Below are 53109 nucleotides of genomic sequence, written 5' to 3'. Positions count from 1 at the left end.
TCGGCACGAGAGGATTTGAACCTCCGACCCCCGACACCCCATGACGGATGTTCAAATTTCTTCTAGCTTATCTATTAGAGTAATTGAAGAGTCCACGTTTTATGATGAAAATTTGAGTGTTATCCCGGCTGATGCTGTAGACTTTACTTAAGAAGAACATATTCATCTCATCGCCGGGATGAATGATGGTGAGCAACGTGTCTGCAGTGATACAGGCGGGAAATTGATGCTGTCTGGCCGCAGACCTTCTCAATGGTATACCTGGGATAGTGATAATAATGCGTGGGCTATTTCGGGTCATGCACGGGTCCAGCTTGCAGAAGCTGAGAAATTTCGTCGAATCCATGAGGCAAACGACTTTATCAATAACCAGCAATTGTCTGGCAAAGCTGCCATGGGGCGACTGAAAGATTCAGAGAAAGAACACTACAATTTGTGGCTGGATTATCTTGAAGCGCTGGAGGCGGTCGATACATCAACTGCGCCAGATATCCTCTGGATAGATAAACCTGAATAATCTGTGCTGGCGGTCGTCATCACTTAAATTTTCATTCCTCGCAGACTCAAGTACGGGCATGAAATATAAAGCTGCTTGGTTCATACTTTCAACAAAATTATTTTATATAAAAGGGAAGATCCATAAAACAACAGTATTCAAGAGCATTATAGAGGTGGCTTCTGATCGCCGGTTTACGGGGCAAGGGTAAAGTTATTGTTATGCCCTTAATTGAAGTAAAAAGTTGTGGGTGGGGCAATAAATCGACAGAAAAACATAATATTTTCTTAAATTATCAATGCAATATAAGAAATTTAGTTATGTACAGTGTGGCCAGTAAAAGCGTTCTGACAAAAGGCGTGGTAACTCCTCTAGCATCCATGGAACTGACTCTGTTGCCAGGGGTCGTGCCACTGGCAACAGTGATTGTCTGGTTTGGTAAGATAGATTGACTGATTCGTGCCACACAACTTTCATTTGAAATGGTCAATACCCTGACAACGGGATTATCAGAATATCTTTAAAAATAAATCGGTCTTTCTCAACACTCAGGTTTGGGGTGAAATTTCTTTTCTTTTAAATGCAAAATTCTCTATGGACTTTCTTATATAGTTCATTGGTGTTTCGCATAGATAAAACATTAGCATCCCAAGCGCAATGCTCATGATAGTATTTGCAAAAATAGTTTCAACTGGCCCTCCATAGATATTTTGATTATTAGTAAGGAAAAGCCAATGATATAGATAAATAGAAAAACTGTATTTCCCTATAAATCTGAATGCTTTGTTACTAAAAAAAACAGCTGAGTATCCAGATGTGTTACATAAAATGAAAATTAAAATAGTGAATAGAATGCCAAGGAATACGTATTTATTCATAAGGTCGATTGGCTGAAATCTAAAGACGTTTTCTATTACGCCAGGAGATATTATGAATAATATTGAGATTATAAAGAGTATGATGCTATCACCCATTGCGTTGCTTACTTTTATATTATGTCTGCAATGCAGGACGGCAGAAAAAACACCAAAAAGGAAAACGGAAAGGTATGGTAGAGTTTGAATGGAGTTTTCAATGGTGATATTGTAAGGGTATGCATTCTGAACTAATAAAATAAGCAAGAATAATAAAGTCCCCCCTCCCATAATTCCTTTAATTTTATCTGCGACTAAGAGTGATATTAAAAACAAAGGAAGGGTGAAGTAAAACTTGAATTCTACAGGGATTGTCCAGAAATGAAAATATGAAGAATTAAAGGAAATGGTATCAATCATTTTTTGGTAATTCATGTAGCCCATATAATAATAAGTAAATACAGCTACGACAAATGGGGGGATGATTCGAAAGAATCTTGATATGATGTATTTAGCATACTCAGGAAATGTTGGTTCTTTATTCATGAGCTTAACGCTTAGTAAGAATGCGCTAAGTGTAAAAAATATCCACACTCCGTATTTTTCACAGCCCTTTGTATATTGACCAATCGTGGGGAGATATTTACTAACATTATGAAGTATAACTACAATGAGGCAAGCTACTCCTCGGATACCATCTGCAGCAGAAAAATGTTTAGTCATGTGAGTTGAGTTTGGTTGTTTGCTTAGTATTAATTCTAACATCTTAGACAAACAGTGAACAGTGAAAGCAGCCTGGAAGGCTATGTGCTGGAGTATGGTGCCAGAGAATGATAATCATTTACGACGTAGGTGTTTCAACGCAGTATAAAGTGCTCTGGCTAACAATTAGTAAAGTGCTCCAACAAGGTCGCATGCAAAAACAGGCGGTGGCTGGCTGGCGATCATTCGATAGCATTCCCCAAAATAAAAATTAATCCTATTAAAATCATTGGGTTAAAAGAGGTAGGTTGGGGCAATAAATCGACAAAAAAACATAATTTTTTCGTAAATTATCAATGAGATAGTAGAATAGCAGTTATGTACTGCTGCGTCATATGGAATGGTTCGAAGCCGCAGACCTGATCGTTAAAGGTATGGAAGGCGCGATCAGCGCGAAAACCGTAACCTATGACTTTGAACGTCTGATGGAAGGCGCTAAGCTGCTGAAATGTTCAGAGTTTGGCGACGCGATTATCGCGAACATGTAATCCAGTTTCTGGGTTAAACAAGAGCGGGGGCCTGAGGGTTCCCGTTTTTTTTGCCTCTGCCCGCGGGAGACAACCCGATGTTAGCCACTGTCCTTATCACTGTTGTTGCACTTATTCATCTCTACATTCTTGTGCTGGAAATGTTCCTGTGGAATACCAAAACAGGGCACAAGGCCTTTAATCTGCGTCCTGATTTTGCACGCGACACCCGCGTGCTGGCGGCGAATCAGGGGCTGTATAACGGGTTCCTGGCGGCGGGCCTGCTGTGGAGCCTCTGGCTCGGCGAAAACGGCATTCAGGTGGCCATCTTCTTTCTGACCTGTGTTCTGATCGCCGGACTTTTTGGCGCAGCCACCGCCAGCCGTAAAATTTTGTACGTTCAGGCCATTCCCGCGCTCGCTGCGCTGCTTGCGTTACTCATCTGAAGCAATGCTTTGGTTGAGATAATGTGTCCGATATACTCGTGACGTTACCTTTATTGACCAGAGACGAGACTGTTATGCACAACGATATCCCCCTGAAATATTATGACATTGCCGATGAGTACGCGACGGAGGCCGCAGAGCAAGTCGCGGAATCAGAGCGCGACGCGCTGGCACACTATTTCCAGCTGCTGCTCACCCGCTTAGCGAATAATGAGGAGATCAGCGAGGAAGCCCAGCAGGAGATGGCCACAGAAGCCGGGATCCGTGCGGGTCGCATTGATGATGTTGCGAACTTCCTCAATCAGTGGGGAAATGAATAGCCTGCCTCAAAAACCGTTATGGTGATGCTTTGCGATACAGCTCAGCATCACGCTATCGGACCACATGCATTTTTTCCGCAGAATAGGCGAAGCGGGTTTATCGACAAGCAGCGCGAAAATAACGATCAGAAAAAAAAGTACCGCTGGAAAAACTAAGGATAATTTCACGTTTTTAACCAAAATAAGAGTGTGCTTCAGGGTAATCTACCGTCTGAATATGACGACTATATGTTTTGGCGGAAAAAATGGAAACGTCCGAGTGTAAAAAAACGAGCAGGACAGGCTTCATGTTAGGGGGCGACGCCGGTGAGTCGCTTCGCCAGCTCGCTCCGGGTGAGTGCTTTTGAAAAATACCATCCCTGGATCAGCGCGTCGGGATATCTGTTCGCAATAAAGCGATACTGAGTTTCATTTTCCACGCCCTCGAACACAAGGGTTTTATTCAACTTCGCGAGGGCATCGCTGAAGATAACAAAGATGTTTTGCTTATAATCTTCGCTGATGCCATCCACCAGCGATTTGTCAATTTTGATTTCATCATATTCAAGCTGCGACAGCCGCGCCAGATTTGAATTTTGCACGCCGAAATCATCGATTGAAATTTTAACGCCAAGCGATTTTAGTTCCTGGCAGAATCCCTCAAGGATATCCGCCGCGGAAACGGCTTTCTCAGAAAGCTCGACCTTCATCAGGGAAAGGGGAAGGTTGTTGACTAAGCACTCGCGACGCAAAATGTTAATAAACTGTCCGTCTTCAATTTCTTTCCGCCCAACGTTGATTGAAACGATCAGCTGATGCTTAATCGCCAGCGGGGCAATTTCTGAGAGAGATTTACCGATAACATTGCCATAATATCTTTTATACAGCCCGATTTTCTTAATTAATGGGATAAACAGCTCTGGCGAGACGTCTCCGTGTTTTTGATCGCGCCACCGCGACAAAACTTCCACGCCCACGATTTTTTGATCGCGAATGCGAATAATGGGCTGATAGTTAACGCTGAAGGTATTCGTTATCACGGCTTTGATCAGCGTACGTTCCAGCGAAAAACGGTCTTCATGGATACGGAAGACAAATAACGTTATAGCGACCCAGATAAAGTAGAGAATGATCGCGAGAAACGTCAAGATAAACGGGGGTAACGAGGCCAGTCCCGCATCGTGATGTTTTACAATCACGCATAAATCCCACACGGCGCTGCACTGTGTAATGGTCAGGGTGAACAACGTGGAGTGCAGCCAGCTCCGCGCTCGCAGGTCGGGGGCAGCCGAAAAAAAGATCCGGCCAAAGTCCTTTGTGGTGGCACTCAGAGAATAGCTTGCGGTAACCGGGGTGAATTTATCGTAAGCATAGCGGGAAGTGAAGATAATAATATTATTATAAATGGCCGCATTGCCCGTGAAAAAGTCTTTTCTTGAAAACTGCGCGAGGAGAAAACCTCTCGGCGTTTTATGCAGTTCCGCAGGAAGTGGAACGGGCGTCGCGAGTTTACCCCAAAAAGCAGTACAGATAATTTTTCCTTTTTCAATAAAACCGATATCGCCGAAATAGAGGTTGTTAAGCTTTATTTGTCTGTAGCTATCAAGGCTGGTTTTATCACAGCCCTGCGTCGTTATGCTTTTAAGGCCCAGCGCCACGTTTTGGGACAGGTCTTCGGAATAATGTAAAAGGGTCCGGGATATTTCAAGCTGTTTGGTTTTTTGCTGACCAAGGATAACCGCATTGACCGCATAAAGAGACAGGATGACCAGAAGCGTTGAAACGATCGCAACGGCAATGCGCTTTTTCATTTTCCGGTTATCCTGTCCGCTCCCTGAATTCATAAATCTTAACACAGCCTGGGCAAGGCACAAGCCTGATAGTCACGCCGGGTGAGCAAATCCGGGCGGGTGAACTCATACGAAAGCATCAGTTTTTTAAGACAATTCTCAGCTAAGCTATTTTCATTGCGATCGGCAACGTCAGGTAAACCACGGGTTCTTCTTTCAGATCCTTCATGCTTGTTTATTCTATTAAGGAAAACACCGTGCGCAACGTGATGATCCCTATTCTCAGTGCCCTGTTTCTTTTTCTGATCGGCATACTGATTATTAACTGGCAGTTATGGCAGATGGCGAAAATGAATAACGTTCATACCGCCACGGTAAGCACCCAGAAAATAGAAAGCATTTTGTCGGAAGCCGTCAGTGCGGCCAGCACGGCGAAGCGCGTTGCGGAGCAGGGGTGTACCAGCAGCGGGCAGCTGGCGCTGGGGACAGAAGCTGCGCTAAAACCGCATCTGCGCGCCATCATGATCCAGCAGCAGGGGCAAATCATCTGTACATCCCTTCCGGGGAATGGCGTATTGATTGTTCATCCGGAGACGCTACCTGAAAAAGAATTAATGCTGCTCTCCGGTAATCGACTGGTGAACGGCATCCCGGTACTTGTCTTACAGATGCCCATCGTGGGCGGGCGCATCATCGTCAGCGTCAGCGATGCGCATTTGCAGGACGTCATCGCGAATGCATCAAACAGCGTTGACCTGGGGTTGGTTGTCGGCGAAAGCATGTTTACGCGCAACGGTGACGTGACCGGATGGAAAGCGGCCTCGTGGACGGGTTCACTTACGGCATCTTCGCAATTCCCCTTTAGTCTGGCCTGGCAACCGCCTGCCTTTTTTAGCCTGACGCGGCTACTGCACCAGGGCTGGAGCCTGATACTGCTGATTCTCGCGCTATCCCTGGCGGTAGGCATTTTGATCCGCCGATACAAGGGAAAAAGCACCACCTTTGAAGACGATTTGCGTAAGGCCATTTTGCAGGGAGAGATCGTGCCTTACTACCAGCCGATCGTGAACGGGGACACCGGCGGGTTATACGGGGTTGAAGTCCTGGCAAGGTGGAAGCATCCAAAGTCTGGGTTTATCCCGCCGGATGTCTTTATTCCGATTGCTGAACGTAGCGGGTTGATTATTCCGCTGACCAAAGGCTTGATGGCGAAAGTGGTCACACAGCTTAAGCCGCTGTTGCCGAAGCTACCGGATGGGTTCCATATCGGGGTGAACATCAGCGCCAGACACATTGATGCCCCTTCTTTCCTTGGTGACTGTCGTCTCTTCGGTAAGGGGTTTCAGGGTAAAGCCGTGAAGCTGGTTCTCGAGGTGACCGAGCGTGAACCGTTGATCGATAATCCTCATCTGGTGGAAAACCTCAACGCGCTGCATAACGCCGGTTTTGTCATTGCACTGGATGATTTTGGTACGGGGTATTCCGGGCTGTCATGTCTTAATGCGCTTGCCATAGATTATATTAAAATTGATAAAAGCTTTGTTAACCGGGTTTCTGAGGAGAAGGACTCAACGATCCTGCTGGACTGCGTTATTGACCTGGCGAAAAAACTTTCATTGCGTATCGTGGCCGAAGGTGTGGAAACGAAAGAGCAGCTGGAGTACCTCAACCGTAATGAAATTACCCTGTTGCAGGGGTATTATTTTGGTAAACCCGTCTCCTATATCGATTTTATTAAAGTCATTTTATCTAAGCCCAGGGAGGCCGTGATGCTGTAAAACGTCAGGCGCTGTAAAAAAATCAGGAATAGAGCGGGTTGCCTGGCGGTGAAAAACAAAATAAAGACGAGCTTCTGTTGTATGCTTAAGTGCAATTCATTTTCCTCTTATCCTGAGCTTTGTTACAGTGACAAGAGTTGTCAGCCAGGGATATCAGGCGTGATAAGGTGGAAAAGCTCGTGCATGTGAAAAATACTTTTTACACAACAACCATTACCGTCATCATTGTCTCATTGATCATCTCGCTGGCGCTTGCCGTCCAAATTGCCACATCCAGACAGCAGTCAATCCAGCAAATTAATACCAGCGTCGCTAATCTTAGCCACACCCTGGATGTTTATACTGAAGGGATCATGCGCCAGAGTGAAATGTTAATTACTACCGTTTCCGACATAATCGAAATTTATGGCATGACCCCGCAGCAGGCGACCAATATTCAGCACATGATCCATAATCAGGATAACCTTCTTACCCAGATTAATAATGTGGTTGTTTACGATGCTCAGGGCGATATCTTCACCGCGCTGCATGAAAGTTTCACGGGGCCACGCAAAGGCTCGGACAGAGAGTTTTTTATCTATCACCAGGAAAATAAAACTCAGCAGGTCTTTATTGGGGAGCCGGTGGTAAGCAGAACCAATGGCAAATGGGTTATCACCCTCAGTCGGCGCCTTGAAACCCAGTCCGGGGCATTTAACGGTGTCGTGGTGGTGACGCTCGGTATTGAAAATTTTCTGGCACTCTACGGGCAGATTAATATCGGCCACTCGGGCGTCATCGGCTTAACGACGCAATCAGGCGTGCTGCTGGTCCGTTATCCCTTTAAAAATACCTATATCGGCACGATTGTTTCTGATTCACCGCTCTTCAGGAAATATCTCAAAGTACAAAATACGGGGATAGCCAGCTCCATCTCACGGTTTGATAAAATCGAGCGCATCTATGCCTATGAGAAAAACCGACGCTACGGACTGGTCACCACAGTGGCCGTCAGCATTGATGAAGCTCTTGCACCCTGGCGCAAGCAGGCGATTCAGCTGGCGGTACTCATTTTCGTGTTTACGGCGATACTCATCGTGGCGTCGTACTTCCTGTATTCCGACCTGTCCCGAAAAACACGGGATAACAAAGCGCTGAAGATTATCGCTTCAGAAGATGCGTTGACCGGGCTGTACAACCGCCGCGTCTTTGATGAAAAAATCCTCTCGGAAATTGCTACGTGCGCCGTGCATGACGCGCCGATTTCGGTACTGATCGTGGACGTGGACTACTTCAAAAAATACAACGATAACTATGGTCATCCTGAAGGGGACCGGTGTCTGGCAATGCTCGGAAACAGCCTCAGGGAGAGCCTTACCCGTGATAATCAGCTTGTGGCGCGCTACGGCGGAGAGGAGTTTGCGCTGATATTGCCGGATACGGATATTCAGGAGGCACTTCGTCTGGCCCAGACGATTATTCGCAATGTGTTCTCGCTGCAAATCGCGCATGCCTTTAGCCCCTTCGGCCGGGTGACGGTAAGCGTCGGAATTTCCACCGCCCGTGCCGTCGACATTGCAGGCAGCCAGCAAAATATCATTATTGCCGCAGACCAGGCGCTCTATCAGGCGAAACGCGCGGGACGTAACCGGTACGCGTTTGTTGGGGTATGAGCAAAAAAAAAGCCCACTCAGGAGTGGGCAAGAAATACTGGAAGCAATGTGAGCAATGTCGTACTGAATACTTGAGTGTTTCTCTCAACTATTCATTGTTGAGAAAGATAATCTTTCTCAACAAAAGATGCAACCCCACAGTTTCTGTGGCCCGTACATTTTTTTGATGAATAATTCCCCACTCTCTCATTGTGATGCTTATCACAAATTTCCTTTCTGGAATCCTGTGCTATCCTTTTTTGTGTCGTTGATTTAATGACAAAAACCATACAGAGAGGAAAGTTATGGGAATTTTATCCTGGATTATCTTTGGGCTTATTGCGGGTATTCTGGCGAAGTGGATCATGCCGGGCAAAGATGGCGGTGGGTTTATCGTCACCGTAATACTGGGTATTGTCGGCGCGGTAGTCGGCGGCTGGATCAGTACGCTGTTCGGTTTTGGCAAGGTCGATGGCTTTAACTTCGGCAGTTTCGCCGTCGCGGTGATCGGTGCGCTGGTTGTTCTGTTTATCTACAGAAAGATCAAAAGCTAAGGTCTTAAAGCGTTGAAAAAGGCTGCCAGATGGCGGCCTTTTTACGTACTGGCGTTTACCACCAGCCAAGCTGCGTGCCGGCAAACGCCGCGATGGCAACGATCAGCATAATGACGGTTGTCTTCCGCATTTATGCCCCCGGCGCCGCGTAACCGCCGACAAAAAACCACGCTAAAAATACCACCGCCGTTATAAATATAACGACCGGGAAGAGGATCCCTATTCTCATACCATCACCTGTTTCGGTTTCTGTAACGCCGTAGAGTGTACGGGGTTAATCAATGGTGAGAAAGCGTGATTTGCTTTTTCCTTTCTTATCCTGATACATCGCGACATCCGCAGCGCGTAACGCGCTGTCAGGATCGGTTGCGGCAGGGTCCACTTCGATCACGCCGAAGCTGGCGCCCGGATAAATAATATGAACGCTGCCCAGCCAGTATTCGCCAGCGATGCAGGCGCTGAGGCGCGTTTTGAGCAGCGTAAGCTGCGCGTTATCCCCGTCCTGGTGGGGCTGGCTTAGCGACGCCACCAGAAATTCATCCCCGCCCAGACGACCGATAATATCGTCCTGCTGTTTCTCTTCCGTCAAACGCTTGCCCACTTCTATCAGGAACTGGTCGCCAGCCTCGTGGCCGTAACGATCGTTAATCAGTTTGAAATCATCCAGATCGATGAACGCGATGATGGCGTTACGCTTAAGGTGCCGGGCCAGAGAAAAGAGGGTGGTCAGATCTTCAAAAATGGCGCGACGGTTGGGTAAACCGGTAAGGGCATCCGTATAGGAGTGCGCGATGAGGGCCGCATTGGCTTCGCGAAGCTGGGCGACCAGCGACTCTTTCTGAATGGACTGGGCGATCAGCCCGGCGAAGAGCTTCAGAACCTGTTCGCCGCGCTCGCTCAGCGGCTTTCTGGCCGTGCTGGTGGCACAGAGCGTTCCGTAAAGTGAACCATCCGCAAGATGGACAGGAATACTCATGTAGGTGGTAATGCCAAGTGCTTTCGCTGCTTCACACTCGGGCCAGCGCTCGGGCACGTCATTGCTGAATATCGTGTCACTATCCAGCGCGCGCTTGCACAGCGTCTCATCCCATGGGACGCTCAGCCCCTCCGGGATCGTCATCTGCTTGCTGTTGCGGGCGTAGAGAATGTGCTGCAGCCGCGCTTCGATATCCACCTTCGTCAGGTAGGTCGACTCCATGTCGGTGACAATCTCCAGCATCTCCAGCAGCTGGCGAACGAGGCTTTCAAGGGATTGCTCGGTGGCAAGGGTTTCTGAAACGCGAGCGAGGATAAGATCCGACATGACGTAGAATGACTCCCAGGCAGAAGACGTCTGCATCTGCATGTTATGCTGAATTTTTAGGCTTCAGACATAGTAAAACATGAATACATAAAATTTAATATATGCAGGGGGCGGGCAGCAGGCGAGAAAAAAAGCCCCGTTGTTGAGACCGGGGCAAAGACATCTTGATTACGGAATGATGTTCTCTGGTCATATCGAGAACATGCCACACTATAGTGCTGAAAAGTGCAGTTAAAATGGAGAAATCATGGAGAACGTGGCGATGACCCGTTACCCTTAGACTCTGATGACGTCAAAAGGATCAATGAGATGAGATTTCTGCTTCTGGCGCTGGCGCTTCCCCTGGCCGCCTGCACCGCCAAAACCACGCCACCTGATGCACCGAAACCGCCGCACGTTATCGGTATGGCGAACCCAGCTTCCGTCTACTGTCTGGAGAAAGGCGGGGAACAGGTCCCGGTTCAAAGTCCGCAGGGCGTGCGTACCGAGTGCAAATTACCGGGCGGCGAAGTGATTGATGAATGGACGCTCTATCGTCGCGACCATCCGCAACCCGCCAGGTGACAAAGTAATATTGCCTGCGATACACTTCTCTTTAAGATTATTCTTAGCCAGTTCCTGGCGTTCGTTATCGTGAGAGAAGTATGTTTCAGCTAAAACCGGGCAGCATGGCGATGATCGTTGGCGCCCGCACGGCGTCAGGCCGTCGCAATATTGGTAAATCCGTTGAGCTGTTTGGCCTTTGCCAGCCTGGCCTGCGTTTTGTTAACCCCGTCAACGGCGTGATGACGCAATTACCGGTCACCGCAGATCGCGCGCTTTGGCTGGTGACGGGTGACGTCTACGCCTTTGACAATCAGCATGGCTTTGCGTTTGTCCGCGCCGAACATCTGATGCCGCTCACCCCGGATGAAGCGCCGCAAATTCTGGATGAACTGACGATCGGCTGATCACAGATGGCGCAGCCAGTCGGCTAAGACCAGAGCGTGATTTTGCTCCGTGTTTTTGGCAGCAAAGAGCAGGGTGACGGTCTGCCTGCGCGCCAGCGTCGCCAGACGCACGCCCTCGTCAGCCTGCTGCGCCAGCTCTTCCCGATAGGCCTGACTGAAGGCGGTGAAATCAATCGTGTCGCTGTGAAAGGCCTTTCGTAGTTCATTCGAAGGCGTGAGCGCTTTACACCATTCGTCATACGCGAGATCCGTTTTCTTCAGCCCGCGCGGCCACAGCCTGTCCACCAGTATCCTATAGCCGTCGTCAGGGCTTGCCTGTTCGTATACCCGTTTGCACTGAATCATGATTCCACCCTCCCAATTTAAGGTATTGTGATAATTGCAAAAGATCGGTAGTCTGAGGTTCCTTATGTTATCTGATAATACTCTGGCATAAGGAACCTTTCATGGAACACCTCCCGGTTAAAACAACGCTGCGCATTGCGCTGGTTGGCGATTACAATCCCAATGTTATTGCGCATCAGGCTATCCCGCTGGCCATTGACGACGCCGCTGCAGTGCTTGACCTCACCGCCGATTACGACTGGCTGGCCACGACGGAGCTAACAAGCGCTGAAGATCTGGTGGGCTACGATGCCATCTGGCTGGTTCCTGCCAGCCCCTATAAAAACACGGCGGCCGCTTTTATTGCCGCGCGCTACGCCCGTGAGAACGGCATCCCGTTCCTGGGCACCTGCGGCGGGTTCCAGCATGCGCTGATTGAGTATGCCCGAAACGTGCTGGGCTGGGCTGATGCGGCACACGCTGAGACGGATACCGAAGGCACCATGGTGATTGCGCCGCTGACCTGCTCGCTGGTGGAAAAAACGGATGCCATTGAGCTGCGCAATAATACGCTGATCGCCAAAGCGTACGGCAAGCCCGAAATTGAAGAGGGGTATCACTGTAACTATGGCGTGTCGCCGGCGTTTGCGCAGGCGCTGGAAAGCGGTGATATGCATGTAACGGGCTGGGACGATCAGGGTGAAATTCGTGCCGCGGAGCTGGTGACGCACCCGTTCTTCGTGATCACCTTATTCCAGCATGAACGTGCCGCGCTGGAAGGACGCCCGGTCGTGCTGGTGCAGGCGATGCTGCGCGCAGCGCGCGGGTAAAAAAGGCAGACCCGGTGGTCTGCCTGAGGATTTAACGGGGCGCGATCTCCCGGTCTCGCCCGGCTAACACACCGCAGATAGCCATTATCACAGCGGCCAGCGCACAGCCCAGAAGCGGAATTTGCCAGTCTCCTGCGGTATCGTGAATTTTCCCCATCAGCGGCGGGCCGCAGGCGGCAAGCAGGTAGCCAATCGACTGTGCCATTCCGGAGAGCGCCGCCGCCTGGTGCGCAGAGCTGGCGCGCAGGCCGATGAACGTCAGGCCGAGTATCATTGTTGCCCCTGTGCCAAAGCCAAACATCAGCGTCCACATCACCGCCATTCCGGGCATAAACCATAATCCTGCCGCGCTTATCGCGCACATCAGGGCCACTAAGCCTGCGATCGCTCGCTGATCTTTCAGGCGGTGGAGGATCAGCGGAACGGCGAGTCCCGGCACGGCCGTGGCCAGCTGCAACAGACCGTGCACCGAACCGGCCTGCGCTTCGCTGTAGCCGTGGCTCAGCAATATCGCCGGCAGCCAGCCGATGATGACGTAGTAGATCAGCGAGTTAATTCCTAAAAAGAGCGTCACCTGCCAGGCGAGGGCCGAGCGCCAGAGCGCGCGGTTTTGCAGCGCGCCTGCGCCCGTTACCGTTGCGACGTGTTTCTGACGCCACTGCGGCAGCCAGAGCAGCAGCGCGACCAGCGGAAACGCCATCAGCATCAGCAGCGCGCCATGCCAGCCCGCGCTCCCCTGTGCAAGGGGAACGATCATTGCTGAGCCAAACGCCGCCGAGACGCCCATCGTCAGGGAATAGGCGCCGGTGAGCTTCGCCACCTGGCCCGGAAAATCACGCTTAATTAATCCCGGTAACAGCACGTTCCCGAGCGCAATACCGCAGCCGACGATCGCCGTTCCGATGAAAAGCAAAGCGGCGGAAGGCAGCGAGCGAACGGCAATCCCGGCGCAAATGAGCAGCAGGGCGATAAACAGGCTGCGCTCCATGCCGATACGCCGGGCAACGCCTGCGGCGAGCGGCGAGACAAGGGCGAAAGCCAGCAGGGGCAGGGTGGTCAGCAGACCGGTTTGCGCCGTGCTTAAGCCATAATCAAGACGAATGGTATCGAGCAGCGGCGCTGCGCCAGTAAAGGTGACGCGAAGCGTGGTGGCAATCATCAGGATGCCTGCAATCAACAGCGCGCCGTGTTTTCCTGAGGTGCGAATAGCAGTAGTCATTATGTTCTCATACGTTCAAGCGAGCGCACACAATACCGATTTTCTCAGCGGTTGAAATCAGGCTAAAATGACAGTTTATCGCTCATATCGGACAAACTGATGATTGGTCTGGGACTGGAAGGCTACGATCCGGATAGCCAGTACGATGCAGCCGTCGCATTTCGCATTCAGGTAGTGGCGGAGGAACAATATATTCCGCTTCATCATCACCGTAAGGGGCAGCTGATTCTGGCCCTCGGCGGCGCAATCACCTGTGAAGTGGAAAATGCCATGCTGATGGTGCCGCCCCAGTATGCCGTCTGGATCCCTGGACAGATGCCACACAGTAACAGGGCCACGCCGGGCGCGCAGCTCTGCTTTTTGTTCATTGAGCCGGGGGCTGCCAGCCTGCCCGAGCGCTGCTGTACCCTGAAAATCTCCCCCCTGGTGCGGGAGCTGATTTTATCGCTCGCGGAAAAATCACGTGAACAGCTGCAGCTCGCGGCCACCTCGCGTCTGGTGGACGTCCTGTTTGACGAGCTGCCGCTCCAGCGACAGGAGCATCTGCAGCTGCCCGTGTCGCCCCATCCCAAAATCCGGCTGATGAGCGAGAAGATGGCGGAAGAGCCCGCCGCCTGGCAGACGCTGGCGCAGTGGGCGAGCCACTTCGCCATGAGCGAGCGCAACCTGGCGCGGCTGGTAGTGAAGGAGACCGGTCTGAGCTTCCGCCGCTGGCGTCACCAGCTGCAGCTGATTGTGGCGTTACAGCATTTAATAAGCGGCAAATCGGTGCAGCAGGTGGCCCAGTCACTGGGCTATGACTCGACCACCGCGTTTATCACCATGTTCAGGAAGGGACTGGGCCAGACGCCGGCGCGTTATATGGCCAGCCTGACTACGACTTCCCAATAAACAGCGAGACAAGGCCTGCCGCAATCAGCGGGCCGACCGGCACGCCACGAAAGAGCGCCACGCCCAGCACGGTGCCCACCAGCAGACCCGCCACCAGCGAGGGCTGGCTGCTCATCAGCATGACGCCACGACCGCCCAGCCACGACACAAATATCCCCACCGCGATCGCCACCAGCGATTTCCAGTTTACAAACGAATGCAGCAGCGTGGAGGCGGGAAGCGTGCCGCTGGCGATGGGCGCCATTACCCCGATGGTTAAGATGATGATCCCGATGGTGAGGCCTTGTTTTTCTATCCATGGAAAAAAGGTATTTAACGGGGTCACGCGCAGAATAATCAGCACCAGAATCGAGATGGCAACGGTGGTGTTATGGCTGATAAAGCCGAGCGCGGCGAGTGCCAGAAGAATGAGCAGAGTAGGGTCAAACATAGGGAATCCTTGCCAGAATAATGGTCCTGTTTACTGTACGCGCAAACGCGGCAGAGAACAGTGTTAAAAAGATTTTATCGTTGTCATAACCTTGTCATTTACGCGGATTAAAACGAAAGCAGATATCGCAAAAGGGTCGCCATCATGAACGATCACATGTTTGTGGAAACGCTGATTATCTCCTCATCGTTTTTCGCTATTGCCGTTATTCTTGTTGCCTCCGTGCTGTTCCTGGAACGAAAAGGCTGACAGGGCGTCAGCCGTTGCAGTTAGGCTTTATGGAAGGTGACGAGCTCAGGACGGGCGATGCGCAGGTAATCCTGGGTATCCATAATCACGGATTTCTCCAGCAGGCCGGCGTTAAACGCGATTTCGTCAAAGCGCTCGAACAGCAGCGGGTCGGCAACCAGCGCCAAATCAGGATGGAAGCTAAAGGGCGGGATAGCGCCGAAAACGCAGGCGGTCAGGGCATCGACTTCGGCCGGGCTGGCGAGGGAGGCCTTTAGCCCGCCAAAATGGCTGGCAAGCTGGCTCAGGTCAGCCTGCAGGTCGGCGGCGAGGATCGCCAGAACATGTTTCTTTACGCCGTTTCCCTTCACCTTGCAGACCAGGGCTTTAGCGCCTTGCCGCAGGTCGGTTCCGCGAATTTCACTTACCGCTTCACATTTCCCGACCGCCTCGTGCTCCATGACGCGAAAACGCGCGCCCTGCTCGGTGAGTAAGGTAATGAGCTGCTGGTGGGTTCCTGTTCCAATAACGTCGTCAGTCATAACGATTTTCCCGGTGATAATCCAGTATGCAGGGGTCTACATTAGCACGGGATGAACGGGGTCGAAAGAAAACAGCCAGCGGGTTCGCTGGCTGTGGGATTATGCATTGCTGGTAGCAGACTGCTTGTGGAACAATTCGATGATTTTTATTTTATTGTTTTATAAGGTTAATTTTTATTCCCCAAATCATCCCCAAAACAAATCCCCAAAACTCATATAACGCCAGCTTATCATTTGGCACTTTCTAAAAGTTATCTATCTCGCTAAATCACAAGTTTGTTCCACTCCAGACCCCGATCATCTCCATACATTGTGCTCATCGCTTCAGTTTTATGGCCAAGCAAAGTTTTGACATCAATACCCTGTGCTTTATAGGTTCTAGATGAAAGCGAACGCTGCTCATGAAATGGGGGCAGGGCAATACAATCCTTTGGCCAGTCAATATTTGCTTTATCTCTCGCTTCTTTGAAATACTTAGATATTGTTTTTTCAGGAACGTGAGAACCAGCTTTACCGTAAGCATGATGTTTCACGTGGTGTATCATATACGGGCTCACAACTCTGTCTCGACACTTACTTATTACTTCTGCAAGCGTCATGCCAATAGCATCACACCGTAAATTTAAAGGAATAGCTAACTTCATTCCTGTTTTACTTTGGGTTATATGAAGATGATTATCCCATATATCGCTAAACTTCATCGCCACTATGTCGCCAATACGTTGACCCGTCACCAAAGCCAATAGCATGGAATTCTGAGCGCATGGTGGCAATGTTCCCGCGCTTTCATAGATTAGCTTCCATTGTTCGATACTGAGCCTGCTTCGCTTTACCTTTGCTATCGGATTTTTAACTGCTAAAGCAGGATTGTAGCCGGGTTCAACCTCACCAGCATGTTGAGCCTCTTTAAATACGTCGTTAAGCACGCTCCTAATCAGCTGACCCATTCGATGTTTACCTTCAGACTTATATTCATCAATAATTTTTGCGATTAACTTCGTGTCAACATCTTTTAGGCGAACGTTAGGAGCTCTGTCAGCCAGAACTTGAGCACATAACCTCCTAGATTTTACGGTCGGTTTTTTTATTTCTCCGTCACGCATCCTTTCCATCTGAATATCTACGTACCTTTTTATCCAGTCTGCGACTCGAATTCCTTTCTCTTTCTTATCTGTCTTCTTAATGGCCATATCGATAAGAGCGAAGGATTGACGTGTTTCCTGCTCAGATGTTATCCGATTTAACTCCGTAGCAGCAGCTTTGGCTGCCTCTTCATCTGTTCCAAAACCAACAAATGTTCCAGTGACAGGGTGGCGATATTGCCAGTAGATTTTTGATGTACGTTTATCCAACTTGCAATACAGGTTAGGTATTTTAACGTTATGCTTTCTGGGGCGAGCTGCCATTTATTGCTTTCTCCACTAACTGGCGAGCCTTGTCTGATAATGATGATGAAATATCAACATTGCTTACCATGCCAATAAAACGAGCGTCCTCATCTATAACCCAGCGGCGACCTTGCTTTAAAGCTGGTGGGAAAGTTTGCTTGGTCTTGGCTATTTTGTTTAGTGCTGAGTTGCTTAATGGATATTTGAACCCATTAGGACCCGAAGCCCACTCATGTAGTGTTACTAACTGCCCCATATGTTGCTCTCCACTTAACCGGCTGCACCCGGCTATCTCTTATAGAAAATGCAAGATGAACAACCACCACGAAGCCCATCATTGCAGGTACGACATCTTTTTGTTTCGGTGTAATAGAGCTGGTGGACCATCTCCTTCGGCATGAGAACCGGCATCGGCACGCGGATAACCAGCTTTTTGAGCCTGTCGATTTCTCCGGCCAGTTCCAGCAGACGGGAGCGGCAATCTTCCGCCTCCTCGCGCCACCAGGCCACGTCGGCTTTAAGGCGGCGCATGCGCCGTTGTTTGAGTTTGCTCACCATGGCAGCCGCCCAATACCCTGAAGTGCTCCGATGACCAGCAGCACGAACGTCACGAAATCGAATGGGTTAGCCATGATTAAACACCCCTTTAATCGCACCCCAGGCAAGCTCAAGCAGAGATGCCCAGGCAACGTAAAGGTGAACACCGGCGGCTAAACCAAAGCCAATTATCATTGCGTATTTAAAAGCTTCGGATTTACTCACGGCTTCACCTCCTGCTGCAGTGCTGCTGCAATCATCCGGCGATAGACATCATACGTTCCAAATTGCTCATCACCAGCCTCAAGCATTTCATGAGTAGGCTCCTCTGGCACCATAACCCAACCATCCGGAATCACAGGAGAGTTGCCATCGGCACCATGAAGCATGGCGGCGCGAATAGTTCTGGCGATGCGTTCACGTAGCTGCTGTGTGCCGTGGTACTCGACAGCGATATCGCGCAGCTCATTTACCAGCTCACGAATCTGATGGTCTTTCATTGCTGCCGGCGCTGGCGGTGCTGCATAAAGCGCCTGACAACTCCACCCAGACCAGTGAGCACCTTCAGCTCTCTCATCATCTTCAGGGCGAACAAGCGTTACTTCGCTCGGGTGTTTCCTGTGTGACCACAGCCATGCAACGGGCTCAGCGTTAATGGTTACTGGCGCGGGCGGGGCGGTGAATAGCGGCTTAATTTGCATGGCTGTATCAGCCTTGTACGCAATCGCCTGTGTCATGTTTTCCAGAAGTTGCGTGCCAACCATATACGCCACAGGCTCCGCTTCGAGCGATGCCAGCGCGACTTCAGCCAGGCGCTTTACTACTTCCGGTGGAGCGACTCGGTCATTTAGATAATCCCACTTTTCTGTGATTTTATTCCCCGCCATGCCGTGACATTTCCGATCGTTCTCCAACTCTTCATTCAGGTCGTCTACCGACTCGATAATTCCGGTCAACTGCTCTTTGGTGAACTCTTTGGTAATAGTGCTCATGCTGTCGCTCCTTCCTGATACCGTTCAAACCAGAACACAACCGGCTTATTGATTACTTCAACCAGGCCAAAGCGCTCCGCCGTTCGGAAATTTACGCTGTATGCTCGCGCGCGCTCCGCCTGTGCCTCTATCTGTTCGCGGAATCCTTCAACGGTGAAGGTAGCTTTAAACAGATTGCATGGAGCGCAGGCTGGGAACAGATTTTCGATAGCGTCATTCTCCGGTCGCCAGAACTCTCCCGTTGCGACGGTGCATCTGGTTCCATCAGTATGTCGCTCGCCGAATTCCCACTTACGCAATGCCGCCTCGACGTGGTCAGCGTGCCAGCCTTTTTCCGGCAAATCGCACCCACAGTAAGCACAACGGCCGCCGAACTTCATGCGCAGCACCGCGCGCTGTTTTTTCGTCAGTGCCATGCTCACTCTCCTTCGCCGGCGGCGGCGCACAGACCTTGTTTGCCGATAATCATGCTGCCCATCCCCTGCGTTTGTGTCCAAGTGCGTAGCGCGCTTCAATTGGGTCATCTTCTTCATAATCACCATTGACACTGGCAACCATGGCTTTGCAGCACTCGTTACAGCAGCGATAAGACATTAACTCACCATCAAATTTCCACGTTGAGCTGCGGTGAACCTCACCCTTCAAAACTGGCCCGTGACAGATATGGCATTTATATTCACCGCGACTGATAACTATTTTGTTTGAAAGCTCTGTGTCACCAGGCGTGCCAAAGTCGCCCTCGAAGAGGTCAAAATCCAGCGCATCTTCCAGCGACTGTTTGTCGATGTTGCTCATTGGGCGGCTATTCATCGCTATCACCCTCGCTGCAAAAGTGGCGACCTTCTGGGTCAGCGCTTATGTGTCCGCAGATATCGCACTCTATGCCCTCACCACCAGGCCATTCTTCCATATCATCTTCATGCTTGCAGTTACGGCACAGATGCTGTCCTTTCCACATATCCTCTTTGCAGCGCGGGCACCGGTCTAAATCTTCGTCTTTCATTCTTCACGCGCCTCGCAGGTGTGTGTCTCTGGCTCATCAGCCTTGTAGTAACCGCCGCAGATTGTGCATGGCACTACCGGAACCTCATCGTAATTTGTTGTTCCTGTAATCATGACGTTGCTCCATGGCGATGAGCGGCGATAGCTTTGTGCTCGTCGATAATTTCCAGCACTTCTGCATGGACCAATCCTTCGAGAGAGATAACACCTGTGTCGCTTATACCTGCCAGGCTGATAAGCTCTACAAGACGACGCGCTTTCTTAACGCTAATTTCTGGCGCTATAACGCTGCGGGTGACTTTCTTCTTACCTCTGGCAGCAGCAGAAGCTTTGTCCTTCTGAAGAACCTCACCTGCCTTTTCACCAAACTCTTTTACTCGGTCAACGGCCACATCTACGGACACGGTTCCGGATTTAACTTCTTTCTGAACGTCGTGGTTAGCTGTGCTAAGGAGCAGAAGCTTTTCGACAGTAGGAACAGATTTGTTGACCAGTTTTGCGATCTCGCTGGTGGTCTGGTTGAAGGCGTTATGCAGCTCCTGGATAACTGCAGCCTGCTCCATATCGGAGAGCGGGAGCTGGTTGTTACTGGTCATGATGCGCGCCAGACGCTGAACATCGCTACCGTTGAACGGCATGATGTGGATGCGGTCCACTGGCTTGCCTGCTTCAGCACAGCGCGCATAGCAGCGACGACGGCGGTGACCTTCTACAACCCACACACCACCTTCATCACGTGCGATAACTTCCAGCGGTGGAACTGATCCGCCGTTCATCAGGTAGTTGAACAGGTCATCATCAGCCTGGCGGGTGCGTTCATCGTCTTCACGCTTGTTGAAACCTTCACGAACGTGGATATCTGAAAGAGCGATAAACATCCCGGTATCGGTGCGCTTAATTACACCGGCCTTGGTCATTTGCTTGAATGAGTTAGCCATTAGAGAACAACCTCGTTATTCAGGGAAATGACGACACGAGGCAGCTCACGGAGTTCTCGCTGAGCTTCCAACAGGTGCAAGTTGGTAGGCGTTTTTGTGTAGCGCTCTTCGATACGGTCACACTCTTTGGCCCAGCTGGTGACATCCTCACGTAGCGTAGCGTTCTGCTCAGCCAGTTCTTTCCGCTGCGCCATCGCTTCACACAGCGCGACGCTGGTATAGTCAAGGCGGTTAGCCAGTTCGTTAACCATCCAACCATAAGCGGCAGGAAGGAGAGGGGCTGCCTTACGAGCTGCGTCAATAAGCTGCTCTCTGGTCATGCGTGGTTGTAACTCGGTGACGTTCTGTGTGTTCGTCATGGTTAGTTTCTCCGTGTTATAAGCGCTCTGCACAGCGCTGATTTTTGGTTGCACGAATCCCTCGCCGGATGGCGACAAAAATTAAAGGGTTTTCGTTTTAGTAAGCACCCAACCAGGGCACTTAGTGAAACGGGCGGCTGCCACCGCCAGTCAGCTTCTCCACAATTGGGAGCGCGTTCCCCTGAGGTTGATTTAACGACTGAGGTCTCTCAAAGAACCGGCTGAACGCGCTTTCAGTTGTGTAAAAGGGGCGGTCGACATTAAGGACATTCACAACTGCCGACCGCCAAGACTACACACAGCATCTGGTACAGCTACTACGGTTTACCACGCTGGCTACGTGATACTGGCGCGGCATGCAGGATTCGAACCTGCGACCCACGGCTTAGAAGGCCGTTGCTCTATCCATCTGAGCTAATGCCACAACTGGAATCGCACTCCGCCAGTTAACAAACCGATCCCCATCAGTGAAAGAGGAATGCGCTTTCATGTTGTGTGCCGGTCTTTCCCGGCTGTCAGTTCTTTATTGCCATTTGAACTCATCGGCCTAACGAGTTTTAACGACCTTTCCCTTTTGCATAATCTTGTCGCGGCGGTTATCGCTGCCGAAGCGCCACTGTCCAGGACATTTAAAAGGACCGTCTCCAAGTGGTAACTCTTCCAGTCCCGCTAAGCACCCTGCTAGATGCTTAACGTGAATGGCTGCCCTCGTCTCTTCCGAGGTGTCACACCTGATCGCCACGCTGGTGAAACGTCTCTGGCTGTCGTACACAACTGGCTTGCACATTCCGGCTACCCGCTGGATCGGGATACTGCCTAAGGAATCCCCGGACCGCTGCGGCACATGTGCCATATACCGTACTGCTAACCTACCGATGGTCTTAAACATCATCACCCCGGCGCATATTGAGTATCACCAATAGTGATTAAGTGGTCAACACCTGTAGTGATAAAAATATCATCAGTAGTGTTAACTTTATGATTGTTAAGGTGAAAAAAGATGCAAAAAAAAAGGAGCCGGATGGCTCCTTATTCGAAGATATTTTCAGGCCATTGGGCCTTAACAACTTTGCCTATTATCCTGCAATTCTCATTACATTCAATGGCCTGATAGCGAGGGCTGGGGTTTAGAGGTTCAAGCCATGGCTTCCCATCTTCTCGAACAAATTTTTTAAAAGTGACCTCTGAATCGTTGAATATACCTGCGACACAGAAATCACCAGGCTCAACATCCTGCTCAGGATCTATGAGTATAAGCATTCCCTCAGGAAAACTCGGTTTTACTCCTGGCGGGGCAGTCATCGAATGACCTGATACCTCAAGCCAAAAGGCAGAATCACTAGCTTTAACAGTTGTTGAAACCCATTCCTTCGCGTCTCGTTCTGTGTATGTACTAACCGGGCAAAATGAGCCAGCCTGTACTTCGGTTAATAGCGGGTACTCATATACAGAGGAATGATTCCTTCCGTTCGCAATCGCCTCAAACATAGCTGATATCTCAGCTGCTAGGGATGGGCTGAAATCATCGACTTTTACTCCGAGAATTTTAGCGAACTGTGCAGCATGGGTAGCGTTGATAGCATTTGTGCCATTCAGTAACTGAGCGACACCACTTTGCCCCATACCCATTTGTTCAGCCAAAGTCTCCTGTGAGAGCCCCAGCGCTTTTTTCTTGGACTCAAAGATAGCTTTCAGCCTGTTGGCATCGGCGATTTGTTCGGCGGTCAATGGTTTCTTTTTCATTCTCATAATTTATCACCGCACGGCATAATCACCAATCACCGCTAGTGTTGACATATTTATCACTAGCAGTGATACTCCTTATGTGCAAACCACGAGGAAAACCAATGAAGATTATTCCGCTCTCTGAATATGTTTTGGAAAACGGTCAGGCCAAAACCGCTGAGGCTCTTGGGGTATACCAAAGCGCCATCAGTAAAGCCCTCAAGCGTAATCGCCGGGTAAATATCCTAGTAAACGAAGACGGGAAAATTGAAGCCGAGGAAGTTCGACCATTCCCTAACAAAAACAAACCTATTGATCCTGACGTTGCAGTAACACCGTAACCCAGTAACCAGCATTTCGTAACTACCAAAGGGAAAACAACATGGTAGAGCAAAGCCTGAAAGAAGTAGTAAAAGCGATGTGCAAAGCGTACCCAGGTGGCCGTGAGGCTATGGCCGGTGCTCTTGGCATGTCCGTAACGCAGTTCAACAACAACCTGTACGAGAAGAACGGCTGCCGCTTTTTCGAAGTGAACGAGCTGGAGGCGATGGAGGACATTTCAAACACGTCTCTCCTTGCAGATTACTTTGCCCGTCGTCGCGGCGCATTGCTGGTGGATGTTCCGCATCTGGAAGACCTGGACCGTGTCGACTTGTTTGATCGTGCAATGCGTACATCAGCTGCCCGTGGACGTGTCGACACCGTTATTCAGAAAGCACTGGAAGACGGAGTGATAGAACCTCATGAAGCGGAAGAAATTAACGAGTATCACCGCCGCCACCTGGCTGCGCGTGAAGAAGAAATCCGCGCGATTGTCGCGCTGTTTAGCCGTAAGAAAAGCCAAAAAAAGTGACGCCCGCGAGTGTGCAGCTCCGGGCGTCTTGGCGTGTCGTATTCAGTGGAGAAACTAACGCATGAACAGTTTAAACCGATTGAGACCAGCTAAGCAATTCCGATGCCTTCCGCTGGTGGGGAAAGATTCCCCGTTCGGCTATGTGGAGAGATTAAACGACCAGGCTGTCGCGAACAACTACCAGCCTGAGAACGCGATGGTAGAGGCTTTTGCACAGATGAACGAGAAGGGGCGTGAGGAGTGGCTGAAGTTAACCGGCGATTCAAAGACCACTACGGCGTCCCTGTCCGTGTCATCAGATGGGAGCCACAGACTCGACGCGTTATATACCTTCGCGAAGGGTACGATCATGAGTGCTTCAGCCCTCTTGAGCAATTCCAGCGTAAATTTACAGAGTTAAAGGACGACCATGAGCACTAAATTAACCGGTTACGTTTGGGACGCTTGCGCTTCTTCAGGTATGAAGCTGTCCAGCGTTGCCATCATGGCGCGCCTGGCAGACTTCAGCAGTGATGAAGGGGTGAGCTGGCCTTCTATTGCTACCATCGCGCGCCAGATTGGTGCTGGTGAGAGCACGGTTCGCACAGCTATATCTCAGCTGGAAAAAGACGGCTGGTTAACCCGCCAGCAGCGTCGTAAAGGCAACCGCAATGCATCGAATGTTTACCAGCTCAATGTTTCGAAATTACAGGCAGCTGCCTTTTCTCACCTGTCAGAATCTGACGCGTCAAAATCTGATGCATCAAAATCCGACCCGTCAAAATTTGATGCGTCGAAAAACAGTAATAATGGCAGTTTTCACCCGTCAGAATCTGGTGGGGATCCGTCAGTAAAATCAACTACAGATCCATCAGATAAAAAACCTTCTTGTCAGGTTGCCCAGCAACCCGACGATTTGAGTTCTGGCAAGGAGAGTGATCCTGACGTTTTGCTGACTGACAATTCCAAATCGGTACTGAAACATCTCAACCAGGTGAGCGGTGCGCGCTTCCAGAACTGCCCTGCATCGCTGGATAACATCCGGGCAAGACTTCGTGAGGGCTTCACTCCTGAAGAACTCATGCTGGTGATCGACTACAAGAACGAGCACTGGAAAGGTCTGGAGGACTATCAGTACATGCGACCAAAGACTCTGTTCACTCCGGGGAAATTCCCAAGCTACCTGCAGATTGCTACTCGCTGGAATGCGAAAGGCAGGCCAAAACGTGAGGACTGGGATGCAGCCCGAAAAAACAATTCGCTCACCTTCGGTGGACCCGACAAAGCAATCCCGGCAGGTTTCAGAGGAGCTAAGCCATGAGCCTCTTGAAAGACATTCAGATTTTCATCGCCGCTAACCCTGGCTTAACGAACAAAGAGATTGCGGCATCAATGCTACAGTACGACGTTCATGCTGTTCAGCGCGGGGTATGCCACCTAGTCAAACTGAATCGCGCTACCCGCCAGCACAACGGCAAATGCTACCAGTATTTTGCTAAAGCGCCGGGTGGGGATGTGAGTGAAGAACGTTCTGCACTGAAAATTAACCGAGCTGACGCACCATCTGCATCAGAACAGGATGCCGCACCGAACCCGGCAGTAAACGCGATGATGGAAAAAGCTCAAGGCCTGTTTGAGAAGGGGCTCTTCCAGCGTGCGGCCACGGTTCTGATGGAAGCATTCAATCGCTCAAAAGACGAAGAGCAGCGAATGAAGATACTGATTGAGCGCCAGCGTTGCCTGAGCATGGTACCGAAAGTCAAAACGCCTACTGACGCATGGTGTCTGGCAGGTCAGGGGAGGAATATCTGATGAAATACTCTCTGATTTATGCAGACCCAGCCTGGGAATACGGGAACACCGTCAGCAACGGTGCAGCCACCAACCACTACGGCACGATGAAGCTGATCGACATGAAGCGTCTTCCTGTGTGGGACCTTGCTGCGGATGATGCCGTTCTGGCTATGTGGTTCACCGGCACACATACCCGAGAAGCGATTGAACTGGCTGAAGCATGGGGCTTTAAGGTCCGCACGATGAAGGGCTTTACCTGGGTGAAGTTCAACCCGCTGGCAGAGCAGCACATCAACAGAGCTCTTCAGGCTGGTGGAGTGGAGGACTTTTACGACTTCCTCGACCTGCTGAACGTCCAGACCCGCATGAACGGTGGTAACTACACCCGAGCAAATACGGAAGACCTGCTGATAGCCACCAGGGGGAATGGACTTGAGCGCCAGTGTGCCAGCATCAAGCAGGTTATCTACAGCCCACTCGGGGAGCACAGCCAGAAGCCAGCAGAGGCACGTTTCCGTCTGGAGAAGCTTTACGGTGACGTTCCGCGTATCGAACTGTTCAGCCGTTGCGGTGCGCCAGGCTGGGACCACTGGGGTAATCAGGCTGAGTCAGCTGCAGTTGAATTGATTTCCGGCGTGGCTGTTCCGGTGGCAGATAACCGGGAGCATACAGCATGAAGAAGCTATCAACCGAGCAGGAGAACGCGGTTCGTGACGTTGCCCGTCAATGCTCCGATGCCATTAAGAAAGCCTTGAAGAAAAAGCCAAAGCCAAGCTGGAACGTCGTTGTACCTCCGATCCTGAAGGAGTACCACGAGAAGGTGAAACCGATGGGCGTAAGTCTGGTGATGTTCAACAGCGTAATCGGACGCCTGAACGGGCGTTATGGAGTCGAGTCATGATCGAATTAACGCCGCGCCAGAGTGAAGTTTATGAAGCTATCAAGGTTCACATTGAAAAGGTTGGCTTCCCACCAACTTTGATAGAGCTTGCTGAACTGATTGGTTGCTCATCGCAGAACGCTGCTGCTGAGCATGTGAAGGCGATTCAGAAGAAGGGTTACATCACCGTTGCTCCTGGCGCTGCCAGGGGCATTAGCGTCGTCAAAACAGAACTGGATGCTGATCCGGTAGCGATCATTAAAGGTCTGTTATCCGGTGGAGACAAGGCAAGAGTTAACGCTGTTGAATGGCTGAAAAAGCAGGGAGTGACTGTATGAAACTGGTGCTCCCGTTCCCTCCAAGCGTAAACACCTACTGGCGAGCCCCCAATAAGGGACCGCTGGCAGGACGCCATCTCATCAGTGCTGCTGGCCGCAAATATCAGAGCGCTGCTTGCGCTGCGATTATTGAACAATTACGCCGCCTGCCTAAACCAACCACAGCGCCAGCGGCGGTTGAGATCATTCTCTATCCACCAGATGCCCGCCGCCGTGATATCGACAATTACAACAAGGCGCTTTTTGATGCACTGACACATGCTGGCATCTGGGAGGATGACAGTCAGATTAAACGAATGCTGGTGGAGTGGGCACCGCAGGTACCTGGCGGGAAGGTTGAAATAACGATCACCAGCTATGTCGAAAATGGCAGGCAAAATAGCAATGCATTGGTGCGCGAATGAGTGTTAGATTAAAAAGTGTCAGCGAAGCGGGAGTGCAGACCCGCTCGCACTACAACAAGTGGAGAAACATATGAATCAGTTATTCGTAATTGATGGCGTTTCCGTACGCCGTGATTTTGATGGTCGTTACTGCCTGAATGATTTGCATCGTGCGGCGGGAGGTGAAAAACGTCACCAGCCTTCCAACTGGTCCTGTCTTACCCAAACGCAAGAACTCATCGCTGAAATTTCGAGCGCTCCTGGAATTACAGGAGCGGCCCCGTTGGTCACCCTTACTGGTGGTGTTAACCAGGGGACATTCGTCTGCAAGGAGTTGGTTTATTCCTATGCAATGTGGATCAGCCCGAAATTTAACCTCAAAGTCATCAGAACGTTCGATGCCGTACAGAACCCTGCATCCAATGCGCCGACATCCGACAAAATTCAGGCTGGCGTGATCCTGCTTGAATCGGCGGCGAAAATGCTGAACCTCTCAAACTCTTCAAGGCTCGGTGCTTATCAAAAACTCCAGCAGGTAGCTGGTCTTCCAGATCTGATGCCGCATTACGCGATCGATGCACCTGCCGGTGCGCAGGATGGGTCCAGCCGTCCCACACAATCACTCAGCGCTCTGCTTAAAGCAAAAAACATCCGCATCACCGCCAATCAGGTTTATCACATGATGTCCCGCTTTGGGATTGTGGAACAAAAAGAGCGAAACAGTCGGTCTGGAGTGAATGGTGTTAAAAAGTTCTGGTCACTTACTGCCAAAGGCTGCATGTATGGCAAGAACATCACCAGTCCTGCGAACCCGCGAGAAACTCAGCCTCATTTCTTTGAGTCGAAGTTTGCGGAGCTTCTTAAAATAATCGACATCGTAGCCTGAGGTAACAGTGAGAGCATTACTGACACCTGAAGTTGCACCAATGTCCGGGGTGGTACTGTTCCGCCCAGGTAACGAATTGCTGTGGCTGTTTCGTCGTGGCCGGGTGGTGATTGAAACGCCTTCCGAAGCAATAAAGCACCTACCATCTGGCCTTATTCCAGAAGCGCACCAGCCACTGACAGATGATGTCAGTATGCAGGAGCTTTTCCTGAACGAGAGGGTTATTCAGCGTGCTGGCGGTCTTAGCAGTCTTGATGCCTGGCTTGAGCGTAAATTCGAATGTCAGTGGCCCCACAATGACTGGCACTCAAAGGACTTTACGGTGATGCGTCACGCACCCGGGAGCATTCGCCTTTGTTGGGGATGCGATAACCAACTGCGTGAACAAACTACTGAAAGACTCGCAGGAATTGCCATGCAGAACCTGGTAAAATGGTTACTCGGAAGGGTGAATATTATGCTGGGATTCAGCGAAGACCACACCCTGACGCTTCCGGAATTCTGCTGGTGGATGGTACGCAACGATCTGGCTGACCTTATTCCTGAACCAGTGGCGAGCAAAGCCCTCAGGATTAAGCCTGAATCGCACAGTTCCGTAATGAGGGAAAGCGACATTGTTCCGTCGTTACCGGCGACTGAAATCCTCCAGGAGAAGGTGAAGAAGGTTGTCTCCGTTAAGGTAGACCCTGAGTCACCGGAATCTTTCATGCTTAGGCCAAAGCGCCGCCGCTGGGTTAATGAGAACTGGACACGCTGGGTAAAGTCCCAGCTTTGCGTCTGCTGTAACAAGCAGGCAGACGACCCCCACCACCTGATAGGCCACGGGCAGGGTGGAATGGGAACAAAAGCGCACGACCTGTTTGTGATACCGCTGTGCAGAGCGCATCACGATGAGTTGCACGCTGATCCTGTGGCATTTGAAGCGAAGCGCGGCGACCAGTTAACGCTGCTGTTTCGGTTTTTAGATCGTTCGCTGGCAATCGGCGTACTGGCGTAAGTGGAGACGCAAATGATCAATCCTTCAGAAGTTGGCAAATCCGGCGAGATGGTTCGCCTTCGCACTCTCGAAAGCATCTGGGTACAGGGCAAGCTCCGCATGTGGGGCCGCTGGTCATATATCGCTGGCGGCTCTGGCGGAAACATGTTTAACCAGCTGCTGGCATCCGGGAAAATCACCAAGACCGCAATCAACGATGCGTTGCGCCGAATGAAGAAATCCGGCATCACTAAACCTGAGCTGGAAGCTTACCTGCGCGAAATCCTAGACAGCAAAAACAAAACAGGACTCGCTTTCTGCTCAGACGAAGAAGGCCTTAAGGTGGATGGTGTTATTGCTTCGGTTCTGATGAATGATGAATACCGTGGGTTGTATGGGGTAATCGTTGACCGTCACCGGCTGCGTAAGAGCAAACTACAGATGGCTAACGAGCTCAATGCAAAACACCCTGACTGGACCTTAATCACATGCCGCCGCCGGATCGATACATGGGTAAGTTTGGCAGAATCGATCCTGTACGCTCCACTTTGTGATGCGTTTGCCACAAATAGCGACAGATTTAAGTTGCATAGTGAGCAAGAAAGTGCTTAAATTGTGTTACGCTCGGGACAGTAAAGCGTACTGAGCAACAGAACAAAACATAAACCCGCCACTGCTGCGGGTTTTTTATTTTAAGGGCTGCCTATGGGCGGCCTTTTTTGTTTCCCCTCATCACTGAGAGGACTCACGGCAATAAGAGGGGGCTAAATGTCCTATCCTGTTTCTGGCACTACGGTAGTTGATGGTGGACTGACGGGCCAGCAAGTTTTGCTTCGCAACCGGGCTTTCACGAAGGTGCATTGCACCAGTAGTCCCGCTGAAATATCGTCGAGTTCACCTGATTTATTCAATCCTGACCTACTATATGAAGGTCGATGTGATACGGACCTGGCTTATGTCTTGTGTTGAGAATTTGTTGAGCCGCTATAAGTTAACCTGCTTGCAGTAAACTAGCAGGGGAATTGTGTTGTTAAAGACTCTCAAAATACTGGCTTTAGTGATCTGTTTTGTGGTTAGCTGTGCAATGTACTTTCATCTCTATTTAGTGATGAATAAGAATTGTATTGGGAATACCGCAGAAGAGGTGACCTATGGGCATCTGGAAGATTGCCCTGATACTGACTGCCAGCCTTATAGCTGGAGTTGTTATTTACATTGATGTTATCTCGGATTTCATTGCCGATGCCAATTTCCTTCACCTTCCTTAGATGTTTTTGCGTGAGCGCTGCTTTTTGCAAAATTGCTGTGTGAAAATACTGACCTTTGGGTTCAGCGCTCATCCAAAAGCATCTCGTGAAATCCAGTTAACCTCGGGTGGTTTGTTGGATGAGGTGCCTCAAATTTAACTAGCCTCACTTCGGTGGGGCTTTTTCCTTTCTAAGGCCGCCATCAGGAAACAATGACTAATCCCATTGACCGCAGGAATAAGTTCAGCGTAATTTATTTCTGTGGTGAATCCTTTCTAAGCGAAAGGGCGTTCCAGTCAACTGCTATCTGCAGGTATGCGCGCGGCTTTGCTGACTGGAGGAGAGTCACCGGGAGGCACCCGGCACCATGACAACAACAATAAAAGATTCAAATTCCTTGAGAGCCTGCCATAAAACGCAGGCCTTTTTTTTATGGTTTTGCAAACTGCTGCTACGCTTGAAATGTGTGTTGAAGGTAATTGCCTGATGGTTCTCCTGAACCGTTGTGAACCAGCCCGATACTGTCTCACTCAGGTCAGTTAGCAAGACTCACGACTACCTACCTTACTTACTAATAGTCACTCATTAGCCCGCCTTCAAAAGCGGGCTTTTTTTATTCCCCTCATCACTGAGAGGATTCACGGCAATAAGAGGGGGACTAGATGTCCGATCCTGTTTCTGGCACGACAGTAGCGGCTGGTGGTCTGATGGGGGCCAGCATGTTCGGCCTGGCAACCGGCATAGATTACGGTGTGGTGTTTGGCGCATTCGCTGGCGCGGTGTTCTACGTCGCTACGGCGGTTAATATCAGTCGCCTTAAGTTGGTGGGCTACTTCATCACCTCATTCATCTTCGGCGTTATCGGCGCTCCACTGCTTGGCTCTTACTTCTCCAAATGGACGGGGTATAGCGACAGGCCACTTGATGCGCTGGGCGCGGTAATCGTTGCCGCTATTGCTATTAAGCTGCTGACGTTCGTCAACAGTCAGGATTTGGGTAGCCTGTTTGGAATTCTCTCGCGTTTACGTGGTGGAGGGGCCAGCAATGGTAACAAGTGATCCGAGTGCGATGGCAAACGCAATTATCTCTGCTGTTATCGTTATTGCACTGATGTTCTACCAGCGCGGCGGGGCGCGTCATCGCCCTCTGATATCGCTGATGGCTTATTTCACGGTGCTGGTTTACGCCAGCGTCCCTTTCCGTTACCTGTTCGGCCTGTACCATGAATCGCACTGGTTCGTGGTGCTGGTGAACGTCCTGATATGCGCCGCCGTTCTCTGGGCTCGGGGAAACGTGGCGCGCCTGGTTGATGCACTGAGGCACTAATGAACCAATCACAATTTCAAAAGGCGGCTGGGCTAAGCGCCGAGTTAGCTGCGCGCTGGTTTCAGCCAGTGAGTGATGCGATGAAAGAGTTCGGTATCACCAAGCCGGTAGACCAGGCGATGTTCATCGCTCAGGCAGGTCATGAATCAGCTGGCTTCACTTTGCTGGTGGAAAGCTTCAACTATCGCATTGCTGGACTGGTTAACTTCATCCGTGCGGGACGCCTCACTGCAGACCAGGCTAACGCGCTTGGCCGTCGTCCTGAAGAACGCACTTTACCGATTGAGCGCCAACGCGCCATTGCTAACCTGGTATACAGCAAACGCATGGGGAACAACGCTCCAGGCGACGGCTGGTTATACCGTGGGCGTGGACTTATCCAGATTACCGGCCTCAACAACTACCGTGATTGCGGGAACGGCCTGAAGGTTGATCTGGTTAAGCAGCCTGAGCTATTGGCCGAAGATGTTTATGCAGCCAGAAGCGCAGCGTGGTTCTTCGTGACTAAGGGGTGTCTGAAGTATTCCGGCGACCTGATGCAGGTGACGAAGATTATCAACGGCGGAACGAACGGACTGGAAGATCGGCGAGCTCGCTTCGGCCAGGCTAAAACGGTGCTGGTATGAAAAAGTGGCTGCGAATCCTACTCCCGCGATGGGAGACAGATACGGTTGTTCTTCAGGAAAAAGGCAATGAGATTCATATCATCTGCAGCTATGACGATATCGATCCCGGCGAGATGTTTGACGGTATGTGCGAGCTTAAGACCTTCACCTGGCTGAACTGGTCTTTCCCGTCAGGTGAGCCTATGAACGTTCGATCCTTTGAACCGAAGGTGGAAGCATGAGCACAGTGCAGTTAATCATCTCGGTAGCTGTTGCCATTCTTGGTGCTATCGCTGCTGCTTTTGGTATTGGTCATTCACGCGGTACCAGCAAAGCGGAAGCCAAAGCCGATCAGCAGCGCACCGAAGAAAAGGCCGCAGCCACTGAAGCAGTAGCCGAACGCCGGGTAGAAGCAACGAAAGAGGCCAGCAATGTACAGCAGAATGTTAACCGCATGCCTGATGACGATGTTGATCGCGAGCTGCGTAACACGTGGAAGCGCGGCTCATAAGGGGTGAACATGAGGAAAACAATCGACTTAACCGGCGTTAAGTTTGGCAAGCTGACTGTGCAGTCCTACGCCAATAAGGATAAATCGGGCGTTTCTATGTGGTTGTGCGGTTGTGAGTGTGGAACAGAAAAAATAATCAGGTCAAACGCCTTGCGCTCTGGCAGGACACAATCTTGCGGTTGCATGTCAGGTGTAAAACACGGGCATCGCAGACCGTCAGAAACTTCTCCCACTTATATCAGCTGGCTGTCAATGCAGCGGCGCTGCAATTATCCCAGCGATGCGTATTACGGAGATTATGGTGGTCGCGGAATTTCAGTTTGTGAGCGTTGGGGCAATTTTGAAGCTTTCCTGAAAGACATGGGCGAGCGTCCAGCAGGTCATACACTTGATCGGATTGATGTAGATAAGGCGTACTCACCAGAAAATTGCCGATGGGCGACACCAAAAGACCAGGCAAGAAACCGACGAAGTAACCATATGCTTGATACACCAGCAGGTCGAATGTGCATTACCAAAGCAGCAGAAACCTATGGTGTAAAAGTAAAGACAATCGCGCACCGATTGAGCAGGGGATGGAGTGTTGAAAAGGCGCTGCTAACTCAACCATGGCAGGGCAACAATGAGTAAATATTTCATGTTTATCTCTATGCTTTCCGTGTCAGCATTGGCTGCTGGCTGTGTTGGTGGTCCTCCAAAGCCCAGCTATGTTTTCGTCCACGATTCCTGTGACTGGGTTAGGCCACTTTATCTCACCGATCACGACATCGACGTTATGGACCGCCAGACGAAGAAAGACATCCTGGCACATAACAAAGCATGGCAGGCAAACTGCCAGAAAGAAACCAGAGCCTCGCAATAGCGGGCCTTTTTACTAACCGAGGAAACCAAATGTCCGTTCGCGCTAAATTCCGCTGCCACTTCATTCAGAAAACAGAAGACGATTCACACCGCACAATCTACATGAGTCCTGTAACTGCAGATACCACCGAAAACAAGTCGTGGTCAAAGTACACACCTGGCGGCCAGCTGCAGATGGTCATCTCGAACCCTGCAGCGTTCGAACACTTCGAGCAAGGCAAAGAATACTTCATCGACATTCAACCGGCGAAGTAGCCAGTACAAAGCTCACCTGCTGGTGGGCTTGATAATGGTATAATCCAAGCCTTCAACAACATTGGTGGGGGTTAAAATGCGCATAAGCACTTTAGTGAAAACAATTACTATATCCAACTCAATAGCTGGCGAACATAAGTTTGAGATTTACCAATGCGAAAATGAATTTTATACGGATATCTCAAAGAAAAACACCAATGGCTTATGGGTTGTGGTCAAGGATGACTATGGCTTAATTCGCGCTCTGGATGTCGATGAGGCTGCAGAGTGTTGTCTTAAGTATGTCGAAAACATTGAGGTCGATATGAGATCCTCACCAATTCTCTGAAAGTAAGCCACACTTTCGCCGCCTACGGGCGGTTTTTTGTTGCGATCACCATGGGCATTACAGCAGGCATTCAATGAGTGTCTGTGATAATGCTATTGTATTCCCTTACTGTAATGAAGGGATTTTTATGAAAATTGACCATGAGTACCTTAAAGGTTTGCTAGAGGCATTCGAGGCATCAGAAGGCCCACAAACTGATATTAATAAACTGAAAAAACAGGGTTACGATTACGCTACTGATCAATTTCTTTTTCATATGCGCCTGCTGGATGATAGAGGTCTGATTTGCCAGAGCGATGGATCAAGTGGTTTTGGGGTGGCTGAATCAATCGATGGCTATGTCTCCTGGGCTGTTATGCCATTAAGGTTAACTGCTGACGGTCATGATTTCCTGGAAGCGATAAAAAACAAAGAAGTCTGGAATACGGTTAAGTCTGGTTTTAAAGATGCCAGTATGGGAACGCTTGTTGATGTCTCTAAACGCTTACTGGATGGGTTCATTCAGAAAAAAATAGACAACATTCTCGGTTAGAAACAACCACCACCGCTGGTGATAATTAAATCGGAATGATACGCCTCGCTTATGCGGGGCTTTTTTATGCGCATCGCACGCGCACATATAAGAAAGTCTTTCAGCTGTGAGCCTGGGCAACCGTTAACTTTCGGAGGCTTTGCCGTGCAATAAAGCTTTACTAAACAGCATTCAGAATTATCCTAATAACTCTTTAATAAAAGGAGTTAGGTTTATGAGAATTCTCTGGGCTATTTGTGTTGTATTCGGGGCTATTGGTTTTGTTCAAGGTATCGTTGGGGTTTTCGGCGCTGTCAGCGCGCCTCAGCAAGCAGCAGGAGCAGCCATGGGAGTTGCCTGGGCAGTAATTCCTTACTGCATTGTCCGAGCCATACAGCAGATGCGTCCGCAGGAAGTGGTGATTAAAAAAGAAGATTGATTGCCATCATCCATAGCAAATTCAGCCTCGCCTAAGCGGGGCTTTTTTATGCAAAGCAAAGAGATTCTTTTCGAACGGAGACGGCATGCAGGTCGTGAATGATAGTGACCCGCGCGTAACTCCATCGCAGAACGGCATCACTTACGTTGAAAGCGAGATGATATTGATGATAGCAATGATTTCATGGATGTTTAGACGTCTAAATGGCCTATCGTCAAGCTATTATTGTGATGATGATAATCATTATCATTTATGGGTCCTCCCGGCAGGGTGGCCTGCCACGGGGCGGCTGGCGCGCGGGAAACGGCTAGTTTTTCGGAATCAGGGTCATCATCATCATGTGCGCAGGTCTTTGATTTAATTAGAGGCCATTTTCGCAAGATGTCGAATCGTTCAAAAAGTGTTCACCATCATGGACCAGGAAATTGCCACTTTAAAACTCAATATCAATCAGCTGGCAGGGATAACCGGCGTACACCGTCAGACGGTTGCCGCGAGACTGAAAAATGTTGAACCTGCTCCAGGCAGCAACAGCAAGTTAAAGCTCTATCTGGTGACCGACATTCTGACCGAACTGATGATCCCTACCGTTTCGGCCAACATCGATGATATGCCCCCCTCTGACAGGCTGTCCCACTGGAAAGCAGAGAATGAGAGGCTGAAGTTCGAACAGGATACGGGGCAGTTAATACCCGCAGATGAAGTGGCGCGAGAATTCTCATTGATGGCGAAAGCCGTCGTCATGGTACTTGAAACCCTCCCGGATGTGCTCGAGCGCGACTGTGCTTTAACGCCTGCTGCGGTAGTTCGTGTGCAAAGCGTTATTGATGATCTGCGCGGCCAGATGGCGGAGAGGGTGCAGGACGCTGAAAAAGAGGAGGAAGAGCCTGAGGAGGACTGATGGCAAAGCGGGCATCCGCCAGGGACATCCGCCGCGATGTCTCCGGTATTTTACGAGCCCCGCGTCGTATTCCGGTGGCCGATGCGGTCAGTACTTATATGCGCGTGCCAATGGGGGCGGGAAACTCAGTTCCATGGGATCCGGATCTGGCACCCTATGTGATTGAGCCGATGAACTGCCTGGCATCGCGTGAATACGATGCGGTGGTGTTTGTGGGCCCGGCGCGAACGGGTAAAACCATCGGGCTGATTGACGGCTGGATTGTTTATAACATTGTCTGCGATCCGGCAGATATGCTTGTGATTCAGGTATCTGAGGAAAAAGCTCGCGAGCATTCCAAAAAACGCCTGGACCGTACTTTTCGCTGTAGCCCTGAAGTTAAAACCCGGCTAAGCCCAAGACGTAACGATAACAACGTCTACGACCGTACATTCCGCGCCGGTAACTATCTGAAGCTTGGCTGGCCATCCGTCAATATCATGTCGTCCTCGGACTATAAGAGTGTGGCGCTGACGGATTATGACCGCTTTCCGGAAGATATCGACGGGGAGGGGGATGCTTTTTCACTGGCATCGAAGCGTACCACGACATTCATGTCCTCCGGGATGACGCTGGTTGAAAGCTCGCCCGGGAGGGATATCAGAGACACAAAATGGCGGCGTTCCACGCCCCATGAAGCCCCTCCGACCACCGGAATTTTATCGCTCTATAACCGTGGTGACCGCCGTCGTCTTTACTGGCCATGCCCGCATTGCGGCGAATATTTCCAGCCGGAAATGGACAATATGACCGGGTACCGCGACAGCAGCGATCCTGTGCTTGCCAGCGAAGCGGCTTTTCTACAGTGCCCGGCCTGTAAAGGCAGGATCACACCGGACATGAAGCGTGCGCTTAACATGAAATGTGTCTGGCTCCGGGACGGGCAAACCATCGACAGGAAAGGCCAGGTTAGCGGTGATGGCCGTCGTTCCCGTATTGCCTCCTTCTGGATGGAAGGTCCGGCAGCTGCTTACCAGACCTGGGCTCAGCTGATCTACAAATTCCTGACAGCAGAGCAGGAATATGAAACCACCCGCAGTGAGGAAACACTGAAGACGGTTATCAATACCGACTTTGGCCGACCTTATTTACCCCGCGCCAGCATAGAGCAACGCAAAAGTGAGTTGCTGGAGCAACGTGCTGAAGACGTGCCAAAACGCTCGGTCCCGGACGGCGTGCTGTTCCTTACAGCAACCGTGGACGTTCAGGCGGGCCGCAACAGGCGGTTTGTTGTCCAGATAACCGGTTACGGGAGTATGGGAGAGCGCTGGATAGTTGACCGCTACAACATACGGCAGTCCCTGCGATGTGATGGTAACGGAGAGAGCATCCAGATCGATCCCGCGAGCTACCCGGAAGACTGGGATCTCCTGCTTACGGATGTCTTCGAGAAAATCTGGCCACTGGCATCTGATCCGTCAAAAGGCATGAGGCTGATGTCGATGGCGGTTGACTCCGGCGGTGAGGATGGCGTCACGGATAACGCTTACAAATTCTGGCGCAAGTGTCGCCGTGAAGGGCTGGGTAAACGGGTTTATCTCTTTAAGGGCGACAGTGTACGCCGCAGCAAACTTATTCAGAGGACATTCCCGGATAACACCGGAAGGTCCACCCGCCGCGCGCAGGCGACTGGTGATGTCCCGCTTTATCTTCTTCAGACCGATGCCCTGAAAGACCGGGTGAATAATGCCCTCTGGCGTGATTCTCCCGGGCCAGGATATGTTCATTTTCCCTCCTGGCTGGGCAACTGGTTCTACGACGAACTGACCTATGAGGAACGCTCAAATGAAGGGAAATGGAGTAAGCCTGGCCGCGGCGCCAACGAAGCATTTGACCTTCTCGTCTATGCCGATGCCCTCTCCATCCTTAGCGGGTACGAAAAAATCAAATGGCCGTCTGTTCCTGAATGGGCACGGCGGGAAACGTGGGTCGAGAGCACGCAGACGGAAACTGGCGAAGCGCCATCCCCGATACCTGCGGCGAAACCAAAGCCAAAACCAAAACGTGAGAAGCCCGTAATCAGCGAGGCGAATCCGTGGACAAACTCAGGAGGATGGGTGTGAATCAGGCAGATATTCAAAATATGATCGACCGCTATGCATCAGCAGAGCTTGCCGTTCTGGAAGGAAAATCCATCACCTTTAATGGTCAGCAGATGACATTCGAAAACCTGTCGGAAATCCGAAAAGGGCGACAGGAGTGGGAACGTCGTCTTACTGCACTCAACAACAAACGCCGTGGGAGACCCGGCTACAGGCTGGCGAGGTTTGGATGAGTCTTTTAGATGATGCAATAGGCCTGTTTTCGCCGGGCTGGAAAGCTTCACGCCTGCGTGCCCGTGCGGTAATCAAGGCCTATGAGGCGGTAAAGCCTACCCGGACCCATAAAGCACAACGGGAGAATCGTTCTGCCGACCAGCTCAGCCAGATGGGGGCGGTTTCGCTTCGTGAGCAGGCCCGTTGGCTGGATAACAATCACGATCTGGTGATTGGCGTGTTCGACAAGCTTGAAGAGCGGGTTATTGGTAAGCAGGGGATTATTGTTGAACCGATCCCCCTACTGACCAACGGGAAAATCGCCAAGAAACTGGTAAAGGATATCCGTAGAAAGTTTGGTGAATGGTCTGTCAGACCTGAAGTGACTAACCAGTTTACCCGACCGATGCTTGAGCGCCTGATGCTTCGCACCTGGTTACGGGATGGTGAAGTATTTGCACAACTGGTTAGTGGTACAGGCAACGGCCTTCAACCAGTCGCGGGTGTGCCATTCTGGCTGGAAGCACTTGAGCCTGATTTCGTACCCATGAACAGTGACGCCGCATCCCAGATGAATCAGGGGGTCTTTGTTGACAACTGGGGACGACCCAAAAAATACCAGGTTTACAAAAGTCTGCCGGTTTCCGGGAGACAGTTTGATACCAAAGAGGTAGACGCAGCAAACATGCTCCACCTCAAATTTACCCGCCGCCTTCACCAGACCCGAGGCACCTCTCTTCTGTCTGGGGTACTGATGCGCCTGAGTGCGCTCAAGGAGTATGAAGACTCCGAACTTACCGCAGCGAGAATTGCCGCAGCACTGGGCATGTATATCAAAAAGGGTGACGGGCAGAGTTTTGACTCCGATGACAAATCTGGTGATGACCGTGAGCTCATGATCCAGCCTGGCATGTTGTATGACGACCTTCAGGCCGGGGAAGAAATCGGGATGATTAAGTCTGACCGACCTAACCCTAACCTTGAGACGTTCCGCAATGGTCAGCTGCGTGCTGTTGCCGCAGGCAGTCGCCTCAGCTTTTCCAGCACTGCCCGCAACTACAACGGTACTTACAGCGCCCAGCGGCAGGAGCTGGTGGAGTCAACCGATGGGTATCTGATACTTCAGGACTGGTTTATCGGCTCAGTCACCCGACCGATGTATCGGGCCTGGCTGAAGATGGCAGTCGCCGCCGGAGAAATCAGCCTTCCACGCGGTGTTGACATGGATACGCTTTACAACGCTGTCTACTCAGGGCCGGTCATGCCTTGGATTGATCCTGTCAAAGAAGCAAATGCCTGGAAAACCCAGATACGCGGTGGTGCTGCAACTGAATCTGACTGGGTTCGCGCCAGCGGCCGTAATCCGGACGATGTGAAGTCACGCCGTAAAGCGGAAGTTGATGAAAACAAAGAAATGGGGCTGGTGTTTGACACTGACCCCTCCAATGATAAAGGAGGCACCAGTGCCGAAGTCAAAGAGCCGGGCGGTCCACCGTCCGAAAGCCAGCGTAAAAAGTAATTCGTGGTTCCGGATGCAGGCCAGCAATAACAATGCGGCCGAAATTTATATCTACGACGAAATCGGCTACTGGGGGGTGACCGCAAAACAGTTCGTTAATGACCTCAAAGCTCTCGGTGAGGTCAGTCACATTAACCTTCACATCAACTCACCGGGTGGTGATGTCTTTGATGGCATCGCCATTTTTAATGCCCTCAAACATCATGGCGCGTCAATCACTGTGCATATTGATGGTCTGGCCGCGTCAATGGCCTCCGTCATCGCAATGGTGGGCAATCCGGTCATCATGCCTGAAAACACCATGATGATGATCCACAAGCCATGGGGATTTGCCGGGGGTGATGCTAACGACATGCGCGACTATGCGGACCTCCTCGACAAAGTTGAATCAGTGCTGATCCCGGCTTACGCGCAGAAGACCGGAAAAACCACTGAAGAAATCGCGGCAATGCTGGAAGACGAAACCTGGATGGACGGCAACGAATGCGTCTCGCTGGGGTTTGCCGACCAGGTTACACCTTCCCTACAGGCGATGGCCTGTATTCACTCAAAACGTATCGAGGAATTTGAAAAGATGCCAAACAGCATTCGCAATTTGATCACCCCGCCGCGCAACTCTACCCAGCGTGACCAGGGAAATCAGCATAATCCATCCCAGCAGCCGAATCCCGCACCGGTCATCAACGAAGGTGATGTCCGCGCTCAGGTTCTGGCTGAGCAGAAGGCCCGTGTGAATGGTATTGGCGATCTCTTCGCCATGTTCGGTAACAAACACATGGATCTGCAAAACAAGTGCATTGCCGATCCTGAATGTTCCGTTGAGCAGGCTAAAGATTTACTACTGGCTGAGCTGGGTAAAACTGCCACCCCATCCAACAAAACCACTCAGGTTCATATTCATGCCAGCAACGGTAATTTCGTGGCCGATGGTATTCGCCAGGCACTGATGGCGCGTGCCGGCTATGAAAATCAGGAGCGTGACAACGTCTACAACGGTATGACACTGCGTGAATATGCGCGTATGGCCCTGACCGAAAAAGGTATCGGTGTGTCCAGTTATAACCCGATGCAGATGGTCGGGCTTGCTCTGACGCACAGTACATCTGACTTCGGCAATATCCTGCTCGATGTTGCAAACAAGGCTCTGTTGCAGGGCTGGGAAGAAGCTGAAGAAACCTTCCAGCGCTGGACCAAAAAGGGGCAGCTGTCAGACTTTAAGACCGCCCATCGTGTTGGCATGGGTGGATTCCCGTCGTTGCGTCAGGTTCGTGAAGGGGCTGAGTACAAATACGTTACCACTGGCGATAAAGGCGAGACGATCGCCCTGGCAACTTACGGTGAAATCTTCTCCATCACCCGTCAGGCTATTATCAACGATGACCTCAATCAGCTGACTGATGTGCCGATGAAGATGGGCCGCGCAGCCAAGGGTACCATTGGTGATCTGGTTTATGCCGTTCTGACCAAAAACCCTAAACTGTCAGATGGGAAAGCATTGTTCCATGCTGACCATAAAAACCTGTCATCTGGCGCGATCTCCGTCAGTAGCCTTGATGACGCTCGTAAGCTGATGCGCCTTCAGAAAGAGGGCGAGCGCTCCCTGAATATTCGTCCGGCATTCATGCTGGTACCGGTTGGCCTTGAAACACTGGCAAACCAGACCATCAAGTCTGCCAGCGTGAAAGGGGCGGATATTAATGCCGGTATTATCAACCCTATCCAGAACTTTGCAGAAGTTATTGCGGAAGCGCGACTGGATGATGCCGATGCAAAAGCCTGGTATCTGGCTGCCGCACAGGGCACAGACACCATTGAAGTGGCTTATCTGAACGGGGTCGATACGCCATACATCGACCAGCAGGAGGGATTCACCACTGATGGTATCGCCACGAAAGTGCGTATTGATGCCGGTGTGGCGCCGCTGGACTATCGCGGCATGACCAAATCAACTGGCCAGTAATAAACAGCCTCGATAACCAGACGCCCGTAAGGGCTTTTTTTATACCTGAAACCAGCCCCGAAAGGGGCTGAATGGAGCACAACATGGCGAAGAATTTTGTACAGGACGGTAAAACAATCTCTCTGGTGAATGGCGGGACGGATGACATTCTCAGTGGTGAACCGGTTGCAGTCGGAAAAGTAATTGCTGTGGCTATCACGGACATTGCAGCTGGCCAGAGCGGGGACGGTTTCACGGAAGGCGTGTTTTTGCTTCCCAAACTGGCCGCTGATGCAATCACTGCCGGGGAACAGGTTTACCTGAAAGACGGTAAAGTGCAGCTGACGGAAACCGATGCGGTCGTGGCCGGGGTCGCCTGGGAATCCGCAGGTGCAAACGTGACTGTGGTTGAAGTAAAAATCAATGGCTAATCCGTTTGAAAGGCTGGCGGGTCGCATGGACGCGGCCACGGTGAAAACCATGGGGAAAACTGTGCTGATCAATGGCGTGTCTCACGATGCCATCTCAGCCGACCTTCTGGAGGAGATGGGCCCGCTATCAGGGAATATTCATTCGCTGGTGGTGTTCAGTGCAGAGTATTCCCCGCGGCGAAACGACGAAGTGGAATGGGAGGGCAAGAACTGGACCGTTACCCGCCACGACACTTTTAACGGGAAACCACGTATCTTCATTGAATAGGAGGTGTTATGTCGATTAAAGGCCTGGAACAGGCAATCGCTAACCTCAACAGCATCAGTGAAAAAGCCGTCCCCCGCGCCAGTGCTCAATCTGTTAACCGCATTGCAGGACAGGCAGTCAATCGCAGTGTTTCAGTCGTTTCAAAGTCAACCCGTGTCCCCCGAAAGCTGGTTAAACAGCGTGCCCGGATCCGGCGGGCAACCGTCAGCAAACCCCGCGCTCTTATCCGCGTGAACCGGGGAAATTTACCCGCCATTAAACTTGGGACCGCCAGTGTTCGTCTGTCGCGCAGAAAACGCGATAAATCAGGAGCCAGCAGCGTGCTGAGGATCGGACCGTTTCGTTTCCCTGGCGCCTTTATTCAGCAACTGGCAAATGGTCGCTGGCATGTACTGCGGAGAACAACCCGCAACCGGTATCCGATCGAAGTGGTCAGCATCCCTCTGGCGGTACCGCTGACTGAAGCTTTCCGCGCAGAGCTGCCGAGACTGATGGATGAACGTATGCCTGAGGTGATGCGGCAGAATCTGCAAAACCAGCTGAGGTTGATTCTTTCACGATGAAACACCCACAAATCCGTGCCGCCGTTCTGGCGGCGCTTAAACGTAACATTATCGAACAGGTCACCTGGTTTGACGGTCGCCCTGGCTTCCTTGACGAAGAGGATCTTCCGGCAGTGGCGGTATACCTGACGGATGCGCGCGCCTCGGACGACAACATCGATGAAGATATGTGGTCTGCACTGCTGCATATCGAGGTTTTCCTGAAAGCGAAAGAGCCTGATTCCGCTCTGGATGCCTGGATGGAAGAGAAAGTGTATCCCGCTCTGGGTGATATCCCCGAGCTGCTTCCCCTCATCGAATTGATGAACGCAAGCGGTTATGACTATCAACGCGATGATGAAGCGATGATGTGGGGATCGGCCGATCTCAGCTACTCAATCAGCTATGTAATGTGAGGACTTTATGACCACACCAAACCCTCTGGCGCCAACGAAAGGCGCTGGTACAACGCTGTGGGTTTATGCCGGAAGCGGTGACCCATTTGCGAACCCAGTTTCGGATGTAGGCTGGTTCCGCCTGGCAAAGATTAAAGACATCCAGCCTGGCGAACTGACAGCAGAGTCAGAAGACGATACCTACGTCGACGATGACAATCCTGACTGGACTTCGACCATGCAGGGCCAGAAATCTGCCGGCGAAACCAGCTTCACTCTGGCCTGGTTACCTGGTGAGAGCGGGCAACAGGAGCTGGTGAACTGGTTCGATGAGGGCGCTGTTAAAGGGTACAAAATTAAGTATCCGAACGGCGTTGTCGATGCCTTTAAAGGATGGGTGAGCAGCCTTGGCAAGACCGTTACGTCTAAAGAGACGATGACGCGAACCGTAAAAATCACCAACAACGGTAAGCCGTCACTCGCTGAAGACAGCGGTTCGGTACCGATTGGCGTAACGGGGATCACCCTGGATAAAGCCACGGCTGCTGTTGCTGTTGGCGCGACCACTCAGCTGGTGGCATCGGTGCTGCCAGCCAGTGCTTCCGATTCCTCGTTCCGGGTTGCAACCTCTGACCCGTCTAAGGCAACGGTCACCGTCAGCGGCAATACCCTGACTGTCACCGGCGTGGCGGCAGGTACCGTAGAAATCATCGTTATGAGCAATGACGGTAACTTTGTGGCGATCTGCAAAGTGACTGTTTCCTGATAACCGGGGCGTCAGCCCCGTTCCTGGAGTAGATAATGTTTCTAAAAAGCGAACTGCTTGAAAGTAACGGCAGCAGTGTCACATTGTTCCAGCTGTCAGCATTACAGCGTATTGAACACCTTGAATACCTGAAACAGATGGAAGCAGTTGAAGGGGGCGATATTCAGGCGGCCGTTACACTCACCGTGAAGAGTGGGGCTTATCTGGTGGCGATGTCTCTCTGGCATGGTCATTCCCTGAAAGGCTCTCAGGGCGATAATGCAGCGGCAGAAGTGGCAAAAATTCAGGATGAAGTCATGCAGACCTGGCCGGCTGAACTTATTGCCGAAGCTGAATATAAGGTAAAACTCCTGTCTGGCATGATTGCACCTGTAACGGATGATCCGGAAGAGCCTGGCGAAGAACAGAATGAGCCAGCCGAACCCGTTACGGCGGAAAAGCCCTCGCCAGCGAGCTGATATTTGCCATGAAACTGGCGCGTGAGTTCGGTCGCCCTGACTGGCGCGCCATGCTTGCTGGCATGTCTTCTACGGAATATGGCGACTGGAAAATCTTCTACCGGGACAACTACTTTCATGATGCGCAGCTGGATGCTCATTTCTCCGGCCTGCTCTACACCATATCAACCCTGTTTTTCGCCGATCCGGAATTAACCCCCGACAGTTTCAGCATTCTTTCTCCTGCATCGGATCCTGTCGATATCGATGGGCCTGGCGATGAGACGCTGATGGCAAAGGCAGCAGGAATTTCAGGAGGCGTACGCTATGGCCCAGACGGCAGTCGGTGATCTGGTCGTTAACCTTGACGTTAACTCGACGAAATTCACTGAACAGATCAGCTACGTTAAAAAAGAATTTAAGCAGACGGGTGATGCGGCAAATGATGCAGCGTTGCGAATGCAGCAGTCATTTACCCGCCAGGAGAGTGCCGCCCGTAAGGCCGGGATATCTGTCGGGCAATATAACGCTGCAATGCGTATGCTCCCGGCGCAGTTTACTGATATTGCGACCCAGCTGGCAGGGGGGCAGAGTCCGTGGCTTATCCTTCTCCAGCAGGGTGGCCAGGTGAAGGACTCCTTCGGCGGTATTATTCCAACGTTCCGCGCGCTGCTGGGCACTATCTCCCCGGTTATGGTGGGCGTTACGGCGCTTTCTGCCGCAACAGGGGCATTGTTCTATGCATGGTATGCCGGTTCGTCAACGCTGTCTGATTTCAACAAGACACTGGTGCTATCAGGGAATTCAGCGGGGCTGACCGCCGACAGAATGCTGGTTCTGGCACGAAACGGGCAGGCCGCAGGGCTGACATTCAACCAGACCAGCGAAGCGCTGACTGAGCTGGTCAATGCGGGTGTCCGTGCGGGTTCCCGCTTTGATGATATGAGCCAGGCGGTTGCGCGCTTTACTGACGCTTCAGGTGTGCCGGTTGATAAGGTTGCGGCCGCGTTTGGAAAACTGACCTCAGACCCGACCTCCGGGCTGATTGCCATGGCCCAGCAATTTCACAATGCGACTGCTGAGCAGATAGCTTATGTGGCGCAATTGCAGCGGGCCGGTGATGAAGCAGCTGCCCTGCAAGCGGCAAACGATGCTGCGACCTCCGGGTTTAACGAGCAGACAAAATCGCTCCGTGACAACATGGGAACGATTGAGTCATCGGCAGACAGCCTGAAGCGTGCCTTTAAATCGATGTGGGATGCGGCACTGGATATCGGCCGCCCTGACACTGCACAGGAGATGGTGGCAAAGGCAGAAGCCGCTTTCAAAAAGGCAGATGAAATCTGGAACCTGCGTAAGGGTGATCGTTATGTGAATGATGAGGCGCGCGCCCGGTTCTGGAACGACAGGGAAACGGCCAGACTGGCGCTCGATATGGCGCAGCAGCAGGCGGGTGTTGCCAAAGCGAACGAAGAGAATGCATCGCGAGAAGCGACTGCGGAATCTGACCGCCAAAAGTACGCCGCGCAGGCCCAGGCCAATTACGCCAAAACACAAAGTGCCCTGGAAAAGTACACGGCCCGCCAGAATGAGCTTAACAAGGCTCTGAAGGATGGCCGTATCCTCCAGGCCGACTACAACATTAACCTGGCTGCGGCAAAAAAAGAGTATGAGGATACTCTCAAGAAACCGTCGAAAAGGACCGCAGCGGTCAGAACGCCAGCCGGCACTCGGGCGACCGATACCGCCACCGCACAGACGATGGAGCTTGAGACGCAGTTACGCACACTGCAAGAGCACAAAGGTATCAATGACACTATCAGCCAGCAGCGGCAGGAGCTCTGGCGGCAGCAGGCCCGCTTCTCCGTTCTGGAAGAGGCCGCAAAAAAACGCACCCTCTCTGTGGAAGAAAAATCCCTGCTGGCCAGTAAGGATGAAGTGCTTTCGCGCGCGGAGATGAATGCAAAACTGGGTGATCAGATTGCCGCTCAGGAACGCCTTAACCGTCTTCAGGATACTTCACAAAAATACGTCACCCAGATGGGCGAGAAAACCCGCGCGCTGGTGGCGGGCGGGAGTATGGGGAGTCGGGCAGCGCAACGTCAGAATGAAGAGGCTCAACTCCGGCAGGGCTGGATGAATGCGGGCGGGTCAGATACTGATCCGGGTTATCAGAATGAGTTGACTGCACTGAAAAATTATTACGCTGAACAGGATAACCTGCGCGGGGACTGGCTTTCTGGCGCGAAATCGGCATGGGCGGATTATGCCGATTCTGCTGCTGATGCCTACGGGCAAATGAAGTCGTTTGCCACGAGTACGTTTGACGGTATCGGGCAGAATATGGCGGATATGCTCACGACCGGGAAAGCCAACTGGGGTGATTTTACGCGGTCAACCTTATCCATGCTCACTCAAATCCTGATGAAGCAGGCGATGGCAGGTCTGGTCAGCTCCGCCACAACAGCGATGGGATTTGATGGCGGCGGATACACTGGCTCAGGTGGGAAGTATGAGCCTGCCGGCATCGTTCACCGCGGCGAGTTCGTATTCACAAAAGAAGCAACGAGCCGGATCGGGGTCTCTAATCTGTACCGCATGATGAAAGGGTATGCCACGGGTGGTCTTGTAGGCGGAAGTGGTGCAGTACCAGCCGCAACGCCTTTTGGTGTGCGCGTTTATGCGCCCGTTACCGTTGAAAATGCCTCTGCGGGAACGCAGCAACAAGGCGATGGTGACCGCCTGGGTAAGGCATATCAGCAGGTCATCAATAAGTCTGTCAGTGATGGCATTGCTCAGGCTATCCGTCCTGGCGGACTCATCTGGAATGCCAATAATCGCAGGTAAAATTTATGGCTTTAGAGACATTCACCTGGGGCATTAAGGCATCCAGCCAGCCCACGCTCGGCAGTAAAGACTCGGTGCGAAAAGCGCAATTTGGGGATGGTTATGCCCAGGTCAGTGGGTCTGGGCTGAATGACGAAATGCTCACCTATGAGTTTTCGTTTTCCGGTGATCCACAAACCGCGATGCAGATACATGCTTTTCTGCGCCGACACAAAACGAAGTCGTTTATCTTCACACCACCTTTCGGTGATAAAGCGTTGTGGCGTGTCGAACCTGACAGCCTGAAACAGTCGCTGAAAAACGTCAAAGTGATGACCATTACAGCAACCTTCGAGCAGGCGTTCGCACCATGAGTCTTAATGCAGATTATCAAAAGCTTGAGCCGGGCAATCACGTCCGGCTTTTTTCTGTCGACGGTACGGCGTTCGGCATGTCAGATGTCCTGAATTTTCATTCGCATAATATCGCGCACACCCCAGAGGAGATTGATGCTGCTGGTGGTGATGAAAGTAAACTACCCGCGAAGTCTATCTGGTGGCAGGGGCAGGAATATAAGGCCTGGCCGTGTCAGGTGGAAGGCATTGAAGCCACCACTGACGGTACCAGTCCTCAGCCAAAACTGACAGTGGCTAATCTGGACAGCTCTATCACTTCGCTTTGCCTGGCATACGATGACCTGCTACAGGCAAAAGTCAGTATCCACGACACGCTGGCGCAGTACCTGGATGCCAGAAACTATCAGGAAGGTAATCCCTCAGCGGATCCGACACAGGAAAAACTGAAGGTCTTCTACATCGATGCAAAATCCACAGAAACGAATGAGCAGGTGGAGTTCACGCTTTCCAGCCCTATGGATTTGCAGGGGCTAATGATCCCTACGCGGCAGCTTCATTCCCTGTGCACCTGGTGCATACGGAACAAGTATCGCACCGGCGATGGCTGCGATTATGCCGGGACCAACTATTTCGACAAAAACAACAACCCGGTAAGCGACCCTTCACTTGATGAATGCAACGGAACACTTTCTGCCTGCAAACTGCGTCATGGTGAAGGTAATGAGCTTCCATTCGGAGGCTTCCCCGGAACGTCATTAATCAGGAGCTGATATGCGTCAGAAAACCATCGATGCGATTATGGCGCATGCTGCAGTTGAATATCCTCGTGAGTGCTGTGGAGTCGTAGCTCAGAAAAGCCGTGTTGAGCGGTATTTCCCATGCCGTAACCTTGCCGAAGCGCCGGAGGACAATTTTGTCCTTTGCATCGAAGACTACGCAGCTGCTGAGGACTGGGGAACGGTGATCGCCATCGTTCACAGTCACCCTGACGCCACAACGCAACCGAGCGAACTGGATAAAGCGCAATGCGACGCAACGCTTTTACCCTGGCATATTGTGAGCTGGCCGGAGGGGGATTTACGCACCATCCAACCACGCGGAGAACTGCCGCTGCTGGAGCGTCCGTTTGTGCTTGGACACTTCGACTGCTGGGGGCTGGTAATGAGCTATTTCCGGCAAACGCATGGCATTGAATTGCACGATTATCGTGTGGATTATCCCTGGTGGGAAAACGACTATCCGGACAACTTCTATCAGGATTGCTGGTATGAGTGCGGATTCCGTGAATTCGACGGGCCACCGAAACCCGGCGATATGGTGATCATGCAGGTCCAGGCCGATAAGTGGAATCACGCGGGAATTCTGCTGGAGGGCAATATGCTGCTGCATCACCTGTACGGACACCTAAGCCAGCGCGTGCCGTATGGTGGCTACTGGCAGGAAAGGACGATGAAGATCGTCAGATATAAAACGCTTCTATAGCCCACTCAGGTGGGTTTTTTTAAACCCCGCATTTCACCGCGCACCGCACGCGCAATTCAAACCAAGAAACTTTCAGGATGCACCTTGAGGAACCGGCTGGCTGTCGGAGCCTTCTTGGGGCCGTTTTCCTGTGCGACAAGGTTCATCACTAAAAGGTATTCCGATATGCAATATCCAACCGTATCTGTAAACGGCATTTCCGTTCGTGTCGATAATGAAGGTCGCTATAACCTGAACGATCTTCATGCGGCAGCTGTAGCAAACGGTCAGGCTACTGAGTCGCAAAGGCCTGGTGCCTTCATGCAGAGTATGCAGGTTAAGCGTTTTGTACGAACATTAAGCGATGCAATGAAAGTTGCATCGGTCAAAGTTGTCAAAGGTGGTACTGAGCAAGGCACCTGGGGTCTTGAGTTGGTCGCTATACGCTATGCAGCATGGCTGAATCCATTGTTCGAAATCAAAGTCTATGAAACATTTCAGATGGTGATAAGAAAAGGCATAGATGCCATGTCACGCCTTAACAAAATCGACCATGTGATTAACACCGAAACCAAAGCGATTAGCCAATGTGCCAGCCAGATGGCAAAGTGGGGTGTTGGTGGCCGCAAGCGGCTTCTACACACAGCACGGGAGCGCGTAGCTGATGAAGTACAGATGTATCTCCCCGGTATTTAAAGGGCGCGTGAACCAAGACAACATTCGGTTTTGCTACCGCTCGATCCCTGCTACTCTTTTGGCAAAATTGACCAAAGGGGATAGGGATATGAAAAGAATTTTAGTTTTTACCTCCATCTTAATGGTTGCTGGTTGTGCAACTAAGCCGGTGACAAATGAACAAGCACAGGATGTTCCTGCAAAACAGGTTATCAACAATACACTGCTAGTTAAAAAAGAAGGGACTGGTAAGGTAATAATCAAACGCGACTCTGGTTTTATGGGCAGCGCCTGCATGACCCGAGTTTATGTTGATGGCAAGGAGGTTGCAGACTTAGACACAGCTCAAAAGGTAACGGTCTATCCCAAAATTGGAGATCATATCTTTAGCGCTTGGCCCAAAGGTATGTGTGGCGGAGGCATGAGCGAACAGTCGGGTAAGGTGACAGATACTGGGGTATTGATGTTTAGAGTTGGTTACGGAACCAACGGTGATTTTGGTATCTACCCTACAGCATTTTGAATGCAGCAATTATATATAACCTCGCTCAGGCGGGGTTTTTTATTTTTAAGAGGTTTATATGTCTGAAGTAATGACTCGAATTGAACTCGGCGGCGAACCCGGGAAAATATTTGGTAAAACTCATTGGCGACTTATCAGTAAAGTTTCTGAAGCAGGTGTAGCACTCGCAAAAACAATCTCCGGGTTTGAAAGTTATATGGTAAACAGCAAGCGTCGCGGACTAACCTTTGCCATTTTTAAAGGAAAGAAAAACATAGGAGTTGATGACCTAGGGTTTCCGGTAACTGGTGAAGTGGTCAGGATTGTACCGGTTATCATCGGAAGCAAAAAGGCTGGTGTACTTCAGACAATATTGGGTGCTGTTATTGTTGCAGTAGGTGCGATTGCTACATTTGGTTTTGCCCAGGCTTGGGGTGTAAATGTAATGATGGCTGGTGGAGCTATGATGGCGGGTGGTATTGTCCAGATGCTATCTCCTCAGCCAGCAGGATTAGCCAGCAAACAAAGCGCAGATAATCGCGCATCCTACGCATTCGGTGGTGTAACAAACACCGCGGCGCAAGGCTACCCAGTACCGCTCCTTTATGGTAAGCGTCGAATCGGCGGAGCGATTATTTCTGCCGGAATTTATGTAGAAGATCAGCAGTAGATAGCAAACCTTTTTTCTGGCCACCTTCTGGTGGTTTTTTTTATGGGCGCAATATGGCTACAGATAAAATGTTAAAGGGCCGCAAGGGCGGCAGCTCAAGTTCCCGAACCCCTACTGAACAGCCTGATGATCTGCAATCTGTAGCGAAGGCAAAAATCCTCGTTGCGCTTGGCGAAGGGGAGTTTGCAGGGCAGCTAACTGGCAAAGATATCTACCTGGACGGAACGGCGCTGGAGAATGCCGACGGTTCCCAAAACTTTAGCGGCGTGACGTGGGAGTTTCGCGCAGGAACGCAGGCGCAAAAATATATTCAGGGTATTCCCGGTACCGAAAACGAAATCAGCGTAGGAACTGAGGTATCAAGCGCTACTGCCTGGACGCGCACCTTTACCAATACGCAGCTTTCAGCGGTTCGCCTGCGTCTGAAATGGCCCTCGCTTTTCAAACAGGAGGACGACGGCGATCTGGTGGGTTACTCGGTCAATTATGCGATTGACCTGCAGATGGACGGCGGCACATGGCAGACGGTACTCAATACCAGCGTGACCGGCAAAACGACGTCTGGTTATGAGCGCAGCCACCGTATCGATTTACCGCAGGCTGGCAGCACCTGGACAATACGCCTGCGTAAGATTACATCTGACGCCAACAGCGCGAAGATCGGCGACACGATGACGCTGCAGAGCTTCACTGAGGTTATTGACGCCAAGTTACGATATCCAAACACAGCGTTACTCTACATCGAATTCGATTCAAGCCAGTTTAACGGCTCTATCCCGCAGATCTCCTGCGAGCCACGCGGCCGTGTTATCCGCGTTCCTGATACCTATGACCCTGAAACCCGCACTTATAGCGGTACATGGACCGGGGCGTTTAAATGGGCATGGACGGATAACCCGGCGTGGGTTTTTTACGATCTGGTTGTTTCTGACCGGTTCGGCCTCGGTCACCGGTTGACTGCTGCGAACATCGATAAATGGACGCTTTATCAGGTTGCCCAGTATTGCGATCAGATGGTACCAGACGGCAAGGGGGGCAACGGTACCGAACCACGTTATACCTGTAACGTGTACATCCAGGACCGGAACGACGCCTACACAGTCCTGCGTGATTTTGCTGCTATCTTCCGTGGTATGACCTACTGGGGCGGGGACCAGATTGTTGCCATGGCTGACATGCCGCGCGATGTTGATTACAGCTACACGCGCGCTAACGTTGTTGGCAGTCGCTTCACCTATTCGAGCAGCACCACGAAAAGCCGCTACACCACAGCGCTGGTATCATGGTCTGATCCCGGTAATGCTTACGCCGACGCGATGGAGCCGGTATTTGAGCAGGCGCTGGTGGCGCGGTACGGTTTCAATCAACTGGAAATGACAGCTATCGGCTGTACCAGGCAGTCTGAAGCAAACCGAAAGGGGCGCTGGGGTATTCTCACCAACAACAAGGATCGCGTTGTTTCGTTTGATGTCGGGCTGGACGGCAACATTCCTCAGCCGGGCTACATCATCGCCGTGGCAGACGAGCTGCTTTCCGGAAAGGTTATGGGCGGACGCATCAGTGCCGTTAACGGTCGCGTTATCAAACTTGACCGCGTAGCAGATGCGGCAGCAGGTGATCGCCTTATTCTCAACCTACCTTCCGGTGCATCGCAGAGCAGGACCATTCAGGCCGTGAACGGTGAATCAGTCACAGTCACCACGGCATACAGTGAGACGCCACAGGTCGAAGCTGTTTGGGTGGTTGAATCTGACGAGCTTTACGCGCAGCAGTACCGCGTTGTCAGCGTAAGCGATAATGATAATGGCACATTCTCGATCACGGCCGCTTGGCACGATCCGGATAAATATGCCCGTATCGATACTGGCGCAATTATCGACCAGCGGCCAATAAGTGTAATACCTCCTGGTAATCAGTCCCCGCCAGCCAACATCGTAATCAGCTCGTTTTCTGTTGTTCAGCAGAATATCAGCGTCGAGACCATGCGCGTCAGCTGGGACCAGGCGCAGAACGCTATCGCCTATGAGGGGCAGTGGCGCCGCAACGACGGAAACTGGGTGAACATGCCTCGCAGCTCCACCACGTCATTTGACGTCCCGGGGATTTATGCCGGGCGCTACCTGGTGCGCGTGCGCGCAATTAATGCCGCTGAAATTTCCTCAGGATGGGGATATTCAGAAGAGAAGACACTGACCGGCAAAGTAGGTAATCCGCCTAAGC

70 protein-coding genes, 1 tRNA gene and 2 pseudogenes are annotated in these 53109 nt (G+C 51.3%); 53 read left to right on the top strand and 20 right to left on the bottom strand.

The genetic code is table 11. The features are described from left to right. Window positions 1-226: 226 nt before the first annotated feature. Complete coding sequence (locus ACHH0Z_RS22330) at window positions 227-517, top strand: tail fiber assembly protein (protein ID WP_052672903.1); 291 nt, start codon at window positions 227-229, stop codon at window positions 515-517. 527 nt (window positions 518-1044) lie between these two features. On the opposite strand, the gene ACHH0Z_RS22325 is transcribed toward ACHH0Z_RS22330, so the two are convergent. Beyond that, complete coding sequence (locus ACHH0Z_RS22325) at window positions 1045-2115, bottom strand: acyltransferase (protein ID WP_084832224.1); 1071 nt, start codon at window positions 2113-2115, stop codon at window positions 1045-1047. A 308-nt stretch (window positions 2116-2423) separates the two neighbouring features. Between ACHH0Z_RS22325 and ACHH0Z_RS22320 the strand changes: the two are divergent. The 3 genes and pseudogenes from ACHH0Z_RS22320 to ACHH0Z_RS22310 form a co-directional block, all read left to right on the top strand. Next, window positions 2424-2600 (top strand): annotated as a pseudogene (locus ACHH0Z_RS22320) (NADP-dependent isocitrate dehydrogenase); the annotation flags it as partial. Window positions 2601-2677: 77 nt separating this feature from the next. Further along, complete coding sequence (locus ACHH0Z_RS22315) at window positions 2678-3025, top strand: DUF1304 domain-containing protein (RefSeq protein WP_008500751.1); 348 nt, start codon at window positions 2678-2680, stop codon at window positions 3023-3025. A 74-nt stretch (window positions 3026-3099) separates the two neighbouring features. Next, entirely contained in the window at window positions 3100-3345 is a 246-nt protein-coding gene (locus ACHH0Z_RS22310) for a DUF2543 family protein (protein ID WP_025911748.1), read from the top strand. Window positions 3346-3635: 290 nt separating this feature from the next. On the opposite strand, the gene ACHH0Z_RS22305 is transcribed toward ACHH0Z_RS22310, so the two are convergent. Beyond that, window positions 3636-5135 carry a cyclic diguanylate phosphodiesterase gene (locus ACHH0Z_RS22305; protein ID WP_032674557.1) on the bottom strand — a complete coding sequence of 500 codons (1500 nt, stop codon included), beginning with the start codon at window positions 5133-5135 and terminating at the stop codon, window positions 3636-3638. A gap of 236 nt (window positions 5136-5371) precedes the next feature. Here ACHH0Z_RS22305 and ACHH0Z_RS22300 point away from each other — a divergent pair, with 236 nt between their 5' ends. From ACHH0Z_RS22300 to ACHH0Z_RS22290, 3 genes are all read left to right on the top strand, one after another. After that, on the top strand, window positions 5372-6892 hold the full coding sequence (locus tag ACHH0Z_RS22300; protein WP_084832226.1) for a cyclic diguanylate phosphodiesterase: 1521 nt from the start codon (window positions 5372-5374) through the stop codon (window positions 6890-6892). Between the two features lie 167 nt (window positions 6893-7059). Then, window positions 7060-8544, top strand: a complete 1485-nt coding sequence (locus ACHH0Z_RS22295; protein ID WP_391524570.1) for a diguanylate cyclase — start codon at window positions 7060-7062, stop codon at window positions 8542-8544. A gap of 284 nt (window positions 8545-8828) precedes the next feature. Beyond that, complete coding sequence (locus ACHH0Z_RS22290; RefSeq protein ID WP_008500746.1) at window positions 8829-9077, top strand: GlsB/YeaQ/YmgE family stress response membrane protein; 249 nt, start codon at window positions 8829-8831, stop codon at window positions 9075-9077. A gap of 130 nt (window positions 9078-9207) precedes the next feature. Here ACHH0Z_RS22290 and ACHH0Z_RS22285 read toward each other — a convergent pair whose 3' ends face one another. Together ACHH0Z_RS22285 and ACHH0Z_RS22280 are read right to left on the bottom strand one after the other, a co-directional pair. Further along, complete coding sequence (locus ACHH0Z_RS22285; RefSeq protein ID WP_014883431.1) at window positions 9208-9306, bottom strand: YoaK family small membrane protein; 99 nt, start codon at window positions 9304-9306, stop codon at window positions 9208-9210. A gap of 45 nt (window positions 9307-9351) precedes the next feature. Next, window positions 9352-10380, bottom strand: coding sequence for a sensor domain-containing diguanylate cyclase (locus ACHH0Z_RS22280; RefSeq protein ID WP_032635918.1), 1029 nt, complete (start codon window positions 10378-10380; stop codon window positions 9352-9354). Between the two features lie 309 nt (window positions 10381-10689). Between ACHH0Z_RS22280 and ACHH0Z_RS22275 the strand changes: the two genes are divergently transcribed. Next, complete coding sequence (locus ACHH0Z_RS22275; protein ID WP_008500743.1) at window positions 10690-10944, top strand: DUF333 domain-containing protein; 255 nt, start codon at window positions 10690-10692, stop codon at window positions 10942-10944. An 80-nt stretch (window positions 10945-11024) separates the two neighbouring features. Then, the gene (locus tag ACHH0Z_RS22270; RefSeq protein ID WP_008500742.1) at window positions 11025-11330 is read left to right on the top strand and encodes a hypothetical protein; all 306 of its coding nucleotides are present in this window, start codon (window positions 11025-11027) and stop codon (window positions 11328-11330) included. On the opposite strand, the gene ACHH0Z_RS22265 is transcribed toward ACHH0Z_RS22270, so the two are convergent. Further along, window positions 11331-11675, bottom strand: a complete 345-nt coding sequence (locus tag ACHH0Z_RS22265) for a DUF488 domain-containing protein (RefSeq protein ID WP_023292705.1) — start codon at window positions 11673-11675, stop codon at window positions 11331-11333. A 101-nt stretch (window positions 11676-11776) separates the two neighbouring features. On the opposite strand from ACHH0Z_RS22265, the gene ACHH0Z_RS22260 reads away from it, so the two are divergent. After that, complete coding sequence (locus tag ACHH0Z_RS22260; RefSeq protein WP_021241044.1) at window positions 11777-12484, top strand: CTP synthase; 708 nt, start codon at window positions 11777-11779, stop codon at window positions 12482-12484. 31 nt (window positions 12485-12515) lie between these two features. Here the strand turns inward: ACHH0Z_RS22260 and ACHH0Z_RS22255 are convergent, their stop codons facing one another. Beyond that, a complete protein-coding gene (locus tag ACHH0Z_RS22255; RefSeq protein WP_021241045.1) occupies window positions 12516-13703 on the bottom strand; it encodes a CynX/NimT family MFS transporter in 1188 nt (395 codons plus the stop codon). Window positions 13704-13802: 99 nt separating this feature from the next. Here ACHH0Z_RS22255 and ACHH0Z_RS22250 point away from each other — a divergent pair, with 99 nt between their 5' ends. Then, a complete protein-coding gene (locus ACHH0Z_RS22250; protein ID WP_008500738.1) occupies window positions 13803-14594 on the top strand; it encodes a helix-turn-helix domain-containing protein in 792 nt (263 codons plus the stop codon). Here the strand turns inward: ACHH0Z_RS22250 and ACHH0Z_RS22245 are convergent. Beyond that, window positions 14578-15024: a DUF441 domain-containing protein gene (locus tag ACHH0Z_RS22245; protein ID WP_045406583.1), complete on the bottom strand. Its 447-nt coding sequence runs from the start codon at window positions 15022-15024 to the stop codon at window positions 14578-14580. The two genes, ACHH0Z_RS22250 and ACHH0Z_RS22245, sit on opposite strands and share 17 nt — an antisense overlap. A 144-nt stretch (window positions 15025-15168) precedes the next feature. On the opposite strand from ACHH0Z_RS22245, the gene yoaI reads away from it, so the two are divergent. After that, window positions 15169-15273 (top strand): small membrane protein YoaI, encoded by a 105-nt coding sequence (gene yoaI / locus ACHH0Z_RS22240; protein WP_010430055.1) that lies wholly within the window; start codon window positions 15169-15171, stop codon window positions 15271-15273. Window positions 15274-15293: 20 nt separating this feature from the next. Here yoaI and ACHH0Z_RS22235 read toward each other — a convergent pair whose 3' ends face one another. The 12 genes from ACHH0Z_RS22235 to ACHH0Z_RS22180 form a co-directional block, all read right to left on the bottom strand. Then, window positions 15294-15794, bottom strand: a complete 501-nt coding sequence (locus ACHH0Z_RS22235) for a YbaK/prolyl-tRNA synthetase associated domain-containing protein (protein ID WP_008500735.1) — start codon at window positions 15792-15794, stop codon at window positions 15294-15296. Window positions 15795-16057: 263 nt separating this feature from the next. Next, on the bottom strand, window positions 16058-17200 hold the full coding sequence (locus ACHH0Z_RS22230; RefSeq protein ID WP_045406581.1) for a phage integrase Arm DNA-binding domain-containing protein: 1143 nt from the start codon (window positions 17198-17200) through the stop codon (window positions 16058-16060). Then, complete coding sequence (locus ACHH0Z_RS22225) at window positions 17175-17438, bottom strand: excisionase (RefSeq protein WP_008500733.1); 264 nt, start codon at window positions 17436-17438, stop codon at window positions 17175-17177. The genes ACHH0Z_RS22230 and ACHH0Z_RS22225 overlap by 26 nt, the downstream gene beginning before the upstream one ends. A 32-nt stretch (window positions 17439-17470) precedes the next feature. Beyond that, window positions 17471-17740 (bottom strand): hypothetical protein, encoded by a 270-nt coding sequence (locus tag ACHH0Z_RS22220; RefSeq protein WP_032675115.1) that lies wholly within the window; start codon window positions 17738-17740, stop codon window positions 17471-17473. A gap of 66 nt (window positions 17741-17806) precedes the next feature. Further along, on the bottom strand, window positions 17807-17944 hold the full coding sequence (locus ACHH0Z_RS22215; RefSeq protein WP_045406579.1) for a hypothetical protein: 138 nt from the start codon (window positions 17942-17944) through the stop codon (window positions 17807-17809). Then, a complete protein-coding gene (locus tag ACHH0Z_RS22210; protein WP_052672902.1) occupies window positions 17941-18711 on the bottom strand; it encodes a hypothetical protein in 771 nt (256 codons plus the stop codon). Before ACHH0Z_RS22210 ends, ACHH0Z_RS22215 begins: the two co-directional genes overlap by 4 nt. Then, window positions 18708-19127 carry an HNH endonuclease gene (locus tag ACHH0Z_RS22205; RefSeq protein WP_045406577.1) on the bottom strand — a complete coding sequence of 140 codons (420 nt, stop codon included), beginning with the start codon at window positions 19125-19127 and terminating at the stop codon, window positions 18708-18710. The genes ACHH0Z_RS22210 and ACHH0Z_RS22205 overlap by 4 nt, the downstream gene beginning before the upstream one ends. 49 nt (window positions 19128-19176) lie before the next feature. Further along, a complete protein-coding gene (locus tag ACHH0Z_RS22200) occupies window positions 19177-19506 on the bottom strand; it encodes a hypothetical protein (RefSeq protein ID WP_045406574.1) in 330 nt (109 codons plus the stop codon). 317 nt (window positions 19507-19823) lie between these two features. Continuing rightward, window positions 19824-20651, bottom strand: coding sequence for a hypothetical protein (locus ACHH0Z_RS22195; RefSeq protein ID WP_045406569.1), 828 nt, complete (start codon window positions 20649-20651; stop codon window positions 19824-19826). Then, complete coding sequence (locus ACHH0Z_RS22190) at window positions 20651-21010, bottom strand: hypothetical protein (protein ID WP_241772290.1); 360 nt, start codon at window positions 21008-21010, stop codon at window positions 20651-20653. The genes ACHH0Z_RS22195 and ACHH0Z_RS22190 overlap by 1 nt, the downstream gene beginning before the upstream one ends. A gap of 347 nt (window positions 21011-21357) precedes the next feature. After that, window positions 21358-21434, bottom strand: a tRNA-Arg gene (locus ACHH0Z_RS22185). 605 nt (window positions 21435-22039) lie between these two features. Continuing rightward, window positions 22040-22759 (bottom strand): LexA family transcriptional regulator, encoded by a 720-nt coding sequence (locus ACHH0Z_RS22180; RefSeq protein ID WP_045342780.1) that lies wholly within the window; start codon window positions 22757-22759, stop codon window positions 22040-22042. Window positions 22760-22857: 98 nt separating this feature from the next. Between ACHH0Z_RS22180 and ACHH0Z_RS22175 the strand changes: the two genes are divergently transcribed. The 12 genes from ACHH0Z_RS22175 (at window position 22858) to ACHH0Z_RS22120 (ending at window position 29436) form a co-directional block, all read left to right on the top strand. After that, window positions 22858-23076, top strand: coding sequence for a Cro/CI family transcriptional regulator (locus tag ACHH0Z_RS22175; protein ID WP_045342779.1), 219 nt, complete (start codon window positions 22858-22860; stop codon window positions 23074-23076). A 41-nt stretch (window positions 23077-23117) separates the two neighbouring features. Further along, window positions 23118-23588: a YmfL family putative regulatory protein gene (locus ACHH0Z_RS22170; RefSeq protein ID WP_045406564.1), complete on the top strand. Its 471-nt coding sequence runs from the start codon at window positions 23118-23120 to the stop codon at window positions 23586-23588. 240 nt (window positions 23589-23828) lie between these two features. Continuing rightward, window positions 23829-24008: a DUF4222 domain-containing protein gene (locus ACHH0Z_RS22165; protein WP_072050651.1), complete on the top strand. Its 180-nt coding sequence runs from the start codon at window positions 23829-23831 to the stop codon at window positions 24006-24008. After that, the gene (locus ACHH0Z_RS22160) at window positions 23998-24888 is read left to right on the top strand and encodes a conserved phage C-terminal domain-containing protein (RefSeq protein ID WP_045406558.1); all 891 of its coding nucleotides are present in this window, start codon (window positions 23998-24000) and stop codon (window positions 24886-24888) included. The genes ACHH0Z_RS22165 and ACHH0Z_RS22160 overlap by 11 nt, the downstream gene beginning before the upstream one ends. Then, window positions 24885-25379, top strand: a complete 495-nt coding sequence (locus ACHH0Z_RS22155; protein ID WP_045406556.1) for a hypothetical protein — start codon at window positions 24885-24887, stop codon at window positions 25377-25379. The genes ACHH0Z_RS22160 and ACHH0Z_RS22155 overlap by 4 nt, the downstream gene beginning before the upstream one ends. After that, the gene (locus tag ACHH0Z_RS22150; RefSeq protein ID WP_045406553.1) at window positions 25379-26038 is read left to right on the top strand and encodes an MT-A70 family methyltransferase; all 660 of its coding nucleotides are present in this window, start codon (window positions 25379-25381) and stop codon (window positions 26036-26038) included. The genes ACHH0Z_RS22155 and ACHH0Z_RS22150 overlap by 1 nt, the downstream gene beginning before the upstream one ends. Continuing rightward, window positions 26035-26262: a hypothetical protein gene (locus tag ACHH0Z_RS22145; RefSeq protein WP_023293907.1), complete on the top strand. Its 228-nt coding sequence runs from the start codon at window positions 26035-26037 to the stop codon at window positions 26260-26262. The genes ACHH0Z_RS22150 and ACHH0Z_RS22145 overlap by 4 nt, the downstream gene beginning before the upstream one ends. Continuing rightward, complete coding sequence (locus ACHH0Z_RS22140; RefSeq protein WP_032634993.1) at window positions 26259-26579, top strand: LexA family transcriptional regulator; 321 nt, start codon at window positions 26259-26261, stop codon at window positions 26577-26579. Before ACHH0Z_RS22145 ends, ACHH0Z_RS22140 begins: the two co-directional genes overlap by 4 nt. Continuing rightward, window positions 26576-26983 carry a RusA family crossover junction endodeoxyribonuclease gene (locus tag ACHH0Z_RS22135; RefSeq protein WP_032634995.1) on the top strand — a complete coding sequence of 136 codons (408 nt, stop codon included), beginning with the start codon at window positions 26576-26578 and terminating at the stop codon, window positions 26981-26983. The genes ACHH0Z_RS22140 and ACHH0Z_RS22135 overlap by 4 nt, the downstream gene beginning before the upstream one ends. 70 nt (window positions 26984-27053) lie before the next feature. Continuing rightward, window positions 27054-27848 (top strand): KilA-N domain-containing protein, encoded by a 795-nt coding sequence (locus ACHH0Z_RS22130; protein WP_023330784.1) that lies wholly within the window; start codon window positions 27054-27056, stop codon window positions 27846-27848. A gap of 7 nt (window positions 27849-27855) precedes the next feature. Continuing rightward, entirely contained in the window at window positions 27856-28845 is a 990-nt protein-coding gene (locus ACHH0Z_RS22125) for a DUF968 domain-containing protein (RefSeq protein ID WP_045406549.1), read from the top strand. 12 nt (window positions 28846-28857) lie between these two features. Beyond that, the gene (locus ACHH0Z_RS22120; protein ID WP_045406547.1) at window positions 28858-29436 is read left to right on the top strand and encodes a DUF1133 family protein; all 579 of its coding nucleotides are present in this window, start codon (window positions 28858-28860) and stop codon (window positions 29434-29436) included. A gap of 461 nt (window positions 29437-29897) precedes the next feature. Here ACHH0Z_RS22120 and ACHH0Z_RS22115 read toward each other — a convergent pair whose 3' ends face one another. After that, window positions 29898-30164: a hypothetical protein gene (locus ACHH0Z_RS22115; RefSeq protein WP_126325667.1), complete on the bottom strand. Its 267-nt coding sequence runs from the start codon at window positions 30162-30164 to the stop codon at window positions 29898-29900. 569 nt (window positions 30165-30733) lie between these two features. On the opposite strand from ACHH0Z_RS22115, the gene ACHH0Z_RS22110 reads away from it, so the two are divergent. From ACHH0Z_RS22110 to ACHH0Z_RS21970, 29 genes and pseudogenes are all read left to right on the top strand, one after another. Further along, window positions 30734-31129 (top strand): phage holin family protein, encoded by a 396-nt coding sequence (locus tag ACHH0Z_RS22110; RefSeq protein ID WP_022648767.1) that lies wholly within the window; start codon window positions 30734-30736, stop codon window positions 31127-31129. After that, window positions 31116-31397: a phage holin family protein gene (locus ACHH0Z_RS22105; protein WP_022648766.1), complete on the top strand. Its 282-nt coding sequence runs from the start codon at window positions 31116-31118 to the stop codon at window positions 31395-31397. Before ACHH0Z_RS22110 ends, ACHH0Z_RS22105 begins: the two co-directional genes overlap by 14 nt. Next, the gene (locus ACHH0Z_RS22100) at window positions 31397-32023 is read left to right on the top strand and encodes a glycoside hydrolase family 19 protein (RefSeq protein ID WP_045406545.1); all 627 of its coding nucleotides are present in this window, start codon (window positions 31397-31399) and stop codon (window positions 32021-32023) included. The genes ACHH0Z_RS22105 and ACHH0Z_RS22100 overlap by 1 nt, the downstream gene beginning before the upstream one ends. Further along, the gene (locus tag ACHH0Z_RS22095) at window positions 32020-32244 is read left to right on the top strand and encodes a hypothetical protein (RefSeq protein WP_045406543.1); all 225 of its coding nucleotides are present in this window, start codon (window positions 32020-32022) and stop codon (window positions 32242-32244) included. The genes ACHH0Z_RS22100 and ACHH0Z_RS22095 overlap by 4 nt, the downstream gene beginning before the upstream one ends. Beyond that, a complete protein-coding gene (locus tag ACHH0Z_RS22090) occupies window positions 32241-32513 on the top strand; it encodes a hypothetical protein (protein ID WP_045406541.1) in 273 nt (90 codons plus the stop codon). Before ACHH0Z_RS22095 ends, ACHH0Z_RS22090 begins: the two co-directional genes overlap by 4 nt. Before the next feature lie 9 nt (window positions 32514-32522). Continuing rightward, window positions 32523-33143 carry a hypothetical protein gene (locus ACHH0Z_RS22085; RefSeq protein WP_032624433.1) on the top strand — a complete coding sequence of 207 codons (621 nt, stop codon included), beginning with the start codon at window positions 32523-32525 and terminating at the stop codon, window positions 33141-33143. Between the two features lie 261 nt (window positions 33144-33404). Then, a complete protein-coding gene (locus tag ACHH0Z_RS22080) occupies window positions 33405-33629 on the top strand; it encodes a hypothetical protein (RefSeq protein ID WP_045406538.1) in 225 nt (74 codons plus the stop codon). Between the two features lie 455 nt (window positions 33630-34084). Continuing rightward, a complete protein-coding gene (locus ACHH0Z_RS22075) occupies window positions 34085-34489 on the top strand; it encodes a DUF2513 domain-containing protein (RefSeq protein WP_045406531.1) in 405 nt (134 codons plus the stop codon). A gap of 214 nt (window positions 34490-34703) precedes the next feature. Then, on the top strand, window positions 34704-34907 hold the full coding sequence (locus ACHH0Z_RS22070; protein ID WP_023292741.1) for a hypothetical protein: 204 nt from the start codon (window positions 34704-34706) through the stop codon (window positions 34905-34907). A gap of 412 nt (window positions 34908-35319) precedes the next feature. Beyond that, a complete protein-coding gene (locus ACHH0Z_RS22065; protein ID WP_045406528.1) occupies window positions 35320-35808 on the top strand; it encodes a DUF1441 family protein in 489 nt (162 codons plus the stop codon). Further along, window positions 35808-37910 (top strand): phage terminase large subunit family protein, encoded by a 2103-nt coding sequence (locus ACHH0Z_RS22060; protein ID WP_045406526.1) that lies wholly within the window; start codon window positions 35808-35810, stop codon window positions 37908-37910. Before ACHH0Z_RS22065 ends, ACHH0Z_RS22060 begins: the two co-directional genes overlap by 1 nt. After that, entirely contained in the window at window positions 37907-38122 is a 216-nt protein-coding gene (locus tag ACHH0Z_RS22055) for a hypothetical protein (protein ID WP_045406801.1), read from the top strand. Before ACHH0Z_RS22060 ends, ACHH0Z_RS22055 begins: the two co-directional genes overlap by 4 nt. Beyond that, window positions 38119-39621 carry a phage portal protein gene (locus tag ACHH0Z_RS22050; protein WP_045406524.1) on the top strand — a complete coding sequence of 501 codons (1503 nt, stop codon included), beginning with the start codon at window positions 38119-38121 and terminating at the stop codon, window positions 39619-39621. The genes ACHH0Z_RS22055 and ACHH0Z_RS22050 overlap by 4 nt, the downstream gene beginning before the upstream one ends. Continuing rightward, window positions 39566-41581 (top strand): ClpP-like prohead protease/major capsid protein fusion protein, encoded by a 2016-nt coding sequence (locus ACHH0Z_RS22045; RefSeq protein ID WP_338390621.1) that lies wholly within the window; start codon window positions 39566-39568, stop codon window positions 41579-41581. Before ACHH0Z_RS22050 ends, ACHH0Z_RS22045 begins: the two co-directional genes overlap by 56 nt. A gap of 83 nt (window positions 41582-41664) precedes the next feature. After that, window positions 41665-41991, top strand: coding sequence for a DUF2190 family protein (locus tag ACHH0Z_RS22040; RefSeq protein WP_045406798.1), 327 nt, complete (start codon window positions 41665-41667; stop codon window positions 41989-41991). Further along, window positions 41984-42259, top strand: a complete 276-nt coding sequence (locus ACHH0Z_RS22035) for a hypothetical protein (RefSeq protein ID WP_045406520.1) — start codon at window positions 41984-41986, stop codon at window positions 42257-42259. Before ACHH0Z_RS22040 ends, ACHH0Z_RS22035 begins: the two co-directional genes overlap by 8 nt. Window positions 42260-42267: 8 nt before the next feature. Then, the gene (locus ACHH0Z_RS22030) at window positions 42268-42822 is read left to right on the top strand and encodes a phage tail protein (protein ID WP_045406518.1); all 555 of its coding nucleotides are present in this window, start codon (window positions 42268-42270) and stop codon (window positions 42820-42822) included. Beyond that, entirely contained in the window at window positions 42819-43217 is a 399-nt protein-coding gene (gene gpU, locus ACHH0Z_RS22025; protein WP_045406516.1) for a phage tail terminator protein, read from the top strand. Before ACHH0Z_RS22030 ends, gpU begins: the two co-directional genes overlap by 4 nt. Before the next feature lie 7 nt (window positions 43218-43224). After that, on the top strand, window positions 43225-43962 hold the full coding sequence (locus tag ACHH0Z_RS22020) for a phage tail protein (RefSeq protein WP_045406513.1): 738 nt from the start codon (window positions 43225-43227) through the stop codon (window positions 43960-43962). Window positions 43963-43997: 35 nt separating this feature from the next. After that, on the top strand, window positions 43998-44420 hold the full coding sequence (gene gpG / locus ACHH0Z_RS22015; protein WP_045406512.1) for a phage tail assembly chaperone G: 423 nt from the start codon (window positions 43998-44000) through the stop codon (window positions 44418-44420). An 8-nt stretch (window positions 44421-44428) separates the two neighbouring features. Further along, a pseudogene (locus tag ACHH0Z_RS22010) lies at window positions 44429-44743 on the top strand (phage tail assembly protein T); the annotation flags it as partial. Beyond that, window positions 44727-47246, top strand: coding sequence for a phage tail tape measure protein (locus ACHH0Z_RS22005; protein ID WP_045406507.1), 2520 nt, complete (start codon window positions 44727-44729; stop codon window positions 47244-47246). The pseudogene ACHH0Z_RS22010 and the gene ACHH0Z_RS22005, both read left to right, overlap by 17 nt. Window positions 47247-47251: 5 nt before the next feature. Continuing rightward, window positions 47252-47599, top strand: a complete 348-nt coding sequence (locus tag ACHH0Z_RS22000; RefSeq protein WP_045406503.1) for a phage tail protein — start codon at window positions 47252-47254, stop codon at window positions 47597-47599. Then, window positions 47596-48351, top strand: coding sequence for a phage minor tail protein L (locus ACHH0Z_RS21995; RefSeq protein ID WP_045406501.1), 756 nt, complete (start codon window positions 47596-47598; stop codon window positions 48349-48351). The genes ACHH0Z_RS22000 and ACHH0Z_RS21995 overlap by 4 nt, the downstream gene beginning before the upstream one ends. A 1-nt stretch (window position 48352) precedes the next feature. Further along, a complete protein-coding gene (locus tag ACHH0Z_RS21990) occupies window positions 48353-49063 on the top strand; it encodes a C40 family peptidase (protein WP_045406497.1) in 711 nt (236 codons plus the stop codon). Between the two features lie 165 nt (window positions 49064-49228). Beyond that, window positions 49229-49738: a KilA-N domain-containing protein gene (locus tag ACHH0Z_RS21985; RefSeq protein ID WP_045406495.1), complete on the top strand. Its 510-nt coding sequence runs from the start codon at window positions 49229-49231 to the stop codon at window positions 49736-49738. 88 nt (window positions 49739-49826) lie between these two features. After that, on the top strand, window positions 49827-50240 hold the full coding sequence (locus ACHH0Z_RS21980) for a lipoprotein (protein ID WP_045406492.1): 414 nt from the start codon (window positions 49827-49829) through the stop codon (window positions 50238-50240). 58 nt (window positions 50241-50298) lie between these two features. Continuing rightward, window positions 50299-50889 carry a tail assembly protein gene (locus ACHH0Z_RS21975; RefSeq protein WP_045406489.1) on the top strand — a complete coding sequence of 197 codons (591 nt, stop codon included), beginning with the start codon at window positions 50299-50301 and terminating at the stop codon, window positions 50887-50889. 53 nt (window positions 50890-50942) lie between these two features. Continuing rightward, a partial coding sequence (locus ACHH0Z_RS21970; RefSeq protein ID WP_395149564.1) for a host specificity protein J occupies window positions 50943-53109 on the top strand: 2167 nt, incomplete at its 3' end.

The sequence above is a fragment of the Enterobacter cloacae complex sp. 2024EL-00227 genome (genome assembly GCF_043945315.1).
In the GTDB taxonomy this organism is placed as follows: Bacteria; Pseudomonadota; Gammaproteobacteria; order Enterobacterales; family Enterobacteriaceae; genus Enterobacter; species Enterobacter roggenkampii.
Note: the sequence above shows the minus strand (reverse complement) of the source record. Positions and strands in the feature narration are given on the sequence as shown.

What these genes read in the sequence shown, in the direction of transcription:
- ACHH0Z_RS22065 (WP_045406528.1), top strand. Translation starts at nt 35,320, where the DNA reads ATGGACCAGGAAATTGCCACTTTAAAACTCAATATCAATCAGCTGGCA.
- ACHH0Z_RS22210 (WP_052672902.1), bottom strand. Translation starts at nt 18,711, where the DNA reads ATGAGCACTATTACCAAAGAGTTCACCAAAGAGCAGTTGACCGGAATT.
- ACHH0Z_RS22155 (WP_045406556.1), top strand. Translation starts at nt 24,885, where the DNA reads ATGAGCCTCTTGAAAGACATTCAGATTTTCATCGCCGCTAACCCTGGC.
- ACHH0Z_RS22170 (WP_045406564.1), top strand. Translation starts at nt 23,118, where the DNA reads ATGGTAGAGCAAAGCCTGAAAGAAGTAGTAAAAGCGATGTGCAAAGCG.
- ACHH0Z_RS22075 (WP_045406531.1), top strand. Translation starts at nt 34,085, where the DNA reads ATGAAAATTGACCATGAGTACCTTAAAGGTTTGCTAGAGGCATTCGAG.
- ACHH0Z_RS22305 (WP_032674557.1), bottom strand. Translation starts at nt 5,135, where the DNA reads ATGAAAAAGCGCATTGCCGTTGCGATCGTTTCAACGCTTCTGGTCATC.
- ACHH0Z_RS22135 (WP_032634995.1), top strand. Translation starts at nt 26,576, where the DNA reads ATGAAACTGGTGCTCCCGTTCCCTCCAAGCGTAAACACCTACTGGCGA.
- ACHH0Z_RS22275 (WP_008500743.1), top strand. Translation starts at nt 10,690, where the DNA reads ATGAGATTTCTGCTTCTGGCGCTGGCGCTTCCCCTGGCCGCCTGCACC.
- ACHH0Z_RS22265 (WP_023292705.1), bottom strand. Translation starts at nt 11,675, where the DNA reads ATGATTCAGTGCAAACGGGTATACGAACAGGCAAGCCCTGACGACGGC.
- ACHH0Z_RS22245 (WP_045406583.1), bottom strand. Translation starts at nt 15,024, where the DNA reads ATGTTTGACCCTACTCTGCTCATTCTTCTGGCACTCGCCGCGCTCGGC.
- ACHH0Z_RS22195 (WP_045406569.1), bottom strand. Translation starts at nt 20,651, where the DNA reads ATGGCTAACTCATTCAAGCAAATGACCAAGGCCGGTGTAATTAAGCGC.
- ACHH0Z_RS22060 (WP_045406526.1), top strand. Translation starts at nt 35,808, where the DNA reads ATGGCAAAGCGGGCATCCGCCAGGGACATCCGCCGCGATGTCTCCGGT.
- ACHH0Z_RS22190 (WP_241772290.1), bottom strand. Translation starts at nt 21,010, where the DNA reads ATGACGAACACACAGAACGTCACCGAGTTACAACCACGCATGACCAGA.
- ACHH0Z_RS22230 (WP_045406581.1), bottom strand. Translation starts at nt 17,200, where the DNA reads ATGGCAGCTCGCCCCAGAAAGCATAACGTTAAAATACCTAACCTGTAT.
- ACHH0Z_RS21995 (WP_045406501.1), top strand. Translation starts at nt 47,596, where the DNA reads ATGAGTCTTAATGCAGATTATCAAAAGCTTGAGCCGGGCAATCACGTC.
- ACHH0Z_RS22150 (WP_045406553.1), top strand. Translation starts at nt 25,379, where the DNA reads ATGAAATACTCTCTGATTTATGCAGACCCAGCCTGGGAATACGGGAAC.
- ACHH0Z_RS21990 (WP_045406497.1), top strand. Translation starts at nt 48,353, where the DNA reads ATGCGTCAGAAAACCATCGATGCGATTATGGCGCATGCTGCAGTTGAA.
- ACHH0Z_RS22005 (WP_045406507.1), top strand. Translation starts at nt 44,727, where the DNA reads ATGGCCCAGACGGCAGTCGGTGATCTGGTCGTTAACCTTGACGTTAAC.
- ACHH0Z_RS22175 (WP_045342779.1), top strand. Translation starts at nt 22,858, where the DNA reads ATGAAGATTATTCCGCTCTCTGAATATGTTTTGGAAAACGGTCAGGCC.
- ACHH0Z_RS22220 (WP_032675115.1), bottom strand. Translation starts at nt 17,740, where the DNA reads ATGGTGAGCAAACTCAAACAACGGCGCATGCGCCGCCTTAAAGCCGAC.
- ACHH0Z_RS22110 (WP_022648767.1), top strand. Translation starts at nt 30,734, where the DNA reads ATGTCCGATCCTGTTTCTGGCACGACAGTAGCGGCTGGTGGTCTGATG.
- ACHH0Z_RS22115 (WP_126325667.1), bottom strand. Translation starts at nt 30,164, where the DNA reads ATGAGCGCTGAACCCAAAGGTCAGTATTTTCACACAGCAATTTTGCAA.
- ACHH0Z_RS22310 (WP_025911748.1), top strand. Translation starts at nt 3,100, where the DNA reads ATGCACAACGATATCCCCCTGAAATATTATGACATTGCCGATGAGTAC.
- ACHH0Z_RS21975 (WP_045406489.1), top strand. Translation starts at nt 50,299, where the DNA reads ATGTCTGAAGTAATGACTCGAATTGAACTCGGCGGCGAACCCGGGAAA.
- ACHH0Z_RS22250 (WP_008500738.1), top strand. Translation starts at nt 13,803, where the DNA reads ATGATTGGTCTGGGACTGGAAGGCTACGATCCGGATAGCCAGTACGAT.
- ACHH0Z_RS22325 (WP_084832224.1), bottom strand. Translation starts at nt 2,115, where the DNA reads ATGTTAGAATTAATACTAAGCAAACAACCAAACTCAACTCACATGACT.
- ACHH0Z_RS21980 (WP_045406492.1), top strand. Translation starts at nt 49,827, where the DNA reads ATGAAAAGAATTTTAGTTTTTACCTCCATCTTAATGGTTGCTGGTTGT.
- ACHH0Z_RS22315 (WP_008500751.1), top strand. Translation starts at nt 2,678, where the DNA reads ATGTTAGCCACTGTCCTTATCACTGTTGTTGCACTTATTCATCTCTAC.
- ACHH0Z_RS22105 (WP_022648766.1), top strand. Translation starts at nt 31,116, where the DNA reads ATGGTAACAAGTGATCCGAGTGCGATGGCAAACGCAATTATCTCTGCT.
- ACHH0Z_RS22205 (WP_045406577.1), bottom strand. Translation starts at nt 19,127, where the DNA reads ATGGCACTGACGAAAAAACAGCGCGCGGTGCTGCGCATGAAGTTCGGC.
- ACHH0Z_RS22140 (WP_032634993.1), top strand. Translation starts at nt 26,259, where the DNA reads ATGATCGAATTAACGCCGCGCCAGAGTGAAGTTTATGAAGCTATCAAG.
- ACHH0Z_RS22160 (WP_045406558.1), top strand. Translation starts at nt 23,998, where the DNA reads ATGAGCACTAAATTAACCGGTTACGTTTGGGACGCTTGCGCTTCTTCA.
- ACHH0Z_RS22050 (WP_045406524.1), top strand. Translation starts at nt 38,119, where the DNA reads ATGAGTCTTTTAGATGATGCAATAGGCCTGTTTTCGCCGGGCTGGAAA.
- ACHH0Z_RS22120 (WP_045406547.1), top strand. Translation starts at nt 28,858, where the DNA reads ATGATCAATCCTTCAGAAGTTGGCAAATCCGGCGAGATGGTTCGCCTT.
- ACHH0Z_RS22040 (WP_045406798.1), top strand. Translation starts at nt 41,665, where the DNA reads ATGGCGAAGAATTTTGTACAGGACGGTAAAACAATCTCTCTGGTGAAT.
- ACHH0Z_RS22280 (WP_032635918.1), bottom strand. Translation starts at nt 10,380, where the DNA reads ATGTCGGATCTTATCCTCGCTCGCGTTTCAGAAACCCTTGCCACCGAG.
- gpG (WP_045406512.1), top strand. Translation starts at nt 43,998, where the DNA reads ATGTTTCTAAAAAGCGAACTGCTTGAAAGTAACGGCAGCAGTGTCACA.
- ACHH0Z_RS22260 (WP_021241044.1), top strand. Translation starts at nt 11,777, where the DNA reads ATGGAACACCTCCCGGTTAAAACAACGCTGCGCATTGCGCTGGTTGGC.
- ACHH0Z_RS22235 (WP_008500735.1), bottom strand. Translation starts at nt 15,794, where the DNA reads ATGACTGACGACGTTATTGGAACAGGAACCCACCAGCAGCTCATTACC.
- ACHH0Z_RS22090 (WP_045406541.1), top strand. Translation starts at nt 32,241, where the DNA reads ATGAGCACAGTGCAGTTAATCATCTCGGTAGCTGTTGCCATTCTTGGT.
- ACHH0Z_RS22330 (WP_052672903.1), top strand. Translation starts at nt 227, where the DNA reads ATGCTGTCTGGCCGCAGACCTTCTCAATGGTATACCTGGGATAGTGAT.
- ACHH0Z_RS22020 (WP_045406513.1), top strand. Translation starts at nt 43,225, where the DNA reads ATGACCACACCAAACCCTCTGGCGCCAACGAAAGGCGCTGGTACAACG.
- ACHH0Z_RS22130 (WP_023330784.1), top strand. Translation starts at nt 27,054, where the DNA reads ATGAATCAGTTATTCGTAATTGATGGCGTTTCCGTACGCCGTGATTTT.
- ACHH0Z_RS21985 (WP_045406495.1), top strand. Translation starts at nt 49,229, where the DNA reads ATGCAATATCCAACCGTATCTGTAAACGGCATTTCCGTTCGTGTCGAT.
- ACHH0Z_RS22000 (WP_045406503.1), top strand. Translation starts at nt 47,252, where the DNA reads ATGGCTTTAGAGACATTCACCTGGGGCATTAAGGCATCCAGCCAGCCC.
- ACHH0Z_RS22285 (WP_014883431.1), bottom strand. Translation starts at nt 9,306, where the DNA reads ATGAGAATAGGGATCCTCTTCCCGGTCGTTATATTTATAACGGCGGTG.
- ACHH0Z_RS22200 (WP_045406574.1), bottom strand. Translation starts at nt 19,506, where the DNA reads ATGAGCAACATCGACAAACAGTCGCTGGAAGATGCGCTGGATTTTGAC.
- gpU (WP_045406516.1), top strand. Translation starts at nt 42,819, where the DNA reads ATGAAACACCCACAAATCCGTGCCGCCGTTCTGGCGGCGCTTAAACGT.
- ACHH0Z_RS22100 (WP_045406545.1), top strand. Translation starts at nt 31,397, where the DNA reads ATGAACCAATCACAATTTCAAAAGGCGGCTGGGCTAAGCGCCGAGTTA.
- ACHH0Z_RS22180 (WP_045342780.1), bottom strand. Translation starts at nt 22,759, where the DNA reads ATGAGAATGAAAAAGAAACCATTGACCGCCGAACAAATCGCCGATGCC.
- ACHH0Z_RS22035 (WP_045406520.1), top strand. Translation starts at nt 41,984, where the DNA reads ATGGCTAATCCGTTTGAAAGGCTGGCGGGTCGCATGGACGCGGCCACG.
- ACHH0Z_RS22030 (WP_045406518.1), top strand. Translation starts at nt 42,268, where the DNA reads ATGTCGATTAAAGGCCTGGAACAGGCAATCGCTAACCTCAACAGCATC.
- yoaI (WP_010430055.1), top strand. Translation starts at nt 15,169, where the DNA reads ATGAACGATCACATGTTTGTGGAAACGCTGATTATCTCCTCATCGTTT.
- ACHH0Z_RS22070 (WP_023292741.1), top strand. Translation starts at nt 34,704, where the DNA reads ATGAGAATTCTCTGGGCTATTTGTGTTGTATTCGGGGCTATTGGTTTT.
- ACHH0Z_RS22290 (WP_008500746.1), top strand. Translation starts at nt 8,829, where the DNA reads ATGGGAATTTTATCCTGGATTATCTTTGGGCTTATTGCGGGTATTCTG.
- ACHH0Z_RS22080 (WP_045406538.1), top strand. Translation starts at nt 33,405, where the DNA reads ATGTCCGTTCGCGCTAAATTCCGCTGCCACTTCATTCAGAAAACAGAA.
- ACHH0Z_RS22270 (WP_008500742.1), top strand. Translation starts at nt 11,025, where the DNA reads ATGTTTCAGCTAAAACCGGGCAGCATGGCGATGATCGTTGGCGCCCGC.
- ACHH0Z_RS22145 (WP_023293907.1), top strand. Translation starts at nt 26,035, where the DNA reads ATGAAGAAGCTATCAACCGAGCAGGAGAACGCGGTTCGTGACGTTGCC.
- ACHH0Z_RS22225 (WP_008500733.1), bottom strand. Translation starts at nt 17,438, where the DNA reads ATGGGGCAGTTAGTAACACTACATGAGTGGGCTTCGGGTCCTAATGGG.
- ACHH0Z_RS22095 (WP_045406543.1), top strand. Translation starts at nt 32,020, where the DNA reads ATGAAAAAGTGGCTGCGAATCCTACTCCCGCGATGGGAGACAGATACG.
- ACHH0Z_RS22085 (WP_032624433.1), top strand. Translation starts at nt 32,523, where the DNA reads ATGAGGAAAACAATCGACTTAACCGGCGTTAAGTTTGGCAAGCTGACT.
- ACHH0Z_RS22255 (WP_021241045.1), bottom strand. Translation starts at nt 13,703, where the DNA reads ATGACTACTGCTATTCGCACCTCAGGAAAACACGGCGCGCTGTTGATT.